At 43.7% G+C, this 57,671-nt stretch carries 36 protein-coding genes and 1 tRNA gene (1 of these 37 running past the window's edge); 29 read left to right on the top strand and 8 right to left on the bottom strand.

Going from position 1 to position 57,671, the window contains the following annotated elements; translation table 11 throughout:
• From rbfA to AB5443_RS10640, 26 genes are all read left to right on the top strand, one after another.
• On the top strand, window positions 1-315 hold the 3' portion of the coding sequence (gene rbfA, locus AB5443_RS10765; protein WP_022139163.1) for a 30S ribosome-binding factor RbfA. The gene continues 18 nt to the left of window position 1, outside the view; 315 of the gene's 333 nt are visible here — the last part of the coding sequence; its start codon lies off the left edge, out of view; it ends in the stop codon at window positions 313-315.
• A 17-nt stretch (window positions 316-332) separates the two neighbouring features.
• Complete coding sequence (locus AB5443_RS10760) at window positions 333-1,559, top strand: FtsX-like permease family protein (RefSeq protein ID WP_368113444.1); 1,227 nt, start codon at window positions 333-335, stop codon at window positions 1,557-1,559.
• Between the two features lie 124 nt (window positions 1,560-1,683).
• On the top strand, window positions 1,684-2,232 hold the full coding sequence (locus AB5443_RS10755) for an RNA polymerase sigma factor (RefSeq protein WP_195661747.1): 549 nt from the start codon (window positions 1,684-1,686) through the stop codon (window positions 2,230-2,232).
• A 161-nt stretch (window positions 2,233-2,393) separates the two neighbouring features.
• Window positions 2,394-3,509 (top strand): FecR family protein, encoded by a 1,116-nt coding sequence (locus AB5443_RS10750; protein ID WP_368113445.1) that lies wholly within the window; start codon window positions 2,394-2,396, stop codon window positions 3,507-3,509.
• A 158-nt stretch (window positions 3,510-3,667) separates the two neighbouring features.
• The gene (locus AB5443_RS10745) at window positions 3,668-7,054 is read left to right on the top strand and encodes a TonB-dependent receptor (protein WP_368113446.1); all 3,387 of its coding nucleotides are present in this window, start codon (window positions 3,668-3,670) and stop codon (window positions 7,052-7,054) included.
• 12 nt (window positions 7,055-7,066) lie between these two features.
• Window positions 7,067-9,001 carry a RagB/SusD family nutrient uptake outer membrane protein gene (locus AB5443_RS10740; RefSeq protein ID WP_073347228.1) on the top strand — a complete coding sequence of 645 codons (1,935 nt, stop codon included), beginning with the start codon at window positions 7,067-7,069 and terminating at the stop codon, window positions 8,999-9,001.
• 24 nt (window positions 9,002-9,025) lie between these two features.
• Window positions 9,026-10,261 (top strand): SusE domain-containing protein, encoded by a 1,236-nt coding sequence (locus AB5443_RS10735; RefSeq protein ID WP_289771606.1) that lies wholly within the window; start codon window positions 9,026-9,028, stop codon window positions 10,259-10,261.
• 117 nt (window positions 10,262-10,378) lie between these two features.
• A complete protein-coding gene (locus tag AB5443_RS10730) occupies window positions 10,379-11,971 on the top strand; it encodes a DUF4832 domain-containing protein (protein ID WP_073347478.1) in 1,593 nt (530 codons plus the stop codon).
• Window positions 11,972-12,037: 66 nt separating this feature from the next.
• Window positions 12,038-13,243 carry a DUF4886 domain-containing protein gene (locus AB5443_RS10725; RefSeq protein WP_083589267.1) on the top strand — a complete coding sequence of 402 codons (1,206 nt, stop codon included), beginning with the start codon at window positions 12,038-12,040 and terminating at the stop codon, window positions 13,241-13,243.
• Window positions 13,244-13,438: 195 nt separating this feature from the next.
• Complete coding sequence (locus AB5443_RS10720; protein ID WP_368113447.1) at window positions 13,439-15,646, top strand: glycoside hydrolase family 3 N-terminal domain-containing protein; 2,208 nt, start codon at window positions 13,439-13,441, stop codon at window positions 15,644-15,646.
• A gap of 84 nt (window positions 15,647-15,730) precedes the next feature.
• A complete protein-coding gene (locus AB5443_RS10715) occupies window positions 15,731-16,843 on the top strand; it encodes a glycoside hydrolase family 105 protein (protein WP_368113448.1) in 1,113 nt (370 codons plus the stop codon).
• A gap of 217 nt (window positions 16,844-17,060) precedes the next feature.
• Window positions 17,061-17,603, top strand: coding sequence for an RNA polymerase sigma factor (locus AB5443_RS10710; protein ID WP_022136872.1), 543 nt, complete (start codon window positions 17,061-17,063; stop codon window positions 17,601-17,603).
• Between the two features lie 147 nt (window positions 17,604-17,750).
• Window positions 17,751-18,677, top strand: coding sequence for a FecR domain-containing protein (locus AB5443_RS10705; RefSeq protein WP_333697633.1), 927 nt, complete (start codon window positions 17,751-17,753; stop codon window positions 18,675-18,677).
• Window positions 18,678-18,824: 147 nt separating this feature from the next.
• On the top strand, window positions 18,825-20,381 hold the full coding sequence (locus AB5443_RS10700; RefSeq protein WP_368113449.1) for a DUF4832 domain-containing protein: 1,557 nt from the start codon (window positions 18,825-18,827) through the stop codon (window positions 20,379-20,381).
• Between the two features lie 56 nt (window positions 20,382-20,437).
• Complete coding sequence (locus AB5443_RS10695) at window positions 20,438-23,827, top strand: SusC/RagA family TonB-linked outer membrane protein (RefSeq protein WP_368113450.1); 3,390 nt, start codon at window positions 20,438-20,440, stop codon at window positions 23,825-23,827.
• A gap of 17 nt (window positions 23,828-23,844) precedes the next feature.
• On the top strand, window positions 23,845-25,569 hold the full coding sequence (locus AB5443_RS10690) for a RagB/SusD family nutrient uptake outer membrane protein (protein ID WP_368113451.1): 1,725 nt from the start codon (window positions 23,845-23,847) through the stop codon (window positions 25,567-25,569).
• Between the two features lie 20 nt (window positions 25,570-25,589).
• The gene (locus AB5443_RS10685) at window positions 25,590-27,233 is read left to right on the top strand and encodes a SusE domain-containing protein (RefSeq protein ID WP_368113452.1); all 1,644 of its coding nucleotides are present in this window, start codon (window positions 25,590-25,592) and stop codon (window positions 27,231-27,233) included.
• Between the two features lie 89 nt (window positions 27,234-27,322).
• Window positions 27,323-28,924, top strand: coding sequence for a DUF4832 domain-containing protein (locus AB5443_RS10680; protein WP_368113453.1), 1,602 nt, complete (start codon window positions 27,323-27,325; stop codon window positions 28,922-28,924).
• 21 nt (window positions 28,925-28,945) lie between these two features.
• Window positions 28,946-30,814, top strand: a complete 1,869-nt coding sequence (locus AB5443_RS10675; protein ID WP_368113454.1) for an FAD-dependent oxidoreductase — start codon at window positions 28,946-28,948, stop codon at window positions 30,812-30,814.
• 7 nt (window positions 30,815-30,821) lie between these two features.
• Window positions 30,822-32,888 (top strand): alpha-galactosidase, encoded by a 2,067-nt coding sequence (locus AB5443_RS10670; protein WP_368113455.1) that lies wholly within the window; start codon window positions 30,822-30,824, stop codon window positions 32,886-32,888.
• A gap of 25 nt (window positions 32,889-32,913) precedes the next feature.
• The gene (locus tag AB5443_RS10665; protein WP_277134755.1) at window positions 32,914-34,209 is read left to right on the top strand and encodes an acetylxylan esterase; all 1,296 of its coding nucleotides are present in this window, start codon (window positions 32,914-32,916) and stop codon (window positions 34,207-34,209) included.
• A 113-nt stretch (window positions 34,210-34,322) separates the two neighbouring features.
• Window positions 34,323-36,119 carry a glycoside hydrolase family 2 protein gene (locus AB5443_RS10660; RefSeq protein ID WP_277134754.1) on the top strand — a complete coding sequence of 599 codons (1,797 nt, stop codon included), beginning with the start codon at window positions 34,323-34,325 and terminating at the stop codon, window positions 36,117-36,119.
• 12 nt (window positions 36,120-36,131) lie between these two features.
• On the top strand, window positions 36,132-37,949 hold the full coding sequence (locus tag AB5443_RS10655) for a DUF4886 domain-containing protein (protein ID WP_368113457.1): 1,818 nt from the start codon (window positions 36,132-36,134) through the stop codon (window positions 37,947-37,949).
• A 27-nt stretch (window positions 37,950-37,976) separates the two neighbouring features.
• On the top strand, window positions 37,977-38,831 hold the full coding sequence (locus AB5443_RS10650) for a DUF4886 domain-containing protein (RefSeq protein ID WP_368113458.1): 855 nt from the start codon (window positions 37,977-37,979) through the stop codon (window positions 38,829-38,831).
• Between the two features lie 15 nt (window positions 38,832-38,846).
• Window positions 38,847-41,054, top strand: a complete 2,208-nt coding sequence (locus AB5443_RS10645) for a glycoside hydrolase family 3 N-terminal domain-containing protein (RefSeq protein ID WP_368113459.1) — start codon at window positions 38,847-38,849, stop codon at window positions 41,052-41,054.
• A gap of 100 nt (window positions 41,055-41,154) precedes the next feature.
• Window positions 41,155-43,608 carry a glycoside hydrolase family 3 C-terminal domain-containing protein gene (locus AB5443_RS10640; RefSeq protein WP_368113460.1) on the top strand — a complete coding sequence of 818 codons (2,454 nt, stop codon included), beginning with the start codon at window positions 41,155-41,157 and terminating at the stop codon, window positions 43,606-43,608.
• A gap of 294 nt (window positions 43,609-43,902) precedes the next feature.
• On the opposite strand, the gene AB5443_RS10635 is transcribed toward AB5443_RS10640, so the two are convergent.
• On the bottom strand, window positions 43,903-44,160 hold the full coding sequence (locus tag AB5443_RS10635; protein ID WP_368119609.1) for a DUF4143 domain-containing protein: 258 nt from the start codon (window positions 44,158-44,160) through the stop codon (window positions 43,903-43,905).
• A gap of 831 nt (window positions 44,161-44,991) precedes the next feature.
• Here AB5443_RS10635 and AB5443_RS10630 point away from each other — a divergent pair.
• Window positions 44,992-45,465, top strand: coding sequence for a hypothetical protein (locus AB5443_RS10630; protein WP_022137167.1), 474 nt, complete (start codon window positions 44,992-44,994; stop codon window positions 45,463-45,465).
• Window positions 45,466-45,613: 148 nt separating this feature from the next.
• Here the strand turns inward: AB5443_RS10630 and AB5443_RS10625 are convergent, their stop codons facing one another.
• Window positions 45,614-46,624: a 2-oxoacid:ferredoxin oxidoreductase subunit beta gene (locus tag AB5443_RS10625; protein ID WP_195406100.1), complete on the bottom strand. Its 1,011-nt coding sequence runs from the start codon at window positions 46,622-46,624 to the stop codon at window positions 45,614-45,616.
• Window positions 46,625-46,627: 3 nt separating this feature from the next.
• Window positions 46,628-48,478, bottom strand: a complete 1,851-nt coding sequence (locus AB5443_RS10620) for a 2-oxoacid:acceptor oxidoreductase subunit alpha (protein WP_368113461.1) — start codon at window positions 48,476-48,478, stop codon at window positions 46,628-46,630.
• Window positions 48,479-48,681: 203 nt separating this feature from the next.
• On the opposite strand from AB5443_RS10620, the gene AB5443_RS10615 reads away from it, so the two are divergent.
• Window positions 48,682-48,753, top strand: a tRNA-Arg gene (locus AB5443_RS10615).
• Window positions 48,754-48,927: 174 nt separating this feature from the next.
• Here AB5443_RS10615 and secDF read toward each other — a convergent pair.
• From secDF to AB5443_RS10590, 5 genes are all read right to left on the bottom strand, one after another.
• The gene (secDF, locus tag AB5443_RS10610) at window positions 48,928-51,945 is read right to left on the bottom strand and encodes a protein translocase subunit SecDF (protein WP_368113462.1); all 3,018 of its coding nucleotides are present in this window, start codon (window positions 51,943-51,945) and stop codon (window positions 48,928-48,930) included.
• Window positions 51,946-52,110: 165 nt separating this feature from the next.
• Window positions 52,111-54,195, bottom strand: a complete 2,085-nt coding sequence (locus AB5443_RS10605) for a M3 family metallopeptidase (protein ID WP_368113466.1) — start codon at window positions 54,193-54,195, stop codon at window positions 52,111-52,113.
• Window positions 54,196-54,226: 31 nt separating this feature from the next.
• Window positions 54,227-55,312 (bottom strand): endonuclease/exonuclease/phosphatase family protein, encoded by a 1,086-nt coding sequence (locus AB5443_RS10600; protein WP_277134745.1) that lies wholly within the window; start codon window positions 55,310-55,312, stop codon window positions 54,227-54,229.
• 4 nt (window positions 55,313-55,316) lie between these two features.
• Window positions 55,317-56,222 (bottom strand): rhomboid family intramembrane serine protease, encoded by a 906-nt coding sequence (locus tag AB5443_RS10595; RefSeq protein WP_022136652.1) that lies wholly within the window; start codon window positions 56,220-56,222, stop codon window positions 55,317-55,319.
• Window positions 56,203-56,877 (bottom strand): rhomboid family intramembrane serine protease, encoded by a 675-nt coding sequence (locus AB5443_RS10590; RefSeq protein ID WP_097677813.1) that lies wholly within the window; start codon window positions 56,875-56,877, stop codon window positions 56,203-56,205. The genes AB5443_RS10595 and AB5443_RS10590 overlap by 20 nt, the downstream gene beginning before the upstream one ends.
• A 221-nt stretch (window positions 56,878-57,098) precedes the next feature.
• Here AB5443_RS10590 and AB5443_RS10585 point away from each other — a divergent pair, with 221 nt between their 5' ends.
• On the top strand, window positions 57,099-57,371 hold the full coding sequence (locus AB5443_RS10585) for an HU family DNA-binding protein (RefSeq protein WP_022136564.1): 273 nt from the start codon (window positions 57,099-57,101) through the stop codon (window positions 57,369-57,371).
• Window positions 57,372-57,671: the final 300 nt, after the last annotated feature.

Raw genomic sequence — 57,671 nt, 5'->3', positions numbered from 1 at the left:
AATAAGATCGCCCGCCTGTTGCAAAAGGAGCTAAGCGAGATATTCCTGCTTCAGACAAAAGCAATGCCGGGTATATTGGTATCTGTTAGTACAGTTCGTATCAGCCCTGATATGAGTATTGCCCGTGTTTATCTCAGTGTCTTTCCGTCTGAGAAAGCGGAAGAAATGGTGAAGAATATCAATGATAACATGAAGTCTATCCGTTATGAACTGGGCACCCGTGTCCGTCATCAATTGCGTATTATCCCCGAACTGAAATTCTTCGTGGATGACTCATTGGATTATATCGAGAAGATTGATTCATTGTTGAAGTGAAATAGTTCATTACAGAGGTGAATTTTCCCTTCTATATAGCCAAGCGTTATCTTTTCTCGAAAAAGAAGCATAATGCTATTAATATCATATCCGGTATTTCTGTGTGCGGAGTAGCTCTTGCTACACTTGCACTGGTCTGTACACTTTCCGTTTTTAATGGATTTCAGGATATGGTAGCTAGTTTCTTTACGGCATTCGATCCGCAACTGAAAATCACTGTCCGTGAGGGTAAAGTCTTTGACGGGCAGGATGAACGGATCCGTGCCGTCTGTGCGCTTCCTGAAATTGAGGTATTTACGGAAACGCTCGAAGAGAATGCGATGGTACAATATAAAGACCGTCAGGCTATGGTTGTGCTGAAAGGAGTGGAAGATAATTTTGAGGAACTGACTGCCATTGATAGCATCCTCTATGGTGCCGGTGAATTCCTTCTCCATGATTCGATTGTAAATTATGGGATAATGGGAGTCGAATTGGTAGCAACCTTAGGTACGGGACTGCAATTCGTGGATCCTCTTCAAGTATATCTTCCCAAACGAAATGCCAAAGTGAATATGGCGAATCCCGGTGCTTCCTTCAATCAGGATTACCTCTATTCTCCCGGCGTTGTGTTTGTAGTAAACCAACAGGAATACGACGGGAAATATATTCTGACTTCTCTTGATTTCCTCCGTCAACTACTGGACTATACAACAGAAGTCTCCGCTATGGAATTGAAGCTGAAGCCTGATGCAAATGTTTCATCCGTGCAATCTAAAATAGAAAAAATACTGGGGGATGCTTTCGTTGTTCAGAACCGCTATCAGCAACAAGCGGACGTCTTTCGTATTATGGAGATAGAAAAACTGATTTCCTACTTATTCCTCACCTTCATCTTAATGATTGCCTGCTTCAACGTGATTGGTTCTCTTTCCATGTTGATTTTGGACAAGAAAGATGATGTTGCGACTTTACGCAGTCTTGGAGCTGACGACAAACTTATTTCCCGTATCTTTTTATTTGAAGGTCGGCTTATTTCTCTTTTGGGTGCCGTTTCCGGAATTATTCTAGGTCTGATCTTATGTCTAATTCAACAGAAATTTGGTGTAATCTCACTCGGCGGCGGTGGCGGCACTTTTGTCGTAGATGCCTATCCTGTCAGCGTTCACGCTTGGGATGTAGTACTTGTTTTTGTGACAGTTCTAGCTGTCGGTTTCCTTTCCGTGTGGTATCCGGTGCGTTATTTAAGTAAGAGACTCCTATAGTATTTATTGTAGAAACTTTTCTATAATTGATAACTTTTAATTCAGTATTTATTTTTATATTTCCTAATATACTGCTATATTTGGCCCAATTTTGTTAATTAGAAATAATCTGTAAAACACTTCCGTGAGACCTGAAAGTAATGACATAGACAGAATTGTAAACGGTGATGAAGCGGCTTTCTATCGTTTTATGGAACGTTATTCTTCACGTCTATATCATTATGTTTTTGCTTTGATTGGTCAAAAGGAGCCGGCCGAAGAGGTTGTAAGTGATGTTTTCTATGAAGTTTGGAAAAACAGAAAAACTTTGGGTGGTATAGAAAATATGAATGCTTGGATACAGACAATTACTTATCGGAAAGCTATTTCTTATTTGAGGAAGGAAACGGGAAAAACTGAATTATCGCTTGACGGTATAGGGGATTTTATATTTGCTCCTATCCAGTCGCCTGACGAGGCGATGATTAGTAAAGAGGAGATGGAGAAAATAAACAATGCTATCCAACAGCTACCACCTAAATGTAAGCATGTCTTTTTCTTGGCGAAGATAGAGGGACTACCTTATAAAGAGATTGCTAAATTATTAGATATATCTGTGAAAACTATCAATAATCATATAGCTTTTGCGTTGAGCGAAATAGCAGTAAAATTGAATATCCGCTCTCGTAAATGATATTTTTATTTCTTAGTTACTATTCTGTATATCAATGAACTATTAATGAAATAAACTTGTTTCAAACTTTTTTTCTTGCGGAAAATGAAAAAAGTTCATTTTTAACTGGGAGATTCTTTTTTAAGTTGCGTCTTTAATAATAGAACAACATTAAAAAGATTATGAACTTGAAAGAATACTTTCGCCTTGCAAATTTATTTGGTAAATTGAATTCTCAGGAGAAACTTGAGGATGATTTTACCACTACGCCTGAAGGTGAGACGTTGAGATTCTTTTGGGAAAGCTGCGAACAAGAAAAAATTAATGCTTCTTCCATTATAGAGAAAACGCGCATAAAAATACGAGAAGGTGAAAAGAAACGCAGACGGAACTATTTATTGATAACTTCCGCTTCTATTGCTGCTTCTGTTTTGATTTGTATATCAACAATTTATTTTCTGAATCAAACAACTATTGTTGATGTTGATTTGCAGGCTATTGCAGAAGGAATGGATAGCCAGGCTGTTGATGAAGTAACTCTTATAACTGCTAAAGAACAATTGAACTTAGACGAAGATGCCTTTATCAAATATTCAAAAGAAGGAAAGGTTGCGGTTAATTCTCAGGTTATTAAAGAAGAAGGGGAAAAGGCAAGGGATGAACAAGAATATAATCAGTTGCTTGTCCCTCCTGGAAAGAGAGCAAGAATAGAGTTGTCAGATGGGACTCGTTTAGTAGTAAATTCTCAGTCTAAAGTCGTTTATCCTCGTCGTTTTAAAGGTGACATTCGTAAGATATATGCTCAGGGGGAAGTTTTCTTAGAGGTTGCTCATGATAAAAAGCATCCTTTTATTGTCGAATCTGAGGATTTTAATTTGCGAGTACTTGGTACAAAGTTTAATATTTCTAATTATAAAGGAAGTGCGACCAATATCGTATTGGTAGAAGGAGCAGTGGAAGTAACTGATAGAAATGAGAAGAAAGCACAATTGGCTCCACGTGATTTATTGAATATAGCTGGTGGTGCAATTACCAGTCAAAAGCAAGTCGATGTAGCTGAATATATTAGTTGGGTAGATGGAATTATGCTATTAAATGGCAATGATTTGTCACAGATAATCCAAAAACTGAGTATTTATTATGGTATATCCATACAATGTGATCCACTTGTAGGTAGTGAAAAGGTCTATGGGAAACTTGATTTGAAAGACGATATAGATGAGGTGATTGAATGTATCCAGCAAACATTGCCATTCACGATAGAAAAAAGAGATACTAGTATATACTTGAATAAATAATAATTTTTTAATTAATCTTTTAAATATGCTTGCCTATGAAGAACAGATAGCCATTATGACACACAAAAAAAATCGGATAAATATTGCCGTATTTACCCGATATTAATTCCTTAGTTAAATCAATAAATCCAAAATTGTTAACCTAAAAAGAAATTTTTATGGTAAAGAAAAGTATTTTTTTACACTTGAAGAAAAGACTTAAGCTTTTTTGCATTATAAATGTCTTTTTTATAATTCCATTTTCCTCATTCGGTACTAATTCTATTCGTTGGAATTCCGAAGAAGATCTATTCTCGGTACAATATGAGAATGCTACAGTTAAAGATATTCTAGATTATATTGAAAAACATAGTAAGTATATTTTTATTTACTCTGCTAATGTTCAAAGAAATCTGAATAATAAAGTCTCCATTTCAGTTTCCAATAAGAAAATAGATGTTGTCTTAAAAGAATTGTTTTCTGAGACAGGACTGAGTTATAAAGTGTCAGGAAGACAGATTACAATTTCAGTTCCAGAAGCTCCTAAGGTACAGCAGACTACACAACAGAAAGGTATAAAGGTAACAGGTAACGTTTCAGATGAAAAAGGCGAGCCGTTAATTGGTGTAACAATCATTTTGAAGAATGATTCTACAGTGCATTCATTAACAGATATGAATGGTAATTACAGTATTATTGTTCCTATGAGAAAGTCAGTACTCTCTTTCCGTTATATTGGTTTTGTACCAAAAGAAGAAATTGTTGATAACCGGAAAGTTGTTAACGTACAGATGGTAGAGGATGTAGGTCAGTTAGATGAAGTAGTAGTGGTTGCTTACGGTGCACAAAAAAAAGAATCGGTGGTCGGTTCTATTACTACATTGGCGCCTGAGAAGTTGAAAGTTTCTACAAGTCGTTCATTGAGTAATAATTTAGCCGGTGTTGTTTCAGGTGTGCTTGCTGTACAGCGTTCCGGTGAGCCGGGCTATGATAACTCTACCTTTTGGATTCGTGGTATCAGTACATTTGGGAAAGCAGGTGGAGACCCTTTGGTCTTAGTGGATGGTATTGAGCGTGATTTGAATAATATTGATCCAGAGGAGATTGAATCTTTTTCTGTATTGAAGGATGCTGCTGCAAGTGCTGTTTATGGTGTGCGCGGTGCTAATGGTGTAGTGCTTATTAACACGAAACGTGGGCAGGTTGGTAAACCGCGTGTTGTGGTAAAGAGTGAATTTTCTTTTACTCAACCGGTTAAATTGCCTGAATATATTGGAGCAGCTGATTATATGCAAGTATTGGATGATGCCTTGATTGATACCGGACAGTCTCCTATGTATGCTGATAGAATCGCAAAGACTCGTACTGGATATGATCCTGATTTATATCCGGATGTTGATTGGATTGATGCAATTTCTAAAGATAATGCATCTAATCAACGCGTGAGTGTCGATATCTCAGGAGGTACGGAGCGTCTGCGCTATTCGTTTGTTGCAGCAGTTTTTAATGAGCAGGGCATTTTGCAACGAGACAAGAAGCAAGAATGGGATCCTTCTATCAAATTACAGCGATATAATGTTCGTTCAAATGTTGATTTAAAACTTTCTCCGACCACTCAATTGCGCTTTAATATTGGTGGCTATTTACAGGACCGTAATTCTACTACTCAAGATGTTAGCTTGATTTTTAGTCGTGCATTCCGGGCTGTTCCTTTTACATTTCCTGCGCAGTATTCTTCAGGAGAAATGGCTGGAACGGAAGAAGGTAATGTTTGGGCAATGGCTACTCAAAGTGGCTATCAACGTACAAGTGCGAGTAAAATTGAAACATTGTTTTCATTGGAACAGGATTTGAAGTTTATAACACCGGGTTTAAAAGTTAAAGGTGTATTTTCTTTTGACCGTTATTCAAGTGGTACAGTGAAACGTTCAAAAACACCAGAATATTATAACGCTGCTACATCCCGAAACGAAGAAGGAGAACTTGTTCTGACAAAAAAGCAAAACGGTAGTAATTTCTTGGGTTATGATAAATCTGCTGATTATGGGAATAAGAGTGTGTATATGGAGGCAAGCCTGATGTATGATCATACATTTGCAGAAAAACATGCAGTTTCCGGTTTGCTTTTATTTAATCGCCGTAATTACGATAAAGGTGAGAAATTGCCATATCGTACTCAGGGATTGGCAGGACGTGCTTCTTATACTTATGGTGGAAAATACATAGCTGAATTTAATTTTGGTTATAATGGTTCTGAAAATTTTGCTAAAGGTAAGCGATATGGTTTTTTCCCATCGGGAGCAATTGGTTGGATTGTATCTGAAGAATCATTTATGCAGCCAATGAGAAATATTATTTCAAAGTTGAAATTACGTGCTTCTTATGGACAGACAGGTAATGCAAACTTGTCAGGACGTCGTTTTGCTTATCTTTCTACCATATTAGATGATTATGAGACTTTGAAGTTGTATAAATGGGGAGTAGAGTCCGGATATTCAAAAAATGGTATGGCAGAAGGAGAGTTTGCGGTTTCGGACTTAACATGGGAAATTGTAAATAAAGCTAATATCGGTTTAGAATTAGGCTTGTTGAAAGGTTTGGTCGATTTACAGGTTGATGTTTTTGAAGAACGGCGTCACAATATCTTCATGGAACGTGCTACTGTACCGGCGACTGCCGGTTTTATTAAAAAGCCATGGAGCAATTATGGTAAAGTAACTAACCGTGGTGTTGAATTGTCATTGAATGTCAACAAACAGTTTAATAAAAATTTGTATATAAGTTTGATGGGTACTTTTACTTATGCTCATAATGAAATAATAGAAAAAGATGAACCTCAAGCTGTAATTGGTACAAATAGAGCTGAAACGGGGCATCCGGTCAACCAATTGTTTGGGTATGTCGCTGATAGGCTTTTTACTGAAGATGATTTTGCAGATGTGACAACAGGAACATTAAAAGAAGGTATTCCAACACAAAGTTTTACAGCTAAAGTGCGACCGGGTGATATCAAATATGTAGATGTGAATAAGGATGGAGCGATTGATGCATTTGACCAATCACCGATAGGAGGCACTATTGATCCCGAGATTGTATATGGTTTTGGGCTGAATATGAAGTGGAAAGATCTTGATTTTGGTGTATTATTCCAAGGAATTGGGAGAAGTTGGAATATTCTTTCAGGAAACATTATACCAGCTTCCAACAAAGGTACTACTTATAATATATTCACTAATTATAATGATCGTTGGACCGTTGATAATCCTAGTCAGGATGTCTTTTATCCTCGTTTGGACTATGGAACCAACTCTAACAATAGTCAGCCTTCTACATGGTGGTTGCGAGATATGAGTTTCATGCGTCTGAAGAATATTGAATTAGGATATTCATTCCCTAAAAAATGGATGCAGAATATATTCATTTCTGGTGCGCGTATTTTTGTCAGAGGTACTAACTTGTTAACTTTCTCGAATTTTAAATTGTGGGATCCTGAAGTAAAAGATAAAACGGGTGCTGCTTATCCTGTAATGAAATCATTATCCGCAGGTTTTGAAATCAGATTCTAAAGATATAATAGTATGAAAAATAAAATAATAATATTTATTGCATTAGGCATAACAGCTTTGTTTCCCATGTCTTCTTGTTCTGACTATTTGGATAAAGAGCCGGATGATCAATTGACATTGGAATCTGTATTTGAGAATAAGAACAATATGGAACGTTGGTTGGCATATATTTATAGCTTAGTTCCTAAATTTTATACATATGATGGTGCTGATGCTGTTTCTGATGAATTAGCGCCTTCTGTAGGATGGGAGTCTCAGGGATTTAAAGCCATTTTCTACCAGAACGGAAACTGGACAGCGAATAGTGGAGGAGTAATTAGCTATTGGACAACTTTCCCAAGGGCTATTCGCTCGGCATATACTTTTATAAAATATGCCCATGCAATTGCGGATGTTTCGGAAAAAGAGGTTAATTATATGAAGGCTGAATGTCGCTTCCTTATTGCACAATTTCATGCGATGATGGTCATGACTTATGGGGCTATTCCTATTATTCGTGAAGCTGCTGAAGAAACTACAGGAGAAAGCTTGTTGTTAAAACAAGAGCCTTTTTATACAGTAGTAGATTGGGCTGCAAATGAAATGCTTGAGGCTTCAAAAGAATTACCTCCGTTCTATGATGATGACAATAAATATGGTCGTATAACTTCTCTTACCTGTTTGGCTATACGTGCTCGCCTGCTTACTTTTGCCGCCAGCGATTTGGTTAATGGGAATCAGGATACTGACATGGTAAATATGAAGAATTGTGATGGTACGCCAATTTTTAATCCTGAACATGATTCAAATCGTTGGAGACAAGCTGTTGAAGCTAATAAGTTGGTGATTGATGAAGCCGAGAAATCGGGTCATAAGTTACATATTGAATATTTGAGTAATGGTGAAGATATCGACCCGTTCCTTTCTTATCAGAATGCATTGATGCTCCGTCGTAATCAAGGTAATTTAGAGATAATATATCCTAGGTCTTATGATGATGCAGGTTATTTCGATCGTCAGGCAAATCCGCGTAGTATGGGTGGAGCTGGTGCTATTGGGGTTACTCAGTCATTGGTTGATGCTTTCTTTATGAGGAATGGATTGATTCCTATTACCGGATATACGAATGACGGTGGAAGTCCTATTATAAATGAGGTTTCAGGATATAGCGAAAATGGATACTCAACGGCAGATGAATCTTTTAATACAAGATGGATGTATGGTACAGCGAAAGGAGATGCTGCAAAGGATCAGAATGTGATTGTACCGGCTAATACATATAAAATGTATTGTGGACGTGAACCCCGTTTCTATATATCAGTCTTATACAATGAAGAATATCATTGGGGCAAGAAGAAAGCTACAAACTTCTTTAATGGTGGTGAGGATGGAGGTCCCTCTCACGATTCACCATGTGCTGGTTATTTAATTCGTAAGCGTGTCGATCCTTCTGCAATTCCCACCGAAAGTAGTGGTAATTATAAGAATCGTCAAGGATGTTTGTACCGTTTGGCTGAAGCTTATCTGAGTTATGCTGAGTCTTTGAATGAATATAGTATTGATATGGGGACATATGATTCTAATAAGAAGGAAATATTGAAATATATCAATAAAATCCGTGAGAGAGCAGGTATTCCTCAGTATAGTGAAGGTACGGAAGCTGGAAAGATAACAGCACCGACCGATCCGAAAGAGATGCGTCAGTTAATTCGTAGAGAGAGACGAGTGGAAATGAATTGTGAAGCAGGATTACGTTTTGATGATTTACGTCGTTGGAAGGAAGCTGAAACTGCATTGAACGGAAAATTTTGGGGAATGAACATGCTGGCAAAGAAGGAGGACAGGGATTCTTATTATAAGCGTACTGTTTACCAAACAAGAAAGTTCATCAGTTATTGGTGGCCTATACCTCAAGATGAGATGGATGTGAATATAAACTTGAGACAATTGCCGGGATGGTGGAAATAATGTTTTACCTTAAAAACAATAATTATGAGTAAAATAGGATCATTATATAAGTGGTTGCCGATAGCAGCTGTAATATGCTTGAGCGCATGTAATGATGATGACAAGAATAATAATCAATCGGATGTTGCAGAATGTCTGGAACTGACCGCTTCGACTACGGATATAGAATTGGATGGAGACAGGCTGGATGATGTAGTGTTGACTTTTGACTGGACTCCGGCACGGGAAATGCCGGAAGAATATATGGTTTCCTATGTGACGAAAATAGATATTGAAGGAAGTAATTTTAATTCTTGTGTGCGTAATGACGAAGAAGAAGGTGTGTTTAGTAAAAGCTACACAACAGCAGAATTACAGAATTTGTTGACAGAGAAATGGGGGCAATCCAGTAATAAATCTGCAACGATTCAATTTCGTGTCATAGCTAAATGGGACGGTGGAACTCGTTGGGTAAAACCGGAAGTCCGTACGGTATCAGTAAATGTTCGACCATATAAACCGATTGTTTTCGATGCAGATAGAGTTTACCTTGATGGAACAGCAATGACCGGAGGAAGAATAACGATGAGTAAGACTATAGAGAATGAATATCAATATGCTTTCTTGGGTGATTTGAGGCAAGGAGAATTGGAGATTCCTGTAGAATTTGAAGGGGAAACTAATTATATCTGTCCGGCAGATGGAGAAGGTACTTTGCAAGATGGCGAACAAGAAAATGTTGTGATGAGAGCAGAACCTATTGCATGGAATATTCCAAAAGATGGTGAATATCGTATTGTAGTTAATATGGAGAAAAAGACCGTGACGATTAATTCTCCTGATAAACCGTTAGAACCTGTAATTGTAGAATGGACTGGTAATGCTGGAGAATATAAAGATCAGGTTGTTCAAACTACTGTTACGAAGTTATATGCTTATGGAGGTATGAATGGTTGGAGCAATACCTGTACTACAATTCTTACACCTAGCCAGGCAGATCCGTTGATATTCGTGTATAAAGGGGCAGCATTGAAGTCCGGTACAATCAAGTTTGTGGTATATGCGGCAGGTGATGCTAATACTACTAAGGCTTATGCATATAGCTGTCCGTTGACAAGTAGCGGAACTGCACAAACGTTACCAATAACTATTGGTTCTAATATGCAGTTGATGGGAGGTGATGGAGCTCAGCGTAATGCTTATTATAACTTAACGACTGCAGGTATCAATTTTATAGTCGTTAATTTACGAACTATGGAAGTGCGTTTTGATAAAAAATAGTAAGTATTTGTGATTAATGACATATTGATTATTGCCGTATCGGAATAGCGATTCAGATACAAAAGGAATCTCTTGATAGATACGGCAATAGTTTTTAATTAAATAAGATTGGAATATATGAAAATAGAGAAGATGCTATCGGTTGTAAGACTATGGGGGCTGGTTTGTTTACTTTCTTGTTCGGGGACTTTGTCTGCTTGTTCAGGTGGTGATGATGAAGTAAATGACGAGGGCGATAAAGGGCTTCCTGCCGGGAATGTAACAGTCAAAGTTGCTGGAGATAAAAAGACAGTTCTTCGTAATCCGTTAAACGGATGGGTGATGTATATGGGACGTGGTTGGGATGAGAACTTTTGGACCACCGAGGGATACGATAATATGAAAGTGCCGGAATTGGCAAAATCGGTCAAGGTTTCTGACTATGCAAGTACTTGTTATATTCGTACTAGTTGGAGTTCTTTAAATCCGAGCGAAGGTGTTTATATTTGGAACGACCCGAATGCCCGATTGACGAAATTGTTGAAAAGTGCATTGGATAGAAATATGCGATTGTCTTTTCGTATAGTTGTGGATGGGCGTGATCAAGGCTTGAATACTCCCCAATATGTGTTTGATGCAGGAGCTGCATCTTATGCGGATCCTAATGGAAATAATGGAGAAAGCCGTAAATCGCCTTATCCTGACGACGAGATATTTCAGCAGAAATATGCTGCTTTTATTGAAGCGTTTGCCAAAGAATTTGATGATCCGGATAAGGTGGATTTTATTGATGCCTATGGATTAGGTAAGTGGGGAGAAGCACATACTATGATTTATAAAGATTATGCGAATAAGGAAAAAGTTTTTGAATGGATTACAAGCTTGTATTCGCGTTGTTTTAAGAAAGTTCCTTTGGTCATCAATTATCATAGATTAGTAGGTGCCAATAATACTTCAGGTTGGGGTGCGGTAGCCTCGGATACAGAAAAGCTTTTAAGTAGTGCAATAAATAAGGGATATAGTCTACGTCATGATGCTTTTGGTATGACGGGTTATTATCAGGATTGGGAAAAGCAGTATGCTGAAAGATGGAATTATAAACGTCCTATAATAATGGAAGGTGGTTGGATTACTGGAGGAACGCACCGTTATTGGATTGACCCGAGTGGAAAATATAGAGAAGGTCATCCGGAAGATGTTCGTCAGGGGGAATTTGACGCTTCTGCTGAAGCACATGTAAATATGATGGATTTTCGTGTGGGAGATGAAACAAATTCATGGTTTACCAAATGCTTTTCTTTGGTACAGCGTTTTGTTACCGAAGGAGGATATCGTTTATATCCCGATATGATTTCTTTGCCGAAAGATGCGACAAGTGGGCAGAAGGTGTCAATTGTTCATCGTTGGAATAATATGGGATGGGGATATTGCCCTACGAATATACCGCAGTGGAATCAAAAGTATAAAGTTGCGTTTGCATTGTTGGACAATAATGATAAAGTGGTAAAAGTATTTGTTGATGAGCAAACAGACTTGTCTACATGGCTAAAAGGAAAACCGACTACATATAACTTCGATTTAACAATGAAAGGGGTTTCTGTTGGAGTTTACAACTGGGCTGTAGGACTTGTTGATACAACCAAGGATAATGAGATTGGTTTGCAAATGGCTGTAACAAAGAATCTGACAGATTCTGGTTGGGTGAAATTGCTGCAAGTCACTGTAAAGTGATTTATTGAATAATTTCATTTATTTCCTGCATTTGATTGGACGGAGTAGTAACTAAAATTAATTATTATGAAGACTTTATTTTGGAAAAGCAAATCACTATGGAGTGGTTTACTTCTATTATATATATTCCTGTCGTTTGGAAATGTATTTACATCATGCTCAGATGATGAAAAACCTTATCCTTATTTGAACAATAAGTGGATGATAGTAGCCTCAGAACAGGTAACTGTAATGACTGGCGAAGAAACCAATGTGAATATTACATTTAGCTCAGATGAAGAACGTGAATTGGAGTATGTTTGTACTTCTTCTAATCCTGATGTGGCTACAGTTACTCAGAACTATGATAGAAGTATTACTATAGCGGGTATTTCTTCCGGAAAGGCTTCTATCAAGATAGAATGTCCGGGAGAAACAAAACGTCTTTCAGCTTCTATTTCCGTGACGGTTAATCAAAGTCCGACAAGAATATTGGCAATAGGTAATAGCTTTTCTCAGGATGCGGTAGAACAATATTTGTACGACTTGGCTCAGGCGGCTGGTATTGAAGTTGTCATTGGGAATATGTATATAGGTGGATGTGATTTGGACAAACATCTGAATAATATGAAAGGTGATAATGCAGCTTATGAATATAGAAAGGTTAAAGATGGAAAGAAGGTGAATAAAGGTAATTATCGCTTGTCTGATGCCTTGATTGATGAAAAATGGGATTACATTAGTTTGCAGCAGGCAAGCGGGAAATCGGGTAAGTATGAAACTTACGCCGCACTAGCGGATTTGATAGCTGAAGTACAGACATTTCGTCCAAAAGCAAAGTTGATGTGGCATCAGACATGGGCTTACGCTTCTTCGTCAACACATGAAAGTTTTCCGGATTATAATAGGGATCAGATGACTATGTATAATGCGATTGTGTCGGCAGCCAACCAAGCAATGCAAGATAATACAGAACTCAATATATTGATTCCTTCAGGAACTGCTATTCAGAATGGACGTACTTCTTTCTTGGGAGATTCCTTCAATAGGGATGGTTATCATTTGGAAGTAACTTATGGTCGCTATACGGCGGCATGCACTTGGTTTGAGGCTATTTTTAGGCAAACGGTAGTTGGAAATTCATATGCGCCTCAAACTATTGATCCGCAAATAGTCAAGATTGCTCAAAATGCGGCGCATCTGGCAGTAGTGAAACCGGATGCAGTTACTGATATGGTTGATTTTGTAAAACCGGAAACTATATCGGGTGGGTTGAAAACACCTATTTATTAGGACAGATTTAGATAGCGCAAGGTCATCGGATTGATGGCCTTGTTTTCCTATAAATTGGGATGATTATGAAATAAAATAAGTTCTATCCCGTTTCTGCCTATCAGGAGATTACTGGCTTTTTCGCGTGGGAATTTATCTTCCATATGACCAGTAGAAATTGGATTAATAGAATAATAACTAACCGACATAAACGTAATGAGAAGAAAAACATTAATTTTCGGTTTATGCCTGTTCGGAGTAGCATATACTCTTTCGGCAAAAGATAAGAAGAGTGTCCCTATATATAAGGATGCTAAAGTACCAATTGAAGAACGAGTCGATGATTTGCTGACACGTATGACTCTGGAAGAAAAAATTCTGCAACTGAACCAATATACCATGGGGCGGAATAACAATGTGAATAATATAGGAGAAGAGGTTAAGAAAGTGCCGGCAGAAATCGGTTCATTGATTTATTACGATACGAACCCTACTTTGCGTAATAATGTGCAAAAGAAGGCTATGGAAGAGTCTCGTTTGGGCATTCCTATTATTTTTGGTTACGATGCCATTCACGGATTCCGTACTATATATCCTATTTCTTTGGGGCAGGCTTGTTCATGGAATCCTGAACTGGTAGAGAAAGCATGCGCCGTTACTGCGCAAGAAGCCCGTATGTCGGGAGTGGACTGGACGTTCTCACCGATGATTGACGTGGCGCGTGACCCTCGTTGGGGACGTGTGGCCGAAGGATACGGTGAAGACCCGTATGCGAATGGAGTATTTGCCGCTGCTTCGGTGCGTGGTTATCAGGGAGATGATATGTCGGCCGAAGACCGTATAGCTGCTTGCCTGAAACATTATATTGGTTATGGTGCTTCAGAAGCTGGACGTGATTATGTTTATACTGAAATCTCTGCGCAAACTCTTTGGGATACCTATCTGCCGCCTTATGAGATGGGAGTGAAGGCAGGGGCAGCTACTCTTATGAGCTCTTTTAATGACATTAGTGGAATTCCCGGATCAGCCAATCGCTATACGATGACGGAGATTCTGAAAGAACGTTGGGGACATGATGGGTTTATCGTTTCCGATTGGGGAGCAATCGAGCAACTGAAAAATCAGGGATTGGCAGCTAGCAAGAAAGAAGCGGCAGTGTATGCTTTTAATGCCGGTCTTGAGATGGATATGATGTCTCATGCTTACGATCGCCATATGAAAGAGCTCGTTGAAGAAGGAAAAATAACAATGGCTCAGATTGATGAATCAGTACGTCGTGTCTTGCGGGTCAAATTCCGTTTAGGCTTGTTTGAGCGCCCTTATACTCCGACTACAACTGAGAAGGAACGTTTTTTTCGTCCGCAGAGTATGGATATCGCAGCCCAGCTTGCGGCAGAATCTATGGTATTGCTGAAAAACGAGAACGGATTACTGCCGTTGGTAAATAAAAAGAAGATTGCCGTAATAGGACCTATGGCAAAAAATGGTTGGGATTTGTTAGGCTCTTGGTGCGGCCATGGGAAAGATACGGATGTAGCAATGCTTTATAATGGATTGGTAACTGAGTTTGCAGGAAAAGCTGAACTGCGTTATGCATTAGGTTGCAACACACAAGGAAATAATCGCAAAGGTTTTGAAGAGGCATTGGAAGCGGCCCGTTGGTCTGACGTAGTTGTTCTTTGTCTGGGCGAGATGATGACTTGGAGTGGTGAGAATGCTTCCCGTTCCTCTATTGCATTGCCTCAGATTCAGGAAGAACTGGCAAAAGAATTGAAGAAAGCCGGTAAACCAGTCGTATTGATATTGGTGAACGGACGCCCGTTAGAGTTGAACCGGTTAGAACCTATTTCTGATGCTATATTAGAAATTTGGCAGCCGGGTGTGAATGGTGCGGTTCCAATGGCGGGAATATTGTCAGGGCGTATTAACCCTTCCGGCAAACTTGCCATGACTTTCCCTTATTCGACAGGACAGATTCCTATTTATTATAACCGTCGTAAGAGCGGTCGCGGACATCAGGGCTTCTATAAGGACATTACAAGTGACCCGTTGTATCCGTTCGGTCACGGACTGAGCTATACAGAATTCAAGTATGGCACTGTTACTCCTTCTGTTACGGCAGTCAAACGTGATGGAAGTCTTTCAGTAGAAGTTTCTGTCTCGAATACGGGAAAACGTGATGGCCTGGAAACGGTACATTGGTTTATCTCTGACCCTTATTGTTCTATTACTCGTCCGGTGAAAGAATTGAAACATTTTGAGAAGCAACTAATCAAGGCTGGTGAAACGAAAGTATTTCGTTTTGATGTTGACTTGGAACGTGATTTTGGTTTTGTTGATGGGAACGGTAAACGATTTCTAGAAACCGGAGAATATTATATTCTGGTAAAAGACCAGAAAGTAAAGATAGAGCTGGTAGACTAAAATCCGGTAATGGGAAAAATAAGGAGATGTCTTTAAAGGCTACGGCTTAGTTATAATACCGAATGATAAACAAATAAATATATAATGAAAAAAACACTTTTATTGGGAGCGTCTCTGTTATGTTCCGTTTTTATAATGGCAACAGAGATTCCTTTTCAAAAAGCAGAAATAAAGTCTATCATGCGAAAGGTGGCGGATTGGCAGATTGCCAATCCACATCCCGCTCCTGAACATGACGACTTGAACTGGCCGCAAGGCGCTCTTTATGTCGGCATGGTGGATTGGGCGGAATTAGCTGAAAAAGAAGACGGTGATGATACATATTATAAGTGGCTTACCCGTATAGGCCGGCGGAATTGCTGGCAGCCGGACAAACGGTTTTATCATGCTGATGACATCGCCGTATCGCAGTCCTTTTTGGATTTATACCGCAAGTACAAAGACAAAGCAATGATTATCCCTACGCTCGCCCGTGCAGAATGGATTGTCAATCATCCGTCCGAAGGCAGTTTCAAACTAGTGGAGGGCGATTTAAAGACCTTGGAACGTTGGACTTGGTGTGACGCTCTCTTTATGGCTCCCCCTGTATATGCCAAGCTGTATATGCTGACCGGAGAGAAAAAGTATATCAAATTTATGAATCGTGAATATAAAGCGACTTATGATTACCTGTTCGATAAAGAAGAAAACCTGTTCTACCGTGACTGGCGTTATTTTGATAAGCGTGAAGCCAATGGCAAGAAAGTCTTTTGGGGACGTGGCAACGGTTGGGTGCTTGGTGGTCTGGTTGAAATATTAAAGGAACTGCCCAAGAAAGACAGGAACCGTCAATTTTATGAAGAATTGTTTGTAAAACTGGCTACACGTGTTGCCGGATTGCAGCATCCGGACGGTTTCTGGCATGCCAGTCTCTTGGATCCTGCCTCTTATCCGTCACCGGAAACGAGTTGTACTACTTTCATTGTCTATTCCATTGCTTATGGAATAAACGAAGGCTTATTGGATAAGGAAACCTATCTTCCTGTGATGGTAAAAGGCTGGAATGCATTAGTCTCGGCTGTAGAACCGAATGGAAAACTGGGCTACGTACAGCAAATCGGTGCCGACCCGAAGAAAGTGACCCGTGATATGACGGAAGTTTATGGAGTCGGCGCTTTCTTGATGGCGGGCAATGAAATTTACAAAATGGCGAGATAATCAGTTCCCTTATAGAGAGGATGCCAAAAATAGAATACTTGCTTTATACAGTTCCGATTGTAACTGTTGAGTATAGAAGGGCTATATCAAACTTCGTTTCAAAGTAATGATATGGCTCCTTCTGTTATTGATAAAGAAAGTTAATATTATGTAGCTCCACCTATATAACATACAAGAATTCTGCGCCTGTAAATATATAAAATAGTAATCTAATTAAATGGAAGACTTGGAAAGAGAACTTTTGTTGATTTCCAAAGGGGATGAACTGGCTTTTAACAGTTTCATGAACCGATATTCAAAGAGGTTATACTATCATGCCTTTGGTATTCTTAGTAATAAGGAAATGGCTGAAGAAGTGGTAGGCGATGTTTTCTTTGAAGTGTGGAAACTACGTAAGACGCTTTTGGAAATAGCCAGCATGTTGAGTTGGTTGAATACGATTGTATATCGTAAATCAATCTCTTATTTGCGCAAGGAGGCAAAGGGTAATCAAGAGATATCTTTTGAGGAACTTCAAGATTTCTCTTTTCCTGATATGCAAACTCCAATGGATGATATGCTTTCGCATGAAGAACTCCAATGCTTGAATGAAGCAATCAATAGTTTGCCACCCAAGTGCAAGCATGTATTCTTTTTGGCTAAATTGGAACAAATGCCTTATGCGGAAATTGCGCGTATGTTGCAAATCTCGCTTCCTACTGTGAATTACCATATAGGATATGCTATGAATGCTTTGAGAAAGAGACTTGTGGACGGGTGATTTATAAAAAAATAGCATTAAAAGAAAAAAAATAGAATTTCAACCTATAGATAAATCTAACCTTTGCGTCTTTATAAATAGAAGGGAACTTCTCATGAGAGGATTATAAAAGGGAAAAAGATATTGAAAGGATAAAAAGAATTGAAGATGGATAAAGATATTAATGATTATACATATGGGGATTTGCCGGGCGACATCAAATTGAAGTCGTTTGTAGAACACAGTGCCCCAGCCGAGATAGATATCTCCGGCATTAAGAAAAAAGCCTTTTTGAAAATGCATCAACATGAACGTAAAACCAGGCAGCGACGCGTTCTGATGTATATCGGCTCAGTAGCTGCTACGCTGCTTTTTTTAATAGGTATAAAATATATAGTTACAGAAGATGCAATGGGCGGTCTGTCCCATATGGAAGTTACGGAATTGATGGCTGACGCATATGATGAAGAAGTGGAAGTGCCTGTCGGTGAAAAGATGACGCTGATGTTAGCCGATGGCACAAAGATCATAGCCAACTCGCGTACGATTGTCCGCTATCCCAAACGTTTTGATGGCGAGTGCCGTGAGGTATACGTGAAAGGTGAGGCCTACTTCGATGTGGCACACGATGCAGAGCATCCGTTTCTGGTTCATTCCGATAATTTTAGAGTGAAGGTACTTGGGACAAGATTTAATGTGAACAATTACGATACTTCGGATTCGCAAGTGGTGTTGGTTCAAGGAGCGGTAGAGCTGAAAACGACAAACAATGACCGGGTTCGTATGAAGCCGAATGAATTGGTGAATTTGCAGGAGGGAAGCTTTGCCGAGAAACGGACAGTGAATACGGACGAATACACTTGTTGGATGCAGGGTATGATTAACCTTGATGGTGAAAGTGTGGAGTCGGTAGCTCAACGGCTTAGTCATTATTATGGAGTGACTATTTTGTTTGACGATGGGATGTCGGCAGATAAAATTTATGGCAAATTAATGCTGGGTGATCATGTCAGTGAAGCCTTGCAAGCCATTGAAACCATGACGCGGACTCGTATGGAAATTCGTGGTGATACAATCTACTTAGTGAAGAAGTAACTGCTTTTGTAGTCAGTTGCTACTGAATGAAATAATTACATAAGAACTTATTATCAACCAATTTATAATGCCTTCATAGCAAGGTAGAGGAAACTTATACGCCTTCTCGTAAGGAGAAGCTATGCTTTATTAATACCAGTGAAAAATATGAAAAGATACACTTTGTTACGCACATTTATGCTTTTTATAGCGGCTCTGATACTCTGTGGATGGTCTTCGGCACATACACAAGTATCTATAACTAAAGGACTAAAAGCGCCCGAACAAACAGTATGTTTTGAGCCTGATACTACTTCTGTACTCAAAAATCCCCTTACGGGTTGGGTAATGTACCTGGGACGTGCATGGGATGAAAACTTTTGGCAGACCCAACGCTATGATGCTATGCCCGTAAATGGCGGGGATTCCACTGTTCGTGTGAGCGATTACGCCGGTACATGTTATATTCGCATCAATTGGAATATGCTTGAGAATAAGGAGGGAAAGTATGTATGGAACGATCCGGACTCACGTATCTATAAATTGCTTGCTTCGGTGCGCGAACGTGGAATGCGGTTGGCTTTCCGTATCAATGTAGACAGCCGCGACCAAGGACAGAACACACCTCTTTATGTAAAGGAAGCCGGTGCGAAAGGTTTTCAAGATCCTAATAATTCCCAAATATGGTCGCCTTATCCCGACGATGCCGTATTCCAACAGAAATACGAAAAATTCCTTCAAGCCTTTGCCGTTGCTTTTGACGATCCTGATAAAGTGGATTTTATTGATGCCTATGGACTTGGCAAGTGGGGGGAAGCACACGGTGTGAAATATAATGATTACTCAAAAAAAGAAGAAGTATTCGAATGGATCACCGATGCCTATGCAAAAGCCTTCAAACGTGTGCCATTGGTGATAAACTACCATCGTCTGGTCGGAGATACCATCAGTTGGGCGGAACCACACCCTGATAGTAAGAGACTGCTTGAAAGAGCCATTGCCAAAGGATACACCATCCGTCACGACGCTTTTGGGATGACCGGCTACTACGAACAGTGGGAAAAAGATTTTGCCCGCGCTTACCGCTTTCGCTTGCCCATCATTATGGAGGGAGGATGGATCACCGGAGCACACCACCGTTACTGGATTGATCCCAGCGGCAAGTATCGTGAAGGTCATTCGGAGGATGTGCGCTTAGGCGAGTACGAAGAAAGCCGCAACGCTCATGTCAATATGATGGATCTTCGCATTGGTGATGAAGTCGCTTCATGGTTTAATACCTCTTTCGATTTGGTGAAGCGTTTCGAACGTGAGGGAGGATATCGGCTCTATCCTACTAAGGTAAGTTTCGTAAATAAAGCTCGTTCAGGCGAACAGGTAAGCGTACAACATAATTGGCGCAATTTGGGTTGGGGATACTGTCCTACCAATATTCCCCAATGGAAAGGAAAATATAAAGTCTGCATCGCTTTGATGGATACTCATCATAACATTGTGAAAAAACAGCTTGTAGATGAGGCCGACCTCTCAACTTGGGTGCAAGGCCATGATGGTCATTATACTACCACTATCAATTTGGATGGTCTTCAAAAGGGAAGCTATACCTGGCTTGTCGGTCTGGTTGATACAACCAAAGCATGCCAGCCGGGCTTGAAAATGGCGGTCGACAAGAATCTTCTGTTTGAGGGATGGTGCAAAGTCGGCAAACTTAAAATCAACAAGTAACCGGCAGATTACTCATAAATCGTTATGCAATAAATATTAATTATTAATCTTATATTATGAATCGAAAAACAATCACAACTACGGTGGCGAGCTTGGCAAAAGCTTTCTGCCTGGCTGGACTACTGTCTGTACCCGCTTATTCCAGCGCGTCGACTGTTTCGTTCGAAAAGGTAAATGGGATGTATATCCTTAAAGCCGAAGATTCGACAGTAAAACAAGTGTTCGACTACATTGAGAAACATAGCCAATATGTTTTTGTCTATGACCAACCTGTGAAAGATTGTCTCAACAACAAAGTAAACATCGAATTGCAAGGAAAGTCGATTGATTCTATTTTGACGGAAGTATGCCGGCTGGCTGATTTGAAGTATCACATTCAGAACCGCCAGGTGACTATCACTGCCAATCCTTCTAAAAGGGCTGCCACTCAGGTGAAAAAGGCGAAGCGTATTTCGGGACAGGTGGTCGATGCTACTGATCTTCCGATGATTGGCGCTACGGTTCGTGTGAAAGGCAGTGATGCGGCTACCATTACCGACCTTGACGGTAAGTTTCAGATAGATGTTCCTGAGGGTAGCGAACTGCTCATCAGCTATGTCGGTTATAATGACAAAACCGTGCGGATAGACAGCAAGAATATGTATGCTGTCGTTATGGAAGAAGCCAGTAAAGCACTTAATGAAGTAGTGGTTATCGGTTACGGTGCGGTGAAGAAGAAAGACCTCACCGGTGCGGTGGCAGCCGTGAAAGGGGAAGAGTTGGTGAACAAACGCACAGCCATGCTTTCCAATGCCTTGCAAGGATCACTTTCGGGTGTGATGGTGACGCGTGATAACTCGGCTCCCGGTTCCGGTGCCGCTTCTATCCGTGTGCGTGGTATTACTACTATGGGTGAATCGAGTCCGTTGATAATTGTAGACGGTGTACAAAGCTCGCTCGATTATGTGAACTCTAATGATGTCGAGAGCATCTCAGTTCTGAAAGATGCTGCCGCAGCCAGTATTTACGGTTCGAAAGCTGCTGCCGGCGTTATCTTGGTTACTACCAAGCGCGGTAACGATAGCGGTAAAATCAATTTGAAGTACAATGCCGAATTTGGTTGGGAAATCCCTACCAAACAACCCAACATGGTAGGAGTCACCCGCTACTTGGAGATGAGCAACGAGTTGAAGTATAATGATAATCCTACCGGCGGTTTTTTTCAGGAATACACGGCCGACCAAACAAAGAATTGGGTAAAGTATAATGCTACCGATCCCAACAACTACCCCATTACCGACTGGACTGACTTGATTTTGAAGTCGAGTGCACCCCGTATGACTCACACTCTCTCCGTATCGGGCGGTAACAAAGCGGTAAAGTCGGTAGCTACCCTTTCGTATGACGAGGTGGACGGACTTTACGATGGTCGTGGATTCCAACGTTATATGTTTCGTTCGAACAACGACTTTAATATCAACGACAAACTTAGTGCCCAAATAGATGTGAATATCCGTCATGCTAAGAGTAGTACTAAGAATTTTGATCCTTTCGATACCATGCGTAAGATGCCTGCTATCTATCCCGCTACCTGGGACGATGGTCGTTTGGCTTCGGGTAAGAGTGGTTCAAACCCCTACGGGTTGCTTGTGGCCGGTGGTAACTCAGTGGCTCACAGTACTCAGGTGGCAGGTAAGGGTTCGCTGACTTTCAAACCTATCAAGGGATTAAGCATCTCGGGTATCGTATCTCCTTTCATCAATTATCAAAAGAAGAAAGCGTTTAAAAACTCATGCGGATATACCCTCGCCGATGACCCCGAAACTTTTGGCGGTTATTTCGACTCCGGCAGCACATGGACTACCAATTCGCTTGAGGAAACCCGTAAGGATAATTATCACGTTACCAGCCAGCTTATTGCTAATTATATGGGAACCTTTGGCAAGCATAATCTTACAGTGATGGCAGGTTTTGAGAACTACTACATGAAGGACGAAGAACTGACTGCTGCCCGTGATAAATACGAACTTACCGGTTATCCTTACCTCAATATCGGTTCGGAAGATTTCCAGACCAATAGCGGTAAAGGCAATGAGTATACTTCTAATTCAGTTTTCGGCCGTGTTATCTATTCATACGCCGATCGTTACCTGTTTCAGGCCAATGTACGCCACGATGGTAGTTCACGTTTTGCCAAAGGTTATCGTTGGGGTACCTTTCCTTCATTCTCGGCAGGTTGGGTAATGAGCGAAGAAAAATTCATGAAGAACCTCAATTGGGACTGGCTTTCATTCCTGAAGTTGCGTGGTTCGTGGGGTATGTTAGGTAATGAACGTATTGGCGACAACTATTTCCCCTACATTGCTTTGATGAGCTTTGGTAATTCATTATTCTATATGGCCGACGGAAGCGTTGTTTCTGATAAGACAGCCCGCCCTGCCGTGTTGGCTGTAGAAGATATTACTTGGGAAACCACTACCAGTACCGACATCGGTTTGGATGCCAACTTCTTCAATAACCGTCTACAGTTCCACTTTGACTATTATTGGAAGCAGACTAAGGATATGTTGCTGAATATCGAGATCCCTTACTTCATGGGATACAACAATCCCAGTACAAATGCGGGCAAGATGTCTACCCATGGTTATGATATCGAACTGGCATGGAACGACCGGATAGGAGACTTCAAGTATGGCGTGAATGTGAATTTCTCTGACTTCCTCTCAAAAATTGACTATATGAATGATGGCGAGCAAATCAGCGGTGGTAAGATTAAGCGTGCCGGTGTCCTTTTCAATGAATATTATGGTTATGTGTGCGATGGCATCTATCAGACTCAGGAAGAAGTGAACAATTCGGCCCGTACCAGCACTACCGTAACGGTGGGTGACTTGAAATATCGTGATATCAGTGGTCCTGATGGTGTGCCCGATGGAATCATCAGCCCCGAGTACGACCGTGTCCCCTTGGGTAACTCACTTCCTCGTTTCCAGTATGGCGGTACATTCAATGCTTCCTACAAGGGGATTGACTTCAGCATTGCTTTCCAAGGTATCGGCAAGCAGAATTCGTACCTTTCAACTGCCATGGTACAACCTTTGCGTGATAACTTTGGTAACGTGCCGTCAATTCTCGAAGGTAAATATTGGAGTCCCTTCAATACCGCTGAAGAGAATCTGTCAGCCAAATATCCCCGCCTTTCGAACGTATCGAAGAACAATAACTACGCCACATCTAGCTTTTGGATGTTCAACGGTTCATATTTCCGTTTGAAAAACCTCACATTGGGTTATACCCTGCCTGAAACTTGGACGCAAAAGGCAGGCATAAATCGTGTCCGTTTCTATGTGAGCGGTAGTGACCTTTTCTGTCTGAGTAATTTCCCCGATGGTTGGGATCCTGAAATGAGCTACAAAGCTTATCCGATTACCACTTCTTTAGTAATGGGTCTGCAAGTTAACTTTTAAATAAATAGGAGTAGAATATGAAAACAAAGATATTATTATTAGCCGGAATGTGCCTGGGGCTTGCTGCTTGTGAGAGCATGGACCTGGTACCCAGATCACAAGGTAATACCGAGTCATGGTACACAACCGAAACAGAATTGCGCCTGGCTTCCAATGACTTTTACATTTTGGGTTATTGGCAAGAACCTCTTAGTTCGTCCGAACAATGGTCGGATAACACTACCTATCGTCAGACGAACCGTAATCCGGGAAGTGGCGGAACCATACTTGATGGAACCATGAACGGCCAGCAGTACGAAGTATATGCCTTGTGGCAACAATCATTCAAACTCATTGCCCGCGCCAACACAATGCTCGAGAATATTCACAAGGCACAGGGCTCTGTGTCCCAGGAAGTGTACGACCGCTATGCCGGTGAGGCTTACTTCTGCCGTGCCTGCAAATATGCCGAATTGATTTTCTTCTATGGTGATGTACCCTGGCAAGAGGAAACAATTACCATTTCCGAAGCTTTGCAGCGTGGTCGCAAGCCTAAGGCGGAAGTGATTCCTTTGGTGTACGCTGATTTCGATAAAGCGATAGCCGGTTTGCCCGAAAGCTATGGACAGGGTGAGAATATACATGCCACCAAAGGTGCGGCGCTAGCTATGAAAGCACGTTTTGCCCTCTATATGGGCGACTATGAAATAGCTGCTCAAGCTGCCAAAGCTTGTATGGATCTCAAGCTTTATTCTTTGGAGCCCGACTATGCCAAGCTTTTCAAGCAGAGCACCAAACTGAATGATGAGAAAGTGTTTGTGATACCTCGCTCTATTGAAAACAGTGTGATACTCGACTCTTGGATTGTGAAGAACGGTCTTCCCCGTAATGCCGGAGGATATGGTTCATATAATCCTTCATGGGATCTCTTCGCTTCATACCTTTGTACTGACGGGCTGCCTATCGACGAGTCTCAGTTGTTCGACCCCCGCAATCCATTTAAGAACCGCGACCCCCGCTGTGCAATGACCATTGTTGAGTTCAACACCGAGCACTGTGGCTTCGAATACGATCCCAGCCCCGCTGCTAAAACTGTGATGAACTACACTACAGGCAAGGCGCAGAGCAATCAGGATACCCGTATCGTAAATCAATATAGCTCATATACGGGCTTGTTATGGAAGAAAGGTATTGATGCCAGTTGGACTGTAGACCAGAAGGTAGAGCAAGACTATATCATCATGCGCTACGCAGACGTACTGTTGATTTATGCCGAAGCTATGATCGAACTGAACCGGATTGACGACAGTGTATTGAAAGCTATCAATATGGTACGTGCCCGCGCTTATGGCGTAAATGTAACGGCAACCAACAGCTATCCTGCCGTGACCACTACCGACCAGACAGAGTTGCGCCGTGCCCTGCGAATAGAACGCCGTATGGAGTTTGCCATGGAGAACCAACGTCTGCAAGACTTGATGCGTTGGAAATTGGCAGGAAAAGCATTGAACGGTTACAACTATATCATGCTAATCAATCCTACGGATTTGTTGAACAATGTAGTGAACAAGAACCTCTGGTTCTGGGGAATGACCCCGCAAATCGACGAAGATGGTCTGGCTGACTTTTCAGCTCTCTTCAATGCCGGCTATTGTTCGCAGGGGGCCAAGCGCATTTTCCCCGAACGCGAATACTTGTGGCCGCTACCTACACATGATGTGGAATTGTGTCCCAACTTATTGCCCAACAATCCGGGTTATTAATCCTATAAACTATTACGAACATGAAAACAATGCATTTATATAGAAGCCTTGGCGTGGTGGCTGTGGGAATGATGAGCATGCTTGCCACCTCGTGCGAAGAGGATATAGACAATACTGCCTCACGCAATCAGTCGGAGATTGAACTGGCTCCTTCGGGTGAATTTATTAGGCTCGATGAGAGCAAACCCAACGAAACGGCTGTCACTCTGAAGTGGAGTACCGCTCACGATTTTGGTGAAGATTATATCACGACTTATAAATATGAGATGCAGCTTATCGGTAGTGAGGCCACGAACATCAAGGAGTTTGATGACGATGGAGAATTCTTTCGCTCGTACACCAACGAGGAGATGCAGAAGATACTGGTCGACCATTTCGGACTCACCACCAGTACCATTGGCGAAGTACTGTTTACTGTAACAGCTAACTTTGAGGGTCCCCGTCTGATGGTGCCTGATATTGCTACGGCTACATTAAAGATAAAAACGTATGGTCCTAAACAGTACAAAGCCGATAATCTCTATATCGGAGGTTCCGCTGTGGGCGAAGACAATATCAAGTTGACGTTGAAAGACGAGATAAACAAGATTTATAGTTACGAAGGCGCTTTGGCAGCCGGTAAGATAAACTTCCCTGTTGATTATGCCGATGAGTTGAATGCCATCGGGCCGGAAACTGCCGATACTCCTATTACCACAGGTGAGATGCCAGGTGTCATATTTGACCGTGCCGAAGCTAATTCGTGGGTGATTCCGTCTGCTGCTACCTATCGCGTCACTGTGAATATGAGCAAAAAGACTGTGAAGATAGTAGAAGCCGGTGCAGTAGTTGAAGCCGAGCAAATGTTCCTGGCGGGTACTGCTGTAGGTGAAGAGCAAATTGAGATAGCTCAAACTCTCGAAAATGATCAACTTTATGCTTGGCGCGGTGAATTGAAAGCCGGTAGCCTTTACATACCGCTTACTTTCGAAGGAGAACAAGCGATGGCTATTGTGCCAGAAGTAGCAGATAACCATGACATCGAAGATGGTCAGTTGGCAACGTTCGGGCAAGCACTTATTAGCAAAGTAGACAGGCAGTATTGGACTATTCCGGCTGATGGTACTTATCGTATTGTTTTGAATAAGGAGGAAAAGACCATTGCTATCTATTCGGCTGCAACTGATTTGAAACCGCTTACCGTATCGTTTAATAATACAACACTGGGGATAAACCCATGGAGTCAAGAGGTGGATGTACTGCACATGTATGGTGGCTTCAATGGTTTTGCTTACGATGCAGGTACTGACGAAGAAACCGGAAAGCCTCTTAAGTACTGTCAAGTGAAGTATGACCTTATTCAGAGCCTTGCCAATCCGAAAGTCTTTGTTTATAAAGGTGACGTATTGCCTAGGACTGAAAAAGCAGATGATTATGGAAAGAAGAATGCTGGTTGGGTAAACTTCTGTACGCTGCGATATGCCAATAACGGATGGTTTGTTGGTTCTACAGCTGATGCTGAAAGGGGTAAACGTAACGGTTATAAAGAAGTAGAGGCCGGTAAGATAGAGGGTGCTGTAGTTGGGCAGAGTCATAACCGCTACGCTTACTTCCTCATCCCCGAAGGCTGTAACTATGTAGTAGTGGATATAGAGAATAACACTGTACTCTTTGATATTAAATAAATCCAAAATGAAAGAATAAGGGGTGAAGCTTCAATCACTTCACTTCTTATTCTACCTTTTAAACAATAACAATTAACGACATATATTCTATGAACAAAATAATAAAAAACAGCATCAAGACCTTGTCGATGTGCCTGCTGGCTGCTACGGCTTTTATAGGTACTGCTTGTTCAGACGATGATGACCTTACAACCGACTACAGTTGGAACATCGAAGGCAACACTACCGTCAGCATTAAGCCCGAACGCTACAAACTGTTGCGTAATCCCATGAGCGGATGGGTTATCTACTCAGGTATCGGAAGTGGCATGATGATGGATTTCTGGAATCTCTACGACAATTTCGAGTCGTCCGAAGGCACCGTGAAAGTATCCGACTATGGCAATACTCTCTATGTTCGTGGTCTTTGGAGCCATTTCAATCCTGAAAGAGGTAAATATGTATGGGATGAAACTCTACAGACCGAACCGGCGAAGCGTTTCCGCATGTTGGTGGAAGGAGCTAAAGAACGCAACTTGAAGCTCGCCTTTACCTTTGTGTGCGACAGCCGTGACAAGCATGAGAATGCCTGCCCCGAGTATGTAAAGGAAGCCGGTGCCGAAGGCTTCACCACCACTACCGGTAGTGTGGACGTATGGACGCCTTATCCTGACGATCCTATCTTTCAGAAAGAGTATGAAGCGTTCCTCACCGCTTTTGCAGCCAAATACAATGACCCCGATGTCACTCAATTTGTAAGCGGTTTTGGATTGGGTAAATGGGGTGAGACTCACACACTGAAATATTCTACAGGGGATGAGAGTCCCAGACAAGCTGTATTCGAATGGATTACCGACGTAATGTCACGTCTCTTCACCAAAGTGCCTATCATGATAAACTATCACCGATGCCTGCTTTCTACCAAAGAATCTGGTGATGTTGATACCGGTATATCCGCCGATTTGGTGAAACGTGCTGTAGCCAAAGGCTTCTGCCTGCGTCACGATGCTTTTGGTATGAAGCAATATTATAAGGATTGGGAGCGTGGCATCGCTGCCGCTTATCGTGGTATCGTACCTATCACTATGGAAGGTGGTTGGGTGGAATCATCCCACGGTGGTTCTATTGCCGGCGACGGTTACAAGAATTTTGCAGAAGTACGTCAGGGAGAATATGATGAAGCTAAGGGTGGTTATGTCAATATGATGGACCTTCGCTTTGATACCAACGTGAACACCGGTGAAACGCACTCTTGGTTTAACACCGCTTTCCACCTGGTAAAGGAATTTATATCCGAAGGCGGTTACCGTCTCTACCCCGACCGTCTGTCTATTCCTACTACAGCCCGTAGCGGCAGCAACGTATCACTTACTCACCGTTGGTCGAACTTAGGCTGGGGATATTGCCCTACCAATCTGCCGCAGTACGGTGACAAATACAAACTGGCTATCGCCCTGCTCAACAAGACTACCGGAGAACCCGCCCGCATCTATATAGAAGAGAAAGCGGACATTGCCACCTGGATGAGTGGAAAGCCCAAAACCTACACTAGCAACATCAAGCTTACCGATATAGCCGCAGGTACTTACACTTGGGCAGTGGGACTGGTAGATACGACCAAAGAGAATGCTATCGGTATCTTACTTTCAGCCCGTGATGAGTATCAAACCGCCGAAGGTTGGGTGAAAGTGGGAGATATAACTATTCAATAATCATAAAAACGCTGTGCTGTGATGAAAAAAATCTTACTGACATGCATAGCCGTAGCCTGTAGCCTTGTGGCTGTAGCCGGAGAACTGCTCATCGAAGCAGAAAGCTTCAGCCAGCGAGGCGGCTGGGTGCTCGACCAGCAGTTCATGGATCAGATGGGTTCGCCCTATCTCATGGCACATGGCATGGGCATCCCTGTGGCGGATGCTACGGCAGAAATCAACATTCCCCAAGCGGGCACTTACTACGTATATGCCCGTACTTACAACTGGACTTCACCTTGGACCGATGCCGAAGGACCCGGAAAGTTCCGCCTGGCTTTAGGCGGCAAATTGCTGAAAACGACGTTAGGACATACAGGTAATTCCTGGCAATGGCAACTTGCCGGAAAGGTAGTATTGAAAGCGGGGACTACCACCCTTGCACTGAAAGACCTCACCGGTTTCGACGGTCGTTGCGATGCCATTTACCTTACGACCGATGCGAACACGCAACCCGCTACCTGGGATACGGCAGAGACAGCCGCACTTCGTGCCCGCTTGCGACAACAACAGACGGTGCCCGCTCATCAATACGACTTTGTGGTAGTAGGAGGGGGAATAGCCGGTATGTGTGCTGCCGCATCGGCCGCCCGGTTAGGCTGTAAGGTGGCATTAGTGAACGACCGTCCTGTATTGGGTGGCAATAACTCGTCGGAGATTCGTGTACACCTCGGCGGTATCATCGAAATGGGGCCTAATCAGGGATTGGGGCGTATGATACGTGAATTCGGTCATGAACGCTCCGGCAATGCCCAACCGGGTGACTACTACGAAGACCAGAAGAAAGAAGACTTCATAGATGCCGAAAAGAACATTACCCTTTATGCCTCTCAGCGTGCGGTAGCCGTGAAGATGCAAGCAGGCCGCATTGCGTCAGTCACTATCCAACATATCGAGACAGGAGAACAAACCGAACTTACCGCTCCTCTCTTTAGCGACTGCACAGGCGACGCTACTATAGGCTATTTGGCCGGTGCCGATTGGACTATGGGACGTGAAGGCCGCGATGAATATGGCGAGAGCCTTGCTCCCGAACAGCCCGACTCATTGGTGATGGGCGCCTCTATACAATGGTATAGTAAGGATATGAAAAAGAAAACCTCATTCCCCCATTTTGAATATGGCGTGCGCTTTGACGCTGAAAACTGTGAGCCTGTAACCATGGGTGAGTGGAAATGGGAAACAGGCATGAACCGCAATCAGGTCAGCGAAGCTGAACGTGTACGCGACTATGGACTTTTGGTGATATATTCCAACTGGAGTTATCTGAAGAATCACTACACAGGCGATAAGAAGTATGCTAACCGTTCCCTCGACTGGGTGGCATATGTCTCAGGCAAACGTGAATCACGCCGTCTCTTGGGCGACTACGTACTGTCACAGGACGATATAGACAAGAATGTGGCGCACGAGGATGCTTCGTTCACCACTACCTGGAGCATCGACCTTCACTTCCCCGACAGCGTGAACAGTGTCCGCTTTCCCGGCAATGAATTCAAGTCGGCTACGGTGCATCGTTGGATTCATCCTTATGCCGTTCCTTATCGCTGTCTCTATTCTCGCAATGTGGACAACCTCTTTATGGCAGGCCGTAATATGAGCTGCACCCATGTAGCCTTGGGTACGGTACGTGTGATGCGTACTACCGGCATGATGGGTGAAGTGGTAGGTATGGCAGCCGGACTCTGCCACAAGCATAGTGTAGAGCCGCGCGACATCTATCATCATCACCTGCCCGAACTGAAGCAACTTATGCAAGCGGGCCTGGGCAAACGCGATGTGCCCGATAACCAACGCTTCAACGAACCCAACGAATTGTTGGAAGTTCCGGGAGCTTACATCAAACCGTAGACAAACTATGAGCAAAAAAAATATTATCACGATATTTCTATCGGCAATATGTACCTTGCCGCTTTGGGGCGGACAACAGTATTACGCTTTTCTGAAAGGTGACACGCTACGTATGGGCAATAACTATATGGAACGCGCCATGCTGTGGAATAACGGTGCGCCTGTCACCATCAGCCTTACTGACAAGCAACACGGAAAAAACATTCCGGCACAGGGCAAACAACCCGATTTCTCGATTGTGAAAGGTATCCCTACGGATGCTACGCTGACCGTGAACGAGATACCGACGAACGGCATCCATGCCAGTTATCTGCAGGCTACCGTGGCTTGCACTATCGGTTCACTGAATATAGAGCGTCGCTATCGCATTTATGCAGACTGTCCCGCCATTGCTTGCGACACTTATCTGAAAGGGCAAGTGGAACTTTATCAGAATAAGGAGGATAACCGCTCTAACGCCGACCGCAAAAATATAGAGCACACGGCCGATATGGCTACGGGGGTGAAAACTCCCACGCTCGACAGGTTGCAACTATCCGGCAATCATTGGAGTGCCCGCACAATAGAGTTTTTCGACTACACCGATTGGAACGACAATCTGGTGACCGGGCGTACCTGGCTTCCTTACCGTCGCAATACGTATCGTGGTAATTTGCTTTTTGCTCATGACGTGGCTACGCGTCAAGGCTTCTTTTTCTTGAAAGAGGCTCCTAGCAGCAGTACCCAATTACATTATCCGGGCTCTGACTTCGTGGCGGACTTTAGCGATTTTATGGTAGTGGGGCTAGGCATTGCGTCTCATGATGTAAAGCCGGATAGCTGGACCCGAGTTTATGGATGCGTCACCGGCATCTATACCGGCGGCGAACAAGAAGCGCTTACTGCCCTGCGCCTTTATCAGAAACAACTGCGTCACCACACCGCCGCACAGGATGAGATGATTATGCTCAATACCTGGGGCGACCGTAGCCAGGATGCCAAAATAGATGAGGCTTTCTGTCTGGCAGAACTAGACCGTGCCGCACGCATGGGCATCACCCTCTTTCAACTGGATGATGGCTGGCAGAGCGGAAAAAGCCCTAACTCGAAGACTGCCGGAGGTAGTTTTAAGGATATCTGGAAAAGTGGCGATTATTGGACGCCCAACCCCACAAAGTTCCCTCATGGACTGAAACCTATTGTAGAGAAAGGCAAGAAATTGGGTATTCGCATCGGATTGTGGTTTAACCCTAGCGTACAGAACGATTTTGCCGATTGGCAAAAAGATGCGCAAGCCATTATCGGACTTTATAAGAAGTACGGCATCTGCTGTTTCAAGATAGACGGTTTGCAGATACCTACCAAGACAGCCGAACAAAATCTGCGTCGACTGTTTGATACCGTGTTGGAGCAAACCAACCATGAAGTAATTTTCAACCTCGATGCCACTGCCGGTCGTCGCGGCGGGTATCACTATATGAACGAGTACGGCAACATCTTCCTGGAAAACCGCTATACCGATTGGGGCAACTATTACCCTTATCGCACCTTGCGCAACCTCTGGATGTTGTCCCGCTATGTACCGGCGGAGAAGATGCAGATAGAGTTCCTTAATAAATGGCGCAATGCCGACAAGTATGACGCTGCCGACCCTTTTGCCCCCGCCCGTTACAGTTTCGATTACCTCTTTGCCATTACCTTGGCGGCACAGCCGTTGGCTTGGATGGAAGCTTCGAACCTGCCCGAAGAGGCTTATATTACGGCATCTCTGCTCAAGAAATACCAACCCTTGCAACTCCGGTTTCATCAAGGCGTCATATTGCCCGTTGGTGAAGAACCTTCGGGACGCTCGTGGACAGGATTCCAATCGGCCGTCTCCGGCACGCAAGGCTATCTTGTTGTTTACCGCGAAGATAATGAGCAAGCCAGGGGGACTATTGACACTTGGCTTCCAGAAGGTAAGAAAGTTGCTTTTACCCCTGTAATGGGAAGTGGCAGGAAGTTTGCCGCAAAAGTCGGCGCACAGGGTAAAGTCAGTTTCGAACTGAATGATAAGAACTCTTTCGCGCTTTATCAATACGAAGTGAAACCATGAAAAGACTATTAACAATAACGGAATTATGATAAAAAGTTTGCGTTTTGTGTTTCTTGCTTTGTTTGTTGCCTTGCAATTTGTTGCATACGGGCAACCGGCAGAAAGACTGATTCAAGTGCAGGTCACTCCCGACCACACCAATTGGCTGTATAAACCGGGAGAAAAAGTGAAATTCAAAGTGGCGGTATTGAAATGTAATATCCCACAAGATAATCTGGAAGTGCGCTATGAGATTTCGGAAGACATGATGAAACCTCATCAGGCAGGCAAGCAATCCTTGAAAAACGAAAAGCTCGAAATCAATGCAGGCACGATGAAAAAAGAAGGTTTCTTGCGTTGCCGTGCTTTCGTCAATTATCAAGGGCGTGAATATGAAGGCGTAGCTACCGTCGGCTTTGACCCGGAGAAGCTGCAACCGGTTACTCCGTTGCCCGCTGACTTTCTTGAATTTTGGAAGACCACCAAAGAATCCGCTGAAAAGTGGCCACTGGAACCCATAATGACTTTATTGCCTGAAAAGTGTACGGATAAAGTGAATGTATATCATGTCTCGTTCGCGAACAATGACTATGCATCCCGTGTGTACGGCATCCTTTGTGTACCGAAAGCTCCCGGGAAATATCCGGCGATTCTGAAAGTGCCGGGCGCAGGCATCCGTGCCTATAACGGAGAAGCCGAGCGTGCCGGAAAAGGTTTTATCATTCTGGAAATCGGTATCCACGGCATTCCAGTCAACCTGACGGGAGATGTCTATCACCGCCTTTATAACGGAGCTTTGAAGAATTATCACTCGTTCAATATGGACAATCGGGACAAGTACTACTACAAGCGGGTCTATACCGGCTGTGTGAGAGCCATTGATTTCATTTACACACTTCCCGAGTTCAATGGTAATCTGGCGACCTTTGGAGGAAGCCAGGGCGGTGCGCTTTCCATTGTAATTGCCGGACTGGATGCTCGTGTCAAAGGATTGGTTGCTTTCTATCCAGCCTTGTGTGATATGGCGGGTTATGCCCACGGTCGTGCAGGCGGTTGGCCGCATATGTTGAAGGATGAGAAGAACCGGACACCGGAAAAGATGAAAACCATTCAGTATTTTGATGTAGTCAACTTTGCCCGACAGCTCAAAGTGCCGGGATTTTATACTTTTGGCTATAATGATATGGTTTGTCCGCCTACCACCACTTACTCCGCTTACAACGTGATTAATGCTCCGAAAGAACTGTTTGTAGCTGAGACGACCGCCCATTATGCCTATGCCGAACAGTGGAGTGCAGCTTGGAACTGGGTAATGAATTTCCTGAAAAATAAATCGAAATAGGCACGGATTACACGGATTAACAGTTGTTTTACATATTCTATTCTAAAAGCCGTGAAATCCGTGTAATCCGTGCCTGAACTTATTATATACACTAATTATAACAACATACTTAAATGAAAACAGGTGAGAAATTAAGTCTATGTCTATTGTTGCTAATCGCTTTTACAGGAAGCGTTGCAGCACAGGAACTGATAACGAATGTGTATGGTCGTGACATCCATTCATTGAATGGTAAATGGAATGCCATCATCGACCTGTACGACCAGGGACAGCGGATGAAAATCTACGAAAATCAGCAACCGGAAGGAAATATTGATTTCTACGAATATGCATTCGAAGGCGGCTTACGCCTTAATGTCCCGGGAGACTGGAACTCCCAGTCGCCCGAACTGAAATATTACGAAGGCACTGTATGGTATGCCCGTCATTTTGACGCTAAACGTATGGTTGACAAACGCCAGTTCCTTTATTTCGGTGCTGTCAGCTATCGCTGCAAAGTCTACCTGAACGGAAAAGAGATAGCAGAGCACGAAGGCGGTTTCACCCCTTTCCAAGTGGAAGTGACAGACCTGTTGAAAGACGGTGACAACTTCCTGGCAGTAGAAGTGAACAACCGCCGTACCAAAGACGCTATTCCCGCTTTGGCATTCGACTGGTGGAACTACGGCGGTATCACAAGAGACGTGCTGCTGGTGAAAACTCCCCGGACATTTATAGAAGATTATTTCATCCAACTGGATAAAAACGCTCCCGACCGTATCATCGCCTGCGTGCGTCTTTCTGATAAAAAAGCAGGTGAGAAAGTAACAGTTGCCATCCCCGAACTCAAAATCAATGTGGAGCTTACCACTGATGCAGAAGGAAAGGCGGAAACCGTATTGAACGCGAAGAAGCTGCAACGCTGGTCGCCGGAAGAACCGAAACTCTATGGCGTGACTGTATCTTCAAGTACCGACCGCGTGGAAGAGCAAATCGGCTTCCGTAACATCACCGTGAAAGGAACAGATATTTACTTGAACGGGAAACCAACATTTATGTGTTGCATCTCTTTCCATGAAGAAATTCCCCAACGCATGGGACGTGCTTTCTCAGAAGCCGATGCAGCCATGCTGCTGAATGAAGCGAAAGCGCTTGGCGTGAACATGATTCGCCTGGCGCATTATCCACAAAATGAATACACAGTACGCCTGGCGGAAAAGATGGGCTTCCTTCTCTGGCAGGAGATTCCCATTTGGCAGGGTATTGACTTTACAGACAATGACACCCGTCAGAAAGCGCAGAGAATGCTTTCTGAAATGATTAAGCGCGACCAGAACCGCTGCGCGGTGGGTTATTGGGGCGTTGCCAATGAAACACAGCCTTCCAAAGAACGGAACGAATTCCTTACTTCCCTGCTCGAAACGGGAAAACAACTGGACACTACCCGCCTGTATGTTGCCGCTTTCGACCTCGTGCGCTTCAACAGTGAGAAGCAGCGTTTTGTAATGGAAGATTCTTTCACTTCCCAACTGGACGTCGTAGCTATCAACAAATATATGGGCTGGTATCATCCGTGGCCTGTGGAACCAAAAGACGCTATATGGGAAGTAGTGACGGACAAACCGTTGATTATCTCGGAATTTGGCGGCGAAGCATTGTACGGTCAGTCCGGTGATGAGAACGTAGTCAGCTCTTGGAGTGAAGAATACCAGGCACGTCTGTATAGGGATAACATCCGTATGTTCGACAATATCCCGAACCTGCGCGGAGTATCGCCCTGGATTCTGTTCGACTTCCGTTCCCCGTTCCGTTTCCACCCCACCAATCAGGATGGCTGGAACCGCAAAGGACTCATATCCGACCAGGGTATGCGTAAGAAAGCGTGGTATCTGATGAGAGATTATTACATGAAAAAGAGAAACAATAACTAAAGATAAATAACTATGAGAACCATAAAATGGAGAAATAACTTCCTGTTGACCGGATTATTATTTCTGGTAACACTCTTCTCCGTCGGAGGAACGTTAGTGTCCTGCTCCGAATCGGAGAAAATAGTGACGCAGATTGAAGAGAAAATCGTCTATGTGGACGGCAAATGGATGGTGGTAGCTTCCAAAGAAGTTACTGTTACCACAGGCGAAACGGTTACATTGAATGTATCGGTAGGCGGTGACGAGAATCTGAAGCCTGAATATACCTGTACTTCCGAAAATCAAAACATAGCTACCGTAGTGGTAGACGCGGATGGTAAGCATGTCACAATCACAGGTGTATCTGCCGGAAACACGTCCATCACTATCGAATGCCCTACGGATACTAAACCGCTTGTTGCCACGATTCCCGTTACGGTGGAGCAAGGGGCAATCCGGATTCTTGCCATCGGCAACAGCTTCTCTCAAGATGCGGTGGAGCAATACCTGTATGAATTGGGTGCAGCCGTAGGACATGATTTTATTATTGGCAATATGTATATCGGCGGATGCGATTTGGACAGGCATCTGGCTAATTTCCAGTCGGATGCCGAGGCATATGAATACCGCAAAGTGGTAGATGGCGAGAAAGTGCTGAAAAACAAATATAAGTTGTCTCAGGCATTGGCCGATGAAAGCTGGGATTATATCAGCTTGCAGCAGGCGAGCGGAAAATCCGGTAAATATGATACGTACACAGCGCTTGCCGATTTGATTGCCGGTATACAAGCGCGTTGTCCACAGGCTAAATTGATGTGGCATCAGACTTGGGCATACGCTTCCAGTTCCACTCATGAAAGTTTCCCGGATTATGACAGCAACCAGATGACTATGTATAACGCCATTGTGTCCGCTGCCCGACAGGCGGTGACGAATCATACGGCACTGAACCTGCTGATTCCTTCGGGCACTGCTATCCAGAATGCCCGTACCTCTTTCTTGGGTGACGCGTTCAATCGCGACGGCTATCATCTGGAGGTTACTTACGGGCGTTATACCGCTGCCTGCACCTGGTTTGAGATGATTACAGGACAAAACGTTGTCGGCAACCCGTATGCTCCCGAAACGATTGACCCGCAGGTGGTGAAGGTTGCACAAAATGCAGCTCATTACGCTGTGCAGAAACCCGATGAAGTGACTGATATGGTTAACTTCAAGGAACCGGAAATATCTGGCACCGACTTGAAAGCTCCCGTCTATATTGATTTCGGCCCGACTTCACTCTCTGCCACTCCGTGGAATAATATAACCTCGTATTTGGAAAGTTCAACCACAAGCTGGATAAAAGATGCGGAAAACAATTATACGAATATTGGCGTCAGAGTGCTTGGCGGATTTACTGCGAATTATGCCGGAGTCAGTGGCGAACCGGCGAGCCCGGTAACGGTGGATGACGTGGAATTTCCGCTGACTGCATGGAAAGACGGTTTGTTAGTGGGAGGAGAGAAAAATAAGGGTGATGTAGGCCCGGGAAGGATAGAAATCTCTCAACTGGACGCATCCCGGAAATATAATTTCACTATTTTAGCCATCCGTTTCAATGGAAGCAAAGACGCCCGTATCTCTTCTTATAAATTGGTAGGTAAAACGGAGAGTGAGGTTAAAGAAGTGAAGACAGGTATCAAGGATGTTGCCGCATTTAATGCCGCAAAATTCGAGGAATACATTGCTAAGTTTGAGAATATAGAACCGGATTCGGAAGGCAAGGTCATTGTCGAGGTGAAAGGGATTGATACCAGTTTGGCCGCGGAAGGACATATCAATGCACTATGCATTAGTCCGGTGAAATAAAGTTTGGTTTTTATCATATTGATTATAATGAAGCAATATAGAAATGTAGTGATTTGTATGCTCATACTGCTCCTTCTTGCCGGAGGAGCGTATGCGCAGCAAAAAACGGTCAGGATACTTGCCATCGGCAACAGCTTCTCCCAGGATGCCGTGGAGCAATATCTGCATGAACTTGCGGAAGCCGAAGGTATTTCAACCATCATCGGCAATATGTTTATCGGCGGCTGTTCTCTGGAACGTCATGTGAAGAATGCTCGTGAAAATGCTCCTGCCTATGCCTACCGGAAAATCGGTACGGATGGAAAGAAACGGGAGAAGGGCAAGATGTCTTTGGAAGCGGTACTGGCGGATGAAGACTGGGATTACGTCAGCCTGCAACAGGCAAGTCCTTTTTCGGGAATGTATGAGACGTATGAAGCCTCTCTGCCGGAACTTATAGAATATGTGAAAGCACGCCTTCCAAAGAGAACAAAGCTGATGCTGCACCAAACCTGGGCATATGCGTCTACTTCCAAGCATAGTGGTTTTAAAAACTATAACAGTAATCAACTGACCATGTATCAGGCCATTGCCGATGCTGTGAAGAAGGCGGCTAAGGTGAACAGGATAAAGATTGTCATCCCTTCGGGCACTGCCATACAGAACGCCCGTACCTCTTTCATCGGTGACCATCTGAACCGGGACGGCTATCATCTGGATGTGAAGGTAGGCCGATATACCGCTGCCTGCACTTGGTTCGAACGCATCTTCAAACATAATGTAGTCGGAAATCCTTATGCCCCGGAAGGGCTGGATGAGGCACGGAAAACTGTTGCCCAACAAGCTGCCCATGCGGCAGTAAAGCATCCGTATAAGGTAACCGACCTGTCTATTGCTAACTAACCGATGAAAATACAAATGAGAAAAAGAGTATTAGTTTATGGCTTGTGTTTGCTGGGTGTCGTGTCTGCCCTTTCAGCAAAAGATAAAAAAGGGGGGGCACTGTATAAAGATGCAAAGGCTCCGATTGAAAAACGTGTGGACGACCTCTTGTCCCGCATGACTTTGGAAGAGAAAGTGATGCAGTTGAACCAATATACCTTGGGACGGAACAACAACGTGAATAATGTAGGCGAAGAGGTAAAGAAAGTGCCGGCGGAAATCGGTTCTCTGATTTACTTCGAGACAAATCCCGAACTGCGTAATAATATGCAGAAGAAAGCGATGGAAGAATCCCGCCTGGGTATTCCTATTATTTTCGGTTATGACGCGATTCACGGATTCCGTACCGTGTATCCTATTTCGTTGGCGCAGGCTTGTTCCTGGAACCCGGATTTGGTGGAACAGGCGTGTGCCGTATCCGCGCAGGAAGCCCGTATGTCGGGAGTGGACTGGACGTTCTCGCCGATGATTGACGTAGCACGTGACCCCCGTTGGGGACGTGTGGCGGAAGGATATGGCGAAGACCCTTATGCGAACGGAGTGTTTGGCGCAGCTTCCGTCAGAGGTTATCAGGGTGATAACCTGTCGGCAGAAAACCGTGTGGCAGCTTGTCTGAAACATTATGTAGGCTACGGGGCATCCGAAGCCGGACGTGATTATGTTTATACCGAAATCTCCAAACAAACTCTTTGGGATACTTATCTGCTCCCTTATGAAATGGGCGTGAAAGCCGGTGCGGCAACCTTGATGAGTTCTTTTAATGATATCAGCGGTGTACCGGGTTCGGCAAATCCTTATACTATGACCGAGATATTAAAGAACCGTTGGCGGCATGACGGTTTTATCGTTTCCGACTGGGGAGCTATCGAACAACTAAAAAATCAGGGATTGGCAGCGACCAAAAAGGAAGCAGCCTGGCATGCGTTTACCGCCGGTCTTGAAATGGATATGATGTCTCATGCTTATGACCGTCATTTGCAGGAGTTGGTAGAAGAAGGCAAGGTATCAATGGCTCAAGTGGATGAAGCTGTCCGCCGTGTCCTACTTCTGAAATTCCGTCTCGGCTTGTTCGAACGTCCTTATACTCCGGTTACAACAGAGAAAGAACGTTTCTTCCGTCCGCAAAGCATGGACATTGCCGCCCGTCTTGCGGCAGAATCCATGGTATTGCTGAAAAACGAAAACAACGTTTTACCGCTGACGGATAAAAAGAAGATTGCCGTGATAGGCCCTATGGCAAAAAATGGCTGGGACTTGTTAGGCTCCTGGCGTGGTCACGGAAAGGATACCGATGTGGCAATGCTTTATGACGGTCTGGCTGCTGAATTTGCAGGAAAAGCCGAACTGCGTTACGCATTAGGTTGCAATACACAAGGAGATAACCGCGAAGGATTTGCAGAAGCATTGGAAGCAGCACGCTGGTCTGATGTTGTTGTTCTTTGCCTGGGCGAGATGATGACTTGGAGCGGTGAGAATGCTTCCCGTTCTTCCATCGCACTACCGCAGATGCAGGAAGAACTGGCAAAAGAACTGAAGAAAGCCGGAAAGCCTGTCGTACTGGTATTGGTAAACGGTCGTCCGTTGGAACTGAACCGTCTGGAACCGGTCTCTGATGCCATACTGGAAATCTGGCAACCGGGTGTGAATGGTGCGCTGCCGATGGCGGGGATATTGTCAGGACGTATTAATCCTTCCGGCAAACTTGCCATGACCTTCCCTTACTCAACAGGACAGATTCCTATCTATTATAACCGCCGTAAGAGCGGACGTGGACATCAGGGATTTTATAAAGATATCACAAGTGACCCGTTATATCCTTTCGGTCACGGACTGAGCTACACAGAATTCAAGTATGGCACTGTTACCCCTTCTGCCACTAAAGTGAAGCGTGGCGAGAAGCTCTCGGCGGAAGTGACTGTCACCAATATCGGTGCCCGTGACGGAGCGGAAACAGTCCATTGGTTTATCTCCGACCCGTATTGCTCGATTACCCGTCCTGTAAAAGAGCTGAAACACTTTGAAAAGCAGCTTATCAAAGCCGGAGAAACGAAAACTTTCCGCTTCGACATAGACCTGGAACGTGATTTCGGCTTTGTCAATGAGGACGGTAAACGATTCCTCGAAACCGGAGAATACAATATTCACGTACTGGGACAGACCGTTAAAATAGAATTGATAGACTAAATAAAGTTGAACTGACAGACTAAAAATATAAAGAACGAAGTGTATCAAAAGCTGATAGCCAAATTGGTTTTTGACACATCCTATATTAACACATACCACCATGAAAAAGAAAATAGGTATCATAAGCCTGTGCATGCTTGCATGCAGCATCCTGACCCATGCACAGACAATTACTCCTCAAGTAGAACAACGCGCGAAGGAGATTGTATCAAAAATGACTTTGCAAGAGAAAATAGATTATATCTCCGGATATACCAGCTTTTCCCTTCGTGCCATTCCCCGTTTGGGAATCCCTGAAATACGTCTTGCTGACGGCCCGCAGGGAATCCGTAACCATGCTCCTAAAAGCACCCTTTATCCGTCCGGCATCCTTTCCGCTTCTACCTGGAACCGTGACTTGCTTTATAAGCTAGGTCAAGGCCTAGGACAGGATGCCAAAGCTCGTGGAGTAAGTATCCTGCTTGGTCCGGGCGTGAATATCTATCGCGCTCCGTTGTGTGGACGCAACTTTGAATACTTCGGTGAAGACCCTTACTTGACGGGTGAGACTGCCAAGCAATATATCCTCGGCGTGCAATCGGAAGGAGTCATTGCGACCATCAAACACTTTGCCGCCAACAACCAGGAGTGGAGCCGTCATCATGCGAGTTCGGACATAGACGAGCGTACTTTGCACGAGATTTATTTTCCGGCTTTCCGTAAGGCTGTACAGGAAGCAAACGTGAGTGCTGTGATGAACAGCTACAATCTCTTGAACGGTGTCCATGCCACTGAACATAAATGGCTGAATATTGATGTCTTGCGCAATCTTTGGGGCTTCAAAGGTATTCTGATGTCGGACTGGACTTCGGTATATTCCGCCGTAGGCGCGGCTAATGCGGGACTTGACCTCGAAATGCCCAAAGGGCGTTTCATGAATGCCGACAACCTTATCCCCGCCATCAAAACGGGTACGGTGACCGAAGAAACCATCAACCTGAAAGTACAGCATATCCTGCAGACTTTAATAGCTTATGGAATGTTGGATAAGGAACAGAAAGACAGTAATATTCCGTTGGATAATCCATTTTCCCGCCAGACAGCTTTAGAGTTGGCACGCGAAGGTGTAGTCCTGTTGAAGAATGAAGCAAACCTGCTCCCGCTGAAAGGAAAAACAGCCGTAATGGGGCCTAATGCAGATTTGATACCTACCGGTGGCGGCAGTGGTTTTGTCACTCCTTTTTCTACCGTCTCAGTGGCTCAAGGTTTGAAGGAACTGAAGAAAAAGAATCTGGTATTATTGACGGATGATGTGATTTATGAAGATATTGTTAATGAGTTTTATACTGACGCTAATCGTCAGGTGAAAGGCTTCAAGGCTGAATACTTTAAGAACAAGACGCTTTCGGGACAGCCGGAAGTTGTACGTACGGAATCATCAGTTGATTATGACTGGGGCTATGGCGCACCGTTGGACGGTTTTCCGACAGATGGCTTTTCTGTTCGTTGGACAGCCTGTTATGTACCGCAGGCAGACGGCCAGTTGAAACTCCACATCGGTGGTGATGACGGTTACCGCCTGTTTGTGAACGACAAGCATATTACGGGCGACTGGGGTAATCATTCTTATTCCAGCCGTGAAGTTGAACTTCCTGTTGAGGGTGGTAAGGAATACCGTTTCCGGATTGAATTCTTTGATAATATTTCTTCGGCCATCATCCGTTTCAACGCTTATAGCCTTAATGAGGCCAAACTTCGTCAAGGACTGGCAAAAGTGGACAATGTAGTGTTCTGCACAGGCTTCAACAGTAATACGGAAGGCGAAGGCTTTGACCGTCCGTTTGCCTTGCTCCGCTATCAGGAATTGTTTATAAAGAAAATTGCGTCTATGCATCCCAATGTCGTAGTTGTGCTGAATGCTGGTGGCGGTGTGGACTTCACCAACTGGTATGATGCTGCAAAAGCTATTCTTATGGCCTGGTATCCGGGACAGGAAGGAGGTCAGGCGATAGCTGAAATCTTGACTGGTAAGATTTCTCCAAGCGGCAAGTTACCGATTTCTATCGAAAAGAAATGGGAAGATAATCCGGTGCATGATAGCTATTATGAGAACCTGAAAGCGGAAATTAAGCGTGTCGATTACTCCGAAGGTGTCTTTGTCGGTTATCGTGGATACGACCGTTCGGGAAAAGAACCTTTCTATCCGTTTGGCTACGGTTTGTCATATACTACTTTCGCTTATAGCAATATGGCTGCGGAGAAAACGGGTGAACATCAGGTTACCGTTAGCTTTGATATAGAGAATACAGGGAAGATGGATGCCTCGGAAGTGGCACAAGTGTATGTACATGATGTACAGTCCTCTGTCCCCCGTCCTCTGAAAGAACTGAAAGGTTATGAAAAGGTCTTCTTAAAGAAAGGGGAGAAGAAACGGGTTTCTGTAGTGCTGAATGAGGATGCATTCGCTTATTACGATATGAATCAGCACCGCTTTGTAGTGGAAAAAGGCGAATTTGAGATTCTTGCCGGCCCGGCTTCCAATCGTTTGCCTCTGAAAGTTACGGTTGGATGGTAGTATGCAATTTCTGCATAAATGGCATAATAATGAGTTATAGATGACTTGACTAAATGTAAATGCAGCACACCATCGGGCTTCCATAGGAAATCAAATTGCCGGTGGTGAGCTGCATTTATTTTTCGTAAATCGTATGGTTTACTCCATTAAGAACTGGCGTATAGGACAATGACGTATACCCTGATAGCTATTTCCGTTGAATATATCTTCTGTTATCACTATTTTGGGATAGTTATCCTGTATCTTTAGCAGGTTTCCAAATTCCCTTTCTGCTGTCTTGTCGCTATCTATTTTTTAAGCGACCTGTATATATAGTTTTTCTCCATTCTTTTCTCCGATAAAATCAATTTCCTTATCTCCGTAATAGCCAACCTTAATATCGTAACCTTTGTATAAAAGGTGGTTATACACTAGATTTTCCAATATTTTAGTTTTGTCTGTTATGAGATATCCGATGACAATGTTCCGGATTCCCATATTTTCGAAATAATATTTCTCTCCTATCTCAAATACGCGTTTCCCAATTAAATCATACCGCTCTACCCGGTGGATAAGGAAAGCATTGTTTAAATATTCTGTATAGCTTGTTATGAAGTAAGGAAGTGTTAGTTATCTTGCCTTTATCCTTGCGTTAGGCTGCCGGTATTCTTTCATTAGATTACCGGTATTGTTATCTCACCACGGCCGTGGTAACTATTCGTCACGGCCATGGTAGGCTCTCTTCACAGCCGTGGTAGGAATTTGTCACGGCCGTGACGAATTAGTGATATCGGTAATCTAACGAAAGGATACCGAAGAGATAACGTTAATATCCCGTTAGTATATCCTATGTTTTATAGGGGGATGGGATGATAATACCCTGAGAGCAAAAGTTACTCTCAGGGTGCTATCATAACCTGCTCTCATAGCTGAAGCTACGATGAATAAAGGCTTTGAAGAAATTTATGAGGGTATGAGGGTAAATCGTGAAAACTTTTGTTTGGAGTGCGTGTTTATTTCTGAAATCGAATTAGCTCATATCCGCACCGTTATGAATTAAATAGTTTAATAAATCATTTAAAAGAACACAGTGGTGATATTTATTTTCTTTAGAAAATCCGTATTATAATTCCTTTCCTTTGTCTGACTATTTTCCATAGAGTTCTTGGTAAAGAAAAAAAAGGTTGTATCTTTGCAGTACTCTTCTTACAACCAGGCAGGAAACCTGCCTCTTTTCGTGGCGGGCATTTTTATGCCTGTCTAGATGCTCCATATGGCGGTTTCGTACCCCCGTGTGGAGTGTTAATGCACCCACTGCCTGGTTGGTGAAGAGTAACGGGAAAGGCGGAACCGCTCTTATTATTCAGAAAATCTTCGCCTGCCACATAACTCATAATCATTATTATGGAAACGACCCAAGTATCCGTTCAACCAACGGTGGGAGGCATGGTAGCAACTCCCAAAAATGTATTTTATGTTCCTAACGAAGAATTGAAGGACTTTTATCTCAAATTCGCCCATTTCCTAAATCCGGGTTCCTGCTCCGCAAACCGTACTGAATTTGAAATACTGAACATTCTGCGGAAAGAGCTAAAGAAAAACATGGACGCATTGAATCGCCTGAACATGCATGTATGGCACGAAGGTATAACGGAAATTCAAACCTTATGTGGAACTTACTCCATACAGGACAATTTGGGCAAAAAGGAGCGCATGCAAATGAATATTTCTATGGGGAAACATTTGCAATTTCTCATTCAATCAACGATGGATAGCCCTGTATTTAAACAGATGTATAAGAACTACTCTTTGCATTACAATCGCTTGGAAGGCTTGCTCAAGCAAATGGCAAAGGATATGAATCTGCCAAAGGAGTAATCTTGAATAGTCGGGGAGAATACTAAAAAGTAGATTATCTGTCCTTATACTTATCCAAAGATATAGTGATGAGTTTCAAAGTATAAAAAAGATGGAGAAAGGGAACTGAGCCTCTTTCTCCATCTTTTATTTTAGGGTAGATAGTGAATTACTTCACTTCCCAAGTCTCATTAGTCATCAACAGCTCCTGGAAATTGTGATATTTCTTCTTGCTTTTGATTTCTTCGATTTGTTCTGTAACTGCATCGTTGTAGGTCGGAGCGTCTACGTCACGGATTACACCGAGTGCAATCGGGAAGTCAGGGCCTTCCATCAAGGCAAGTTTCAGTTGAAGTGTATTGTCCTGGCAGTGTGCGTCGTGGATAAGGATATCCTTTTCTGTGATACCGTTCTCGCCGAGTTTCACTACTTTTAGCCCGAAGCCTTCCTGCATCAATCCGAATTCTTTGTTTTCGCCGAACAACATCGGTTTGCCATGCTCCAGATAGATAGCGTTCTTGGCGCGTCCCTCTTTGGTAGCAACGCTGGCGTGAGTTCCGTCGTTGAAGATAACGCAGTTTTGCAGAACTTCTACAACAGAAGCGCCTTTATGGTTGGCTGCTGCTTTCAATACTTCTACCGAAGCGGCACCATCTACTGCAATACAGCGTGCAAAGAAGCGTCCGCGGGCGCCGAATGCCAGTTCAGCGGGACGGAAAGGATCTTCCACGGTTCCGTAAGGAGAAGACTTGGTTACAAGTCCGCGTTCCGAAGTCGGTGAATATTGTCCTTTTGTCAGACCATAGATACGGTTGTTCAACAGAATCATATTCAGGTCGACATTGCGGCGTAAAGCGTGGATGAAGTGATTACCACCGATTGCCAGGCCGTCACCGTCACCGGAAATCTGCCAGATAGTCAAATTCGGATTGGCTACTTTAGCTCCTGTTGCAATAGCGGCTGCACGTCCGTGGATGGTGTGGAAACCATAGGTATTTACATAATAAGGCAGACGGGAAGAACAACCGATACCGGAAATTACGGCAATATCGTGCGGAGCTGTTCCCAGTTCGGCCATAGCTTTGTGCAGTGAATTCAGGAAAGCGTGGTCACCGCATCCCGGACACCAGCGGGGCTGGCCTGATTTATAATCTTGTACGGTATATACTTTATCGCTCATCTCTTATTCCTCCAATAATTTAGTAAATGCATCTATCAATTCTCTCGTAACGAAAGGCTGTCCTTTCACCTGGTTGAACTGGCTGATGTTCAATCCGGGCACTTTCATGCGCAGGTAACCTGCGAATTGCCCCAGATTCTGTTCAGCTACCACGATTTTCTTATATTTACGCAATACGTCAGCCGTGTTCTTTGGCAGCGGGTTGATGTACTGGAAGTGTGCGAAAGCCACTTTCTTTCCATGTTCGCGCATATAGTCCATAGCCAGACGGAGATGTCCGTAAGTACCGCCCCAACCAACAATCAGCAAGTCTGCGTCTTCATCGCCCAACACTTCGAGTTCGGGGATATAGTCTGCAATCTTGTCCACTTTGGCTTGGCGAAGGTGAACCATCTTGTTGTGGTTTTCGGGTTCAGTGGAGATAGCACCTGTTTCGTTGCTCTTTTCAAGGCCACCGATACGATGCATGAAACCTTCTGTTCCCGGAGTAGCCCAGTAGCGTACGCCTGTTTCTTCGTTACGTTGGTAAGGAGTCCAGCTGCCTGCCATGTCCGGAGTTACATACGGAGGATTGATGGCTGGATATTCGTTCAGGTTAGGAAGTCTCCATGCGGCAGAACCGTTAGCTACGAAAGCATCGGTCAGTAATACAACCGGAGTCATGTGTTCCAGGGCAATCTTACATGCCATATAGGCGGCGTCGAAACAGTTGGTCGGTGATGTTGCGGCGATTACAGGCATCGGGCTTTCGCCGTTGCGTCCGTAAAGAGCCTGCAATAAGTCGGTCTGTTCCGATTTAGTGGGAAGACCGGTAGACGGACCGCCACGCTGTACGTTGACAATCACTAATGGAAGCTCGCCGATAACAGCAAGGTTCATCGCCTCACTCTTCAGGCAAACACCGGGGCCGGAAGTCGTAGTCACTGCCAAAGCACCTGCAAATGCAGCACCGACAGCGGAAGCACAACCTGCGATTTCGTCTTCGCATTGTACGGTTTTTACGCCCAGTGATTTATGCTTGGCTAATTCATGCAGAATATCGGTAGCCGGGGTGATAGGGTAAGAGCCCAGATAGAGTTCCAATCCTGCTTTTTCGGCGGCGGCAATCAATCCGTAGGCAGTTGCCTTGTTACCATTAATATCTGTATAAAGTCCCTTTGATTTCGGGGCTTTGCTTTCAATCTTATAAGTGGAGACAGAAGCGTGAGTGTTTGCTCCGTAGTTGAAACCGTCGTTCAATACCTTGATGTTAGCTTCTGCAATTTCGGGCTTTTTGGCGAATTTCTCACGAAGCATTTTCTCTGCCGCTGCCAGGTTACGGTTGAACAACCAGCAAACTAGTCCGAGGGCAAACATATTCTTGCAACGAAGAATGGATTTGTTGTCCAGTCCCGAGTCTTTCAGGCTCTCTTTACACATGGAAGAGATAGGTACTTCGAGTACTTCCTGCTTAACGTCCAGTTCTTCAAAAGGATTGTCAGTCTTGAATTGTGCCTTTTCCAAATCTCTGGCTTCGAATGAGTCGGAGTCGGTGATGATAAGTCCCTGCGGTTTACAGAATTTGATTTGTGTTTTCAGTGCGGAAGGGTTCATTGCTACCAATACGTGGCAACGGTCTCCGGGAGTGTAAACCTGTCCGGCACCGATGTGTACCTGGAAACCGGAAACACCGGTCAGCGAACCTTGCGGGGCGCGGATGTCTGCCGGGTAGTCGGGGAATGTACAGATGTCATTTCCTACCGTAGCCGACACGTTCGAGAAGATGTTGCCGGCCAGCTGCATGCCATCGCCGGAGTCGCCGGAGAAACGTACTACGACTTCCTCCAATTCTTTAACCATCATTTCGTCTGCCATAACTTTAATTACTATATTTAATTTAAAAACTGTTTTTACTTTCAATTTGTGAGCGCAAAGGTCGGAAAGTTAATCGAATTATCAAAATAAAACGTACTTTATTGTCCTATTGACGCAAAATATTAAGCTTATATGAAAGGAACCTGCATTTTTATTCTTGTTAAATCGACAGAAACCGTTATCTTTGCAAACGAATTTACAGCGGTCCTGTAGTTCAACGGATAGAATAGAAGTTTCCTAAACTTTAGATAGGGGTTCGATTCCCCTCGGGACTACTACAAAGAAGAATCTATGGGAAGTTGTGTTGTCGGCTTTCATACTGTATCAAGTTTTAAGTTTTACAATGGCTTCTTTCAAGATTAACGTCTTATAGCTTCTATTTGTTTTAATAATCAATAGAAAAAGCCTCTTCCGGATTTCGGAAGAGGCTTTTTCTATTTCAGGAATTGTTATTCTTCCGTAGCGGCTGCAGCTACTACTTTTTTGTTCTTCATCATGTTGTATGCAATTGGAGACGCAATGAACAATGAAGACAATGTACCGATAACCACACCGAGAATCATCGCGAATGCGAAGCTGCGGATAGAGTCACCACCGAGGATGAAGATACACAGCAACACGATCAATGTACTCAATGATGTATTGATGGTACGGGCCAGTGTCGTGTTCAGAGAGTCGTTGAACAACACGCGCTTGTCACGTTTCGGGTACAGGCCGAAGAACTCACGCACACGGTCGAAGATTACCACCTTGTCATTAATAGAGTAACCGATAGCCGTCAGGATAGCACCGATGAATGTCTGGTCGATTTCCAGAGAGAACGGCAGGATACCCCAGAACAGTGAGTAGGCACCGATAATCATAATGGTGTCACAACTCAAAGCTACGATAGAACCGATACTGTAAGCAATGTTACGGAAACGGAGCAGGATATACAAGCCGATAGCGAGCAATGCCAGTACTACGGAGTAGATAGCGCCTGTCTTGATATCGTCTGCAATACTCGGGCCCACTTTCTGTGAACTTACGATACTACCACCTGTGTGGTTGTCGCGGTCAATGAAAGTTTCTAATGTAATGTTCTGAGTCAGTACCGGTTTCAATGTTTCGTACAGATATGCTTCGATTTCCGAGTCCACATTGTTACCTGCATCTTCGATGCGGTAGTTTGTGCTGATACGTACTGTTTTCTTGTCTGTACCGATAGCGATTACACTGACGTTAGCATCACCGAACTTGCTGGAAATCAGTTCGCGTACTTGTTCCGGTTCAACCGGGTTTTCGAACTGTACTTTGAAGTTACGTCCACCGGTGAAGTCGATACTCTGGCTCAAACCACGGATAGCAAACGAACCGATGCAAACGATGATAATTGCGCTAACGATAATCATGGATTTCTTGTTGGTTCCCATGAAGTCGAAATGCGTATTGGCCATCAGGTTCTTTGAAATCTTGGTCGTAAATGTCAGGTTCAACCACTTGTCTTTGTTCATGAAGTGTTCGTAAACCAGACGAGTCATGAATACGGCAGTAAAGAAGGATACGAGGATACCGATAATCAATGTTGTAGCAAAACCGCGAATCGGACCAGTACCGAAGTTGAACAGGATGATACCTGTGATGATAGATGTCAAGTTAGAGTCGAAGATAGCCGAGAATGCGTTGGAATAACCGTCAGCAAGTGCTTTCTTCACTCCCTTGCCTGCACGAAGCTCTTCTTTGGTACGTTCATAGATAAGTACGTTCGCATCCACTGCCATACCCAGTGACAATACCATACCGGCAATACCTGACATTGTCAGTGCGGCCTGGAAGGATGAAAGGATACCCAGTGTGAAGAAAAAGTTGAGAATCAATGCGCAGTTGGCAACCATACCCGGGATGAAACCGTACATGGAGCACATGTAAACCATCAACAGAATCAGAGCCACAACGAATGAGAAGACACCCGCGTTGATAGATTCCTGACCCAGTGACGGACCAACGATATCTTCCTGTACGATGTGTGCCGGAGCCGGCATCTTACCTGATTTCAATACGTTTGCCAAGTCCTTTGCCTGTTCCGGTGTGAAATGGCCTGTAATCTGTGAACGTCCGCCTGTGATTTCAGAATTTACGTTCGGTGCAGAATATACATAGTTGTCAAGAACGATAGCGATGGAACGGCCGATGTTCTGCTTGGTCAACTGAGCCCAGCGGCGTGCACCGTCAGAGTTCATTGCCATGCTTACAGCCGGTTTGCTGTATTGGTCGAATTCGTCTTTAGCATCTGTTACTACGTCGCCTTCCAACGGAGCTTTGCCGTTACGTTCGGTAGATTTGATAGCGTACAATTCGAAAGTCTGTCCTTTCTTGTCAAATTCAGAAGGAGAAACACCCCACTTCAAGCGAAGGTCTTTCGGAAGTTCTGCTTTGACTTCCGGCATAGCTAGGTACTTGTTGATCTCGGCAGTGTCTTTGTAGTTGGCATAACCAATAACAGGACCCTGTCCGCTGGAATTCAACTGAAGCATTGCCAACAGAGGATATTGCTTTTTGATTTCTTCCATGTTGACGGCTGCTTTGTCTTCAGCGGCTGCGTCACCTTTCAGGGCGGCTGCAAGGCTGTCGGCAGCGCTTACGGCTTTTTTCTCAACCGGAGTAGCTTCGGTGAGGACTGCGGCTTCGATTGTGTCTCCGTCAACAGTTGTCTCTTCAGTCAATATCGTACGCAATTTTGCGTCTGCAGATTGCATGGCAGGAAGAATTTCCTTAGCTGTATAAGTTTCCCAGAATTCGAGGTTGGCAGAACCTTGGAGAAGTTTTCTCACACGTTCCGGCTCTTTGATACCCGGAAGTTCCACCATGATACGTCCCATTTTGTCTTCCAGGCTTTGGATGTTCGGCTGAACAACACCAAAACGGTCGATACGGGTACGCAGTACGTTGTATGAGTTTTCAACTGCGGCTTTTACTTCTGCTCTCAGCACTTTTTCAACTTCAGCATCTGTTGATTTCTGGTTTACTTTGTCTTTCAACTGTTGTGTTGCGAAGAGTTCGGAAAGTTTTGCGTCCGGAGCAATTTTGTGGTATTCTCTGACAAACAGGGTGATGATGTCATCCTGGCTGTTGACAGCTTGCTTTGCAGCTTCTGCCAGTGCCTTGTTGAAAGCTTCATCCGGCTTGTTGTCTGCCAATGCTTTGATAACATCAGGTACGGAAACTTCAAGGATAACGTTCATACCACCTTTCAGGTCCAAACCTAAACTAATCTCCATTTCACGACAATCTTTCAGCGTCCAGTTACCCAGCCATACTTTCTCGTTGGAGAGAGAGTCGAGGTAGTCCTGTTCCACTTTCGGGTCGCCGTTCGCAATTTCTTTCGCCTTGTTGGTATAATGGCGTGTTACGAAGGAGAAGGAGAGGTAGAACACGCATACCAGCGTGAGTAATACCGCAAAAACCTTTACAAATCCTTTGTTTTGCATTTTACTTTTAATTTATGATGATTACTTTTTTAATTTAATTTTCAGTTAAATTCTGTCGTACACAAGTGCTTTTTGCCGCATACAAGGCTGCAAATATAGTTTTTTTTTCACATTTATATGTAAGAAGCCCTCAAATATTTGATGTTTAAGGGCTTTTTTGCAGAATTATTTCATTCCCCTGTTTTTCAGTAGCGGTTCCAGGCTCGGCTCTGCCCCGCGGAAATTCTTGTAAAGCACCATCGGGTCTTCACTGTCCCCCTTCTCCAATACGTTGTAGCGGAACAGGTCGGCAGTGTTCTTATCAAAGATTCCATGTTCTTTGAAGGCTTCAAAGGCATCATTGTCCAGTACGTTTGCCCATAGGTAGCTATAGTATCCGGCAGCGTATCCGCCAATGATATGGTTGAAGTAAGTGACACGGTAACGAGGAGCAATTTCGGGGATAAGATTGAGCTTGTCCATAGCTTCTTTTTCGAAAGAAAGCATATCCATATTCTTTACATCTGTCACTGTATGCAAGTCCATGTCGAGGATGGCGGCAGCCAGTAGTTCCGTGGTCATGAATCCCTGGTTGAAGGTCTTTTGTTCCAGTATTTTTTCGATGATTTCATCGGGGATTACTTCTCCAGTCTGGTAATGTTTGGCATACATTTTCAGTACTTCCGGTTCGGTAGCCCAGTGCTCGTTGATTTGAGAAGGAAGCTCTACAAAATCACGTACGACGTTGGTGCCGGATGTTCCTTTGTGTTCGCATTTTGTCAGTAAGCCGTGCAGGGCATGGCCGAATTCGTGGAACAGTGTTTCCACTTCGTCCATCGTCAGCAGGGAAGGAGTGTCGCCTACCGGTTTGGTGAAGCTGCAAACATTGCATATCAACGGACGGGTAGCTCCCTGTTGTTCACGGTAGTTGCTCATCCATGCGCCGCCGCTTTTTCCGGCACGCGGGAAATAGTCTACATAGAAGATTCCGAGCTGGGAACCGTCAGCGTCTTTCACTTCAAAGACTTCTACGTCAGGATGGTAGGTCGGGATTCCTTCGAGTTTGCTCAAAGTGATACCATAAAGTTTGTTGGCCACGGCAAATGCGCCTTCACGTACATTTTCCAGTTTGAAGTAGGGCTTTGTATCTTCTTCGGACAGGTTGTATTTTTCTTTGCGTAGTTTTTCGGTATAGTACCACCAGTCCCATGCTTCCAGTTTTTTGCCTTTGCCTTCTTTATCCATCAGTTTCTGAAGTTCTGCGGCTTCTGCTTTTGCTTTCGGCAGTGCATAGCTCCAGAGGTTGTTCAGGAGTTCCATTACGTTCGTGGCGTTCTTCGCCATTGTTTCGTCCAGAACGAAGTTGGCGTAGCAGTCGAAGCCTAATAGATTCGCCTTTTCAAGGCGGAGAGAGACGATTTTGCGGATATTTTCTTTATTGTCGTTTTCATTGTTGTTGTTTCCCCGATTGATGTAGGCTTTGTACATTTGTTCGCGGAGCGGGCGGTTATCTGCATATTGCAGGAAGGGCAGACGGCTTGCATTGTGCAGGGTAAACAACCATTTGCCTACTTGTCCGGCCGCTTTTGCTTCTTCGGCTGCGCTTTGGCGGAACCATTCGGGCAGTCCGGTCAAATCTTCCTCCTTATCAACGAAAAGTTGGAAAGCGTTATTCTCATTCAACACATTGTTGCTGAAAGTGATGCCGAGTGTAGAAAGCTCTTTGTTGATTTCGCGGAGACGGGCTTGCTTTTCTGCGCTGAGGTTGGCTCCCGAACGGACAAATCTTTTGTAGGTTTTGTCTAACAGGCGGCTTTGCTCTGTTGTCAGGTTCAGTGAGTCTTTTTGCAGGTAAACATCGTTCACGCGTTTGAAGAGTTTCTCATTCAGGGAGATATTATCTTCGTGTTCCGAAAGAACGGGTGCCATCTTCATCGAAAGTTCAGTCAGGGCGTCGGTTGTTTCCGCGTCTGTCATATTGAAGAAAATGGCACTTACACGATCCAGGACAGGTGCGCTGTTGTCCAAAGCTACAATCGTATTCTCGAATGTCGCAACTTCCGGGCTTTCGACGATAGCTTCTATATTTTGGTTTTGCTCTTCGATACCTTTCAGGAAGGCGGGTTCGTAGTGTTCCAGTTTAATTTTGTCGAAAGAGGGGACACCATACTCGGTTTGAAACTCTGTAAAGAAAGGATTGCTTTCTGTTTTCGTAGTACAGGAGTACATCATACAACTTACTGCTAAAAGGGTTAGTGTTTTTTTAATCATCATAAGTGTTTTATATTAGAGTTTACAGTTCTTATCGCTTGCTGATATAGCACCAGATAGGATAGTGGTCGGAAGCCTTGATAGACCGGTCTACAGTGCAGTTGTAGGCTTTCAGGTCGGGGCTTATCAGGATATTGTCGATTCGGAAATAGAACTTGTTCTGATTGTAGGAAATCCCCAGCCCCTTGCCGGAGTGGGTGAATGCGTCGTCCAACTTTTGGGTAAGGATACGGTGTGTGTACGAGATGGAACCGTCGTTGAAGTCACCGCATGCTATAATGGTCGGATATTTGCTTTCCGCGATGTATTTGGCAACGGAATCTGCCTGTGACGCGCGGATGGCCGATGCTTCCGCCAACTTCCTTACCAGTTGCCGGAGTCCGGTTTTTACCTTTCGCGCATTCGGGTCTTTTATCATGTCTTCGTAGATTCCCCTGTCTTCCTTGGTGAGTTTGTTGGATTCCAAATGGTTGTTGATCAATGTAATGGTGTCATTGTTTACCTTCAGTACATATTTCATAGACCCGTTATAACTGCTCTTGTATTTGATGGGCTGCGACGAAAGTATGGGAAATTTTGAGAAACAGGCAAGCTGCACTTCTCCTATGCCTTGTTGATGGATGGACTGGTAGGGGTATGCCTTCAATGCTTTCTTCACGTCCTGTTCCGTCAGAAACTTCTTGTTGGTAGCTGTATTATATTCTTGCAGACAAATAATATCGGCTTTACTGTCCGCCAGATAGGACAGGACAGGATTCTTCCCGTTTTCCTTTTCCAGATTGCTAAAGCTCATCACGTTGTAAGACAGCAGCTTGATACTCCCTTCGGGTATCGTTTTAGTGGTGGAATTAAAAGGAATATAAGTCCGTATTTGCGGAATACAAACCAGAAAACCGATAATTGGTAATAAAGCATAGCGGTAATTGATAAATGCCCAAAAGACCAAAAATAAGAGGTTGATAGTCAGAAATATCGGGAATGCAAGTCCCAGGCTCGAAGCCAGTGGGTTTACTTTGGGATTTAGATAAGGACTATAGGCGCTTAGTATCAACGTTCCCACAAGGAAAGCGTTGATAGCCAGTATCAGATATGCGACAATTTTGCCAATATGCTCCATTCTTTTATCTTTTGCTTGCGTCGAACAAGCTTTTCTTTTCTTCTGTAGTGAGACTGTCGTAACCGGATTTTTTCAGTTTCTCCAGGATACGGTCTACTTCTTCCGACTGTGCTTTCTTGCGGGCGTTATAATCGTAATCCTTCTCATGACCGGTAGCGCTACCACCGTAATGTACTTTCATTTTAGGTTTACGTTTCCATGTTTTCTTTTGGAACAGAGACATGAAACCATCCAGGAACCAGTTAATCCAGGAAGTCAAATCGATTCCTTTACTTAGGCTGGCGGCAAACCAAAGTCCGGCAAGGGCACCGCCTAAATGGGCGATATGTCCTCCCGCATTGCTTGAAGTGATGGATATTACATCAATGCCGATAACAACCAATGCCAGGTATTTGAGACGGATAGCACCGAACAGGAAAAGTTGTACCCGGTAATTAGGTTCCCGATAAGCTGTGGCTGCAACGATAGCCAGCACGGATGCCGATGCCCCGACCAATGTGGAACCTGCTATCTGCGAACTGAATAGAGGAAATACATTGTAAGCAACCATATATAGTAAGCCGCCGCAGATACCTCCCAGTACATACAGACCTCTTAAATGCTTTGCAGAGAAGAAGTGAAGGAACAGGCTGCCGAACCAATACAGCCAGAGCATATTAAATAAAATATGCAGGATGCCCGCATGCATAAACATATAAGTGAGCAGCGACCACGGTCGATGAATAAAACCAATAAAGGATGCCGGCAGGGCGAAAATACCGAATATATCGGGAATACTGAATCCGAATAGTTGCAGGAAAACATTAATCAACGTACCGATAATAAAAATACCGACGTTGATATAAATCAGTTGGATAAAAATATTTCCTCTTCTGAATGTTTCTTTTAAATCAGCTATAATATGTCCCATTGTTATTGCTTTTTTTTCTCCAATATAAAATCAGAATCAGTCCGAACAACATTCCCCCCAAGTGGGCGAAGTGAGCGACATTATCTCCGGGATTATTGGCAAATCCTGACCATAACTCAATTGCTGCATATCCGATAACGAAAAACTTCGCTTTGATAGGGAAAGGTAACGGGAAAATGAACAGCTTGTTGTTGGGGTATAGCATACCGAATGCCAGCAATATAGCGTAAACGGCTCCCGAAGCACCTACGGTGGTCATCATATTCAGATACTGCTCCATAGGGATAATGGCTGAACCTATATTCACTTCTGCATAATGGCTGAGTTCCGTAACATACTGAATATATTGCACACCTTCCTGAATAAGTCCTGCACCGATACCGCAAATGATATAGTAAAACAGGAAACGTTTCGGTCCCCAAGTTTGTTCGAGAATCGGGCCGAACATGAAAACGGCGAACATATTGAAGAAAATATGGCTGAATCCGCCGTGCATGAACATATAAGTGATGAGCTGTGCCGGGTTGAAGTCACTTGCGAGGAAAAAATGTAATCCCAGATAATTAGTCAAATCTAAACCATATCGTTGAGCAACGAGTGTACCGAAAAATACCAGTACATTGATAATTATCAGGTTTTTAGTTACAGTTGGCATCATTTTAATTTCTGAATATTTAGATAATAGACGCAAAAGTACGAATAATTTCTGTTTTAAAGCATGATTTTTGCTCCCTATTAGCTCTTTTTCAACAATTTGCTGCGTTTTTTTTATGTTTTTATTTGATATGTTGTTTTGTTCGGCTATATTTGTGAAATCAATCCATTGAAAGATAATCTTTTGTGTAACATATATATTAATTAATCATTTTACGTATTATGAATAAGTCTGAACTTATTAGCGCAATGGCTGCTGAGTCTCAAATGAGCAAAGCCGATGCAAAAAAAGCACTTGATGCTTTTATCACTTCAGTTACTAATGCTATGAAAGCCGGTGAAAAAGTATCCCTCGTTGGTTTTGGTACTTTCTCTGTAAGCGAAAGAGCTGAAAGAACTGGTATTAACCCTTCTACAAAGGCAACTATTACTATTCCTGCTAAGAAAGTAGCTAAGTTTAAAGCTGGTGCTGAATTGTCCGCAGCTGTTGAATAAGATATATAGTTGAAAGAAATTAGAGAAGAGGTTGTGTCAAAACGCTGACACAGCCTTTTTTTATGCGCAAAGCCCAGACTTTCTCAAGCCCGGGCTTTGTTATTACCCAAAGTTTTCGTATCTTTAGGTATAAAGTTTTTCGTTATGGCAAAGTTACATTTTCGTCCTTACATTCCCAATCAAACCGTTCTTTTTCCACAAAGAATTGATGAAAACATAGCTACGACCGACCCAGTCCGCATCGTGAATGCTGTTATTGACAATCTCAATCTTGAGAGTTTCAAGAAGCTTTATAAGGAA

The sequence above is a fragment of the Bacteroides sp. RTP21281st1_H5_RTP21281_210402 genome, from assembly GCF_040918965.1.
Classification (GTDB): domain Bacteria; phylum Bacteroidota; class Bacteroidia; order Bacteroidales; family Bacteroidaceae; genus Bacteroides; species Bacteroides congonensis.
Note: the sequence above shows the minus strand (reverse complement) of the source record. Positions and strands in the feature narration are given on the sequence as shown.

What these genes read in the sequence shown, in the direction of transcription:
- AB5443_RS10705 (WP_333697633.1), top strand. Translation starts at nt 17,751, where the DNA reads ATGGATAAAGATATTAATGATTATACATATGGGGATTTGCCGGGCGAC.
- AB5443_RS10690 (WP_368113451.1), top strand. Translation starts at nt 23,845, where the DNA reads ATGAAAACAAAGATATTATTATTAGCCGGAATGTGCCTGGGGCTTGCT.
- AB5443_RS10680 (WP_368113453.1), top strand. Translation starts at nt 27,323, where the DNA reads ATGAACAAAATAATAAAAAACAGCATCAAGACCTTGTCGATGTGCCTG.
- AB5443_RS10675 (WP_368113454.1), top strand. Translation starts at nt 28,946, where the DNA reads ATGAAAAAAATCTTACTGACATGCATAGCCGTAGCCTGTAGCCTTGTG.
- AB5443_RS10620 (WP_368113461.1), bottom strand. Translation starts at nt 48,478, where the DNA reads ATGGCAGACGAAATGATGGTTAAAGAATTGGAGGAAGTCGTAGTACGT.
- AB5443_RS10665 (WP_277134755.1), top strand. Translation starts at nt 32,914, where the DNA reads ATGATAAAAAGTTTGCGTTTTGTGTTTCTTGCTTTGTTTGTTGCCTTG.
- AB5443_RS10695 (WP_368113450.1), top strand. Translation starts at nt 20,438, where the DNA reads ATGAATCGAAAAACAATCACAACTACGGTGGCGAGCTTGGCAAAAGCT.
- AB5443_RS10730 (WP_073347478.1), top strand. Translation starts at nt 10,379, where the DNA reads ATGAAAATAGAGAAGATGCTATCGGTTGTAAGACTATGGGGGCTGGTT.
- AB5443_RS10625 (WP_195406100.1), bottom strand. Translation starts at nt 46,624, where the DNA reads ATGAGCGATAAAGTATATACCGTACAAGATTATAAATCAGGCCAGCCC.
- AB5443_RS10685 (WP_368113452.1), top strand. Translation starts at nt 25,590, where the DNA reads ATGAAAACAATGCATTTATATAGAAGCCTTGGCGTGGTGGCTGTGGGA.
- AB5443_RS10655 (WP_368113457.1), top strand. Translation starts at nt 36,132, where the DNA reads ATGAGAACCATAAAATGGAGAAATAACTTCCTGTTGACCGGATTATTA.
- secDF (WP_368113462.1), bottom strand. Translation starts at nt 51,945, where the DNA reads ATGCAAAACAAAGGATTTGTAAAGGTTTTTGCGGTATTACTCACGCTG.
- AB5443_RS10630 (WP_022137167.1), top strand. Translation starts at nt 44,992, where the DNA reads ATGGAAACGACCCAAGTATCCGTTCAACCAACGGTGGGAGGCATGGTA.
- AB5443_RS10750 (WP_368113445.1), top strand. Translation starts at nt 2,394, where the DNA reads ATGAACTTGAAAGAATACTTTCGCCTTGCAAATTTATTTGGTAAATTG.
- AB5443_RS10745 (WP_368113446.1), top strand. Translation starts at nt 3,668, where the DNA reads ATGGTAAAGAAAAGTATTTTTTTACACTTGAAGAAAAGACTTAAGCTT.
- AB5443_RS10660 (WP_277134754.1), top strand. Translation starts at nt 34,323, where the DNA reads ATGAAAACAGGTGAGAAATTAAGTCTATGTCTATTGTTGCTAATCGCT.
- AB5443_RS10640 (WP_368113460.1), top strand. Translation starts at nt 41,155, where the DNA reads ATGAAAAAGAAAATAGGTATCATAAGCCTGTGCATGCTTGCATGCAGC.
- AB5443_RS10715 (WP_368113448.1), top strand. Translation starts at nt 15,731, where the DNA reads ATGAAAAAAACACTTTTATTGGGAGCGTCTCTGTTATGTTCCGTTTTT.
- AB5443_RS10600 (WP_277134745.1), bottom strand. Translation starts at nt 55,312, where the DNA reads ATGGAGCATATTGGCAAAATTGTCGCATATCTGATACTGGCTATCAAC.
- AB5443_RS10710 (WP_022136872.1), top strand. Translation starts at nt 17,061, where the DNA reads ATGGAAGACTTGGAAAGAGAACTTTTGTTGATTTCCAAAGGGGATGAA.
- AB5443_RS10590 (WP_097677813.1), bottom strand. Translation starts at nt 56,877, where the DNA reads ATGCCAACTGTAACTAAAAACCTGATAATTATCAATGTACTGGTATTT.
- AB5443_RS10720 (WP_368113447.1), top strand. Translation starts at nt 13,439, where the DNA reads ATGAGAAGAAAAACATTAATTTTCGGTTTATGCCTGTTCGGAGTAGCA.
- AB5443_RS10585 (WP_022136564.1), top strand. Translation starts at nt 57,099, where the DNA reads ATGAATAAGTCTGAACTTATTAGCGCAATGGCTGCTGAGTCTCAAATG.
- AB5443_RS10700 (WP_368113449.1), top strand. Translation starts at nt 18,825, where the DNA reads ATGAAAAGATACACTTTGTTACGCACATTTATGCTTTTTATAGCGGCT.
- AB5443_RS10740 (WP_073347228.1), top strand. Translation starts at nt 7,067, where the DNA reads ATGAAAAATAAAATAATAATATTTATTGCATTAGGCATAACAGCTTTG.
- AB5443_RS10605 (WP_368113466.1), bottom strand. Translation starts at nt 54,195, where the DNA reads ATGATTAAAAAAACACTAACCCTTTTAGCAGTAAGTTGTATGATGTAC.
- AB5443_RS10735 (WP_289771606.1), top strand. Translation starts at nt 9,026, where the DNA reads ATGAGTAAAATAGGATCATTATATAAGTGGTTGCCGATAGCAGCTGTA.
- AB5443_RS10670 (WP_368113455.1), top strand. Translation starts at nt 30,822, where the DNA reads ATGAGCAAAAAAAATATTATCACGATATTTCTATCGGCAATATGTACC.
- AB5443_RS10645 (WP_368113459.1), top strand. Translation starts at nt 38,847, where the DNA reads ATGAGAAAAAGAGTATTAGTTTATGGCTTGTGTTTGCTGGGTGTCGTG.
- AB5443_RS10595 (WP_022136652.1), bottom strand. Translation starts at nt 56,222, where the DNA reads ATGGGACATATTATAGCTGATTTAAAAGAAACATTCAGAAGAGGAAAT.
- AB5443_RS10650 (WP_368113458.1), top strand. Translation starts at nt 37,977, where the DNA reads ATGAAGCAATATAGAAATGTAGTGATTTGTATGCTCATACTGCTCCTT.
- AB5443_RS10725 (WP_083589267.1), top strand. Translation starts at nt 12,038, where the DNA reads ATGAAGACTTTATTTTGGAAAAGCAAATCACTATGGAGTGGTTTACTT.